The organism is Marinimicrobium agarilyticum DSM 16975, assembly GCF_000423345.1.
Lineage (GTDB): Bacteria > Pseudomonadota > Gammaproteobacteria > Pseudomonadales > Cellvibrionaceae > Marinimicrobium > Marinimicrobium agarilyticum.
The window spans coordinates 172,300-229,970 of the sequence record NZ_AUHU01000007.1; the positions used below are offsets into that span (position 1 = coordinate 172,300).

Annotated in this window: 52 protein-coding genes and 2 tRNA genes (1 of these 54 running past the window's edge); 16 read left to right on the forward strand and 38 right to left on the reverse strand. The window is 59.4% G+C overall.

Annotation, left to right across the window (positions count from 1 at the left end; all coding sequences use genetic code 11):
• Nucleotides 1-45 precede the first annotated feature (45 nt).
• Nucleotides 46-690, reverse strand: a complete 645-nt coding sequence (locus tag G547_RS22635) for an HAD family hydrolase (protein ID WP_169449438.1) — start codon at nt 688-690, stop codon at nt 46-48.
• A gap of 357 nt (nt 691-1,047) precedes the next feature.
• Nucleotides 1,048-2,001: a magnesium/cobalt transporter CorA gene (gene corA, locus G547_RS0109250; RefSeq protein ID WP_027329618.1), complete on the reverse strand. Its 954-nt coding sequence runs from the start codon at nt 1,999-2,001 to the stop codon at nt 1,048-1,050.
• 141 nt (nt 2,002-2,142) lie between these two features.
• Here corA and G547_RS0109255 point away from each other — a divergent pair, with 141 nt between their 5' ends.
• A complete protein-coding gene (locus tag G547_RS0109255; protein ID WP_027329619.1) occupies nt 2,143-2,469 on the forward strand; it encodes a hypothetical protein in 327 nt (108 codons plus the stop codon).
• A gap of 3 nt (nt 2,470-2,472) precedes the next feature.
• On the opposite strand, the gene grxD is transcribed toward G547_RS0109255, so the two are convergent.
• From grxD to G547_RS0109270, 3 genes are all read right to left on the reverse strand, one after another.
• Entirely contained in the window at nt 2,473-2,796 is a 324-nt protein-coding gene (gene grxD, locus G547_RS0109260; protein ID WP_027329620.1) for a Grx4 family monothiol glutaredoxin, read from the reverse strand.
• A gap of 157 nt (nt 2,797-2,953) precedes the next feature.
• A complete protein-coding gene (gene hrpB / locus G547_RS0109265; protein WP_036187863.1) occupies nt 2,954-5,341 on the reverse strand; it encodes an ATP-dependent helicase HrpB in 2,388 nt (795 codons plus the stop codon).
• 426 nt (nt 5,342-5,767) lie between these two features.
• Complete coding sequence (locus tag G547_RS0109270) at nt 5,768-7,825, reverse strand: TonB-dependent receptor family protein (RefSeq protein WP_027329622.1); 2,058 nt, start codon at nt 7,823-7,825, stop codon at nt 5,768-5,770.
• A 329-nt stretch (nt 7,826-8,154) separates the two neighbouring features.
• Here G547_RS0109270 and G547_RS0109280 point away from each other — a divergent pair, with 329 nt between their 5' ends.
• From G547_RS0109280 to G547_RS20820, 3 genes are read left to right on the forward strand one after another with little or no spacing between them, the layout of a single operon-like run.
• Nucleotides 8,155-9,318, forward strand: a complete 1,164-nt coding sequence (locus G547_RS0109280) for an acetylornithine transaminase (protein WP_027329623.1) — start codon at nt 8,155-8,157, stop codon at nt 9,316-9,318.
• 48 nt (nt 9,319-9,366) lie between these two features.
• On the forward strand, nt 9,367-10,281 hold the full coding sequence (argF, locus tag G547_RS0109285; protein ID WP_027329624.1) for an ornithine carbamoyltransferase: 915 nt from the start codon (nt 9,367-9,369) through the stop codon (nt 10,279-10,281).
• Nucleotides 10,282-10,284: 3 nt separating this feature from the next.
• Nucleotides 10,285-11,391 (forward strand): ABC transporter ATP-binding protein, encoded by a 1,107-nt coding sequence (locus G547_RS20820; protein WP_051235150.1) that lies wholly within the window; start codon nt 10,285-10,287, stop codon nt 11,389-11,391.
• A 107-nt stretch (nt 11,392-11,498) separates the two neighbouring features.
• On the opposite strand, the gene G547_RS0109295 is transcribed toward G547_RS20820, so the two are convergent.
• The 12 genes from G547_RS0109295 to G547_RS0109350 form a co-directional block, all read right to left on the reverse strand.
• Nucleotides 11,499-12,278 (reverse strand): PhzF family phenazine biosynthesis protein, encoded by a 780-nt coding sequence (locus G547_RS0109295; protein ID WP_027329625.1) that lies wholly within the window; start codon nt 12,276-12,278, stop codon nt 11,499-11,501.
• A gap of 3 nt (nt 12,279-12,281) precedes the next feature.
• Nucleotides 12,282-13,802, reverse strand: coding sequence for a fumarate hydratase (locus tag G547_RS0109300; protein WP_027329626.1), 1,521 nt, complete (start codon nt 13,800-13,802; stop codon nt 12,282-12,284).
• Nucleotides 13,803-13,984: 182 nt separating this feature from the next.
• Nucleotides 13,985-14,794, reverse strand: coding sequence for a hypothetical protein (locus G547_RS0109305; protein WP_027329627.1), 810 nt, complete (start codon nt 14,792-14,794; stop codon nt 13,985-13,987).
• 139 nt (nt 14,795-14,933) lie between these two features.
• Nucleotides 14,934-15,521 carry a superoxide dismutase gene (locus tag G547_RS0109310; RefSeq protein ID WP_027329628.1) on the reverse strand — a complete coding sequence of 196 codons (588 nt, stop codon included), beginning with the start codon at nt 15,519-15,521 and terminating at the stop codon, nt 14,934-14,936.
• 220 nt (nt 15,522-15,741) lie between these two features.
• Nucleotides 15,742-17,391, reverse strand: a complete 1,650-nt coding sequence (gene groL, locus G547_RS0109315; RefSeq protein ID WP_027329629.1) for a chaperonin GroEL — start codon at nt 17,389-17,391, stop codon at nt 15,742-15,744.
• 73 nt (nt 17,392-17,464) lie between these two features.
• On the reverse strand, nt 17,465-17,755 hold the full coding sequence (gene groES / locus G547_RS0109320; RefSeq protein ID WP_027329630.1) for a co-chaperone GroES: 291 nt from the start codon (nt 17,753-17,755) through the stop codon (nt 17,465-17,467).
• A gap of 192 nt (nt 17,756-17,947) precedes the next feature.
• Entirely contained in the window at nt 17,948-18,997 is a 1,050-nt protein-coding gene (locus tag G547_RS0109325) for a DUF481 domain-containing protein (RefSeq protein WP_084645830.1), read from the reverse strand.
• A 57-nt stretch (nt 18,998-19,054) separates the two neighbouring features.
• Nucleotides 19,055-20,413, reverse strand: a complete 1,359-nt coding sequence (locus tag G547_RS0109330; protein WP_027329632.1) for an AmpG family muropeptide MFS transporter — start codon at nt 20,411-20,413, stop codon at nt 19,055-19,057.
• A 35-nt stretch (nt 20,414-20,448) separates the two neighbouring features.
• Nucleotides 20,449-20,934: a YajQ family cyclic di-GMP-binding protein gene (locus G547_RS0109335; RefSeq protein ID WP_027329633.1), complete on the reverse strand. Its 486-nt coding sequence runs from the start codon at nt 20,932-20,934 to the stop codon at nt 20,449-20,451.
• Nucleotides 20,935-20,959: 25 nt separating this feature from the next.
• Nucleotides 20,960-21,802, reverse strand: coding sequence for a regulatory signaling modulator protein AmpE (gene ampE / locus G547_RS0109340; protein WP_027329634.1), 843 nt, complete (start codon nt 21,800-21,802; stop codon nt 20,960-20,962).
• Nucleotides 21,799-22,356: a 1,6-anhydro-N-acetylmuramyl-L-alanine amidase AmpD gene (gene ampD / locus G547_RS0109345; protein ID WP_027329635.1), complete on the reverse strand. Its 558-nt coding sequence runs from the start codon at nt 22,354-22,356 to the stop codon at nt 21,799-21,801. Before ampD ends, ampE begins: the two co-directional genes overlap by 4 nt.
• Before the next feature lie 78 nt (nt 22,357-22,434).
• Nucleotides 22,435-24,828 (reverse strand): DUF1631 domain-containing protein, encoded by a 2,394-nt coding sequence (locus tag G547_RS0109350; RefSeq protein ID WP_027329636.1) that lies wholly within the window; start codon nt 24,826-24,828, stop codon nt 22,435-22,437.
• Nucleotides 24,829-25,036: 208 nt separating this feature from the next.
• Here G547_RS0109350 and G547_RS0109355 point away from each other — a divergent pair, with 208 nt between their 5' ends.
• Entirely contained in the window at nt 25,037-25,570 is a 534-nt protein-coding gene (locus G547_RS0109355) for a retropepsin-like aspartic protease family protein (RefSeq protein WP_027329637.1), read from the forward strand.
• Nucleotides 25,567-26,424 (forward strand): carboxylating nicotinate-nucleotide diphosphorylase, encoded by an 858-nt coding sequence (gene nadC / locus G547_RS0109360; protein WP_027329638.1) that lies wholly within the window; start codon nt 25,567-25,569, stop codon nt 26,422-26,424. Before G547_RS0109355 ends, nadC begins: the two co-directional genes overlap by 4 nt.
• A gap of 27 nt (nt 26,425-26,451) precedes the next feature.
• Here nadC and G547_RS0109365 read toward each other — a convergent pair whose 3' ends face one another.
• Both G547_RS0109365 and G547_RS0109370 read right to left on the reverse strand, forming a co-directional pair.
• Nucleotides 26,452-27,309, reverse strand: coding sequence for a class I SAM-dependent methyltransferase (locus G547_RS0109365; protein ID WP_036187868.1), 858 nt, complete (start codon nt 27,307-27,309; stop codon nt 26,452-26,454).
• An 84-nt stretch (nt 27,310-27,393) separates the two neighbouring features.
• A complete protein-coding gene (locus tag G547_RS0109370; protein WP_027329640.1) occupies nt 27,394-28,044 on the reverse strand; it encodes a YiaD family glycine zipper/OmpA-like lipoprotein in 651 nt (216 codons plus the stop codon).
• A 175-nt stretch (nt 28,045-28,219) separates the two neighbouring features.
• Here G547_RS0109370 and G547_RS0109375 point away from each other — a divergent pair, with 175 nt between their 5' ends.
• Complete coding sequence (locus tag G547_RS0109375) at nt 28,220-28,717, forward strand: leucine-rich repeat domain-containing protein (protein WP_169449439.1); 498 nt, start codon at nt 28,220-28,222, stop codon at nt 28,715-28,717.
• A 52-nt stretch (nt 28,718-28,769) separates the two neighbouring features.
• On the opposite strand, the gene G547_RS0109380 is transcribed toward G547_RS0109375, so the two are convergent.
• The 8 genes from G547_RS0109380 to queE all read right to left on the reverse strand — a co-directional run bounded on the left by G547_RS0109380 (nt 28,770) and on the right by queE (nt 34,818).
• A complete protein-coding gene (locus G547_RS0109380) occupies nt 28,770-29,033 on the reverse strand; it encodes a PilZ domain-containing protein (RefSeq protein WP_027329642.1) in 264 nt (87 codons plus the stop codon).
• A 184-nt stretch (nt 29,034-29,217) separates the two neighbouring features.
• The gene (bamC, locus tag G547_RS0109385) at nt 29,218-30,384 is read right to left on the reverse strand and encodes an outer membrane protein assembly factor BamC (protein ID WP_051235156.1); all 1,167 of its coding nucleotides are present in this window, start codon (nt 30,382-30,384) and stop codon (nt 29,218-29,220) included.
• A 74-nt stretch (nt 30,385-30,458) separates the two neighbouring features.
• Entirely contained in the window at nt 30,459-31,334 is an 876-nt protein-coding gene (gene dapA / locus G547_RS0109390) for a 4-hydroxy-tetrahydrodipicolinate synthase (RefSeq protein WP_027329644.1), read from the reverse strand.
• A 172-nt stretch (nt 31,335-31,506) separates the two neighbouring features.
• The gene (nadA, locus tag G547_RS0109395) at nt 31,507-32,568 is read right to left on the reverse strand and encodes a quinolinate synthase NadA (RefSeq protein WP_027329645.1); all 1,062 of its coding nucleotides are present in this window, start codon (nt 32,566-32,568) and stop codon (nt 31,507-31,509) included.
• Between the two features lie 611 nt (nt 32,569-33,179).
• Nucleotides 33,180-33,255, reverse strand: a tRNA-Lys gene (locus tag G547_RS0109400).
• A 45-nt stretch (nt 33,256-33,300) separates the two neighbouring features.
• A tRNA-Lys gene (locus tag G547_RS0109405) sits at nt 33,301-33,376 on the reverse strand.
• Nucleotides 33,377-33,472: 96 nt separating this feature from the next.
• Nucleotides 33,473-34,153 (reverse strand): 7-cyano-7-deazaguanine synthase QueC, encoded by a 681-nt coding sequence (queC, locus tag G547_RS0109410; protein ID WP_027329646.1) that lies wholly within the window; start codon nt 34,151-34,153, stop codon nt 33,473-33,475.
• Between the two features lie 14 nt (nt 34,154-34,167).
• Entirely contained in the window at nt 34,168-34,818 is a 651-nt protein-coding gene (gene queE / locus G547_RS0109415; protein WP_027329647.1) for a 7-carboxy-7-deazaguanine synthase QueE, read from the reverse strand.
• A gap of 143 nt (nt 34,819-34,961) precedes the next feature.
• On the opposite strand from queE, the gene G547_RS0109420 reads away from it, so the two are divergent.
• A complete protein-coding gene (locus G547_RS0109420) occupies nt 34,962-35,291 on the forward strand; it encodes a hypothetical protein (protein WP_027329648.1) in 330 nt (109 codons plus the stop codon).
• 204 nt (nt 35,292-35,495) lie between these two features.
• Nucleotides 35,496-36,824: a glycoside hydrolase family 2 TIM barrel-domain containing protein gene (locus G547_RS20825; RefSeq protein WP_084645832.1), complete on the forward strand. Its 1,329-nt coding sequence runs from the start codon at nt 35,496-35,498 to the stop codon at nt 36,822-36,824.
• An 81-nt stretch (nt 36,825-36,905) separates the two neighbouring features.
• Here the strand turns inward: G547_RS20825 and G547_RS0109430 are convergent, their stop codons facing one another.
• From G547_RS0109430 to G547_RS0109445, 4 genes are all read right to left on the reverse strand, one after another.
• Nucleotides 36,906-37,703, reverse strand: a complete 798-nt coding sequence (locus G547_RS0109430; protein ID WP_027329649.1) for a PhoH family protein — start codon at nt 37,701-37,703, stop codon at nt 36,906-36,908.
• Between the two features lie 305 nt (nt 37,704-38,008).
• The gene (locus G547_RS0109435) at nt 38,009-39,316 is read right to left on the reverse strand and encodes a sodium ion-translocating decarboxylase subunit beta (protein WP_027329650.1); all 1,308 of its coding nucleotides are present in this window, start codon (nt 39,314-39,316) and stop codon (nt 38,009-38,011) included.
• 35 nt (nt 39,317-39,351) lie between these two features.
• The gene (gene oadA, locus G547_RS0109440) at nt 39,352-41,136 is read right to left on the reverse strand and encodes a sodium-extruding oxaloacetate decarboxylase subunit alpha (RefSeq protein ID WP_027329651.1); all 1,785 of its coding nucleotides are present in this window, start codon (nt 41,134-41,136) and stop codon (nt 39,352-39,354) included.
• A 50-nt stretch (nt 41,137-41,186) separates the two neighbouring features.
• The gene (locus G547_RS0109445) at nt 41,187-41,447 is read right to left on the reverse strand and encodes an OadG family protein (protein WP_027329652.1); all 261 of its coding nucleotides are present in this window, start codon (nt 41,445-41,447) and stop codon (nt 41,187-41,189) included.
• 299 nt (nt 41,448-41,746) lie between these two features.
• On the opposite strand from G547_RS0109445, the gene G547_RS0109450 reads away from it, so the two are divergent.
• Complete coding sequence (locus G547_RS0109450) at nt 41,747-42,694, forward strand: tRNA dihydrouridine synthase (RefSeq protein WP_027329653.1); 948 nt, start codon at nt 41,747-41,749, stop codon at nt 42,692-42,694.
• 12 nt (nt 42,695-42,706) lie between these two features.
• Here the strand turns inward: G547_RS0109450 and ggt are convergent, their stop codons facing one another.
• The 4 genes from ggt to G547_RS0109475 all read right to left on the reverse strand — a co-directional run bounded on the left by ggt (nt 42,707) and on the right by G547_RS0109475 (nt 48,513).
• Nucleotides 42,707-44,410, reverse strand: a complete 1,704-nt coding sequence (ggt, locus tag G547_RS0109455; RefSeq protein ID WP_211224534.1) for a gamma-glutamyltransferase — start codon at nt 44,408-44,410, stop codon at nt 42,707-42,709.
• A 388-nt stretch (nt 44,411-44,798) separates the two neighbouring features.
• The gene (locus G547_RS0109465; RefSeq protein WP_027329655.1) at nt 44,799-46,547 is read right to left on the reverse strand and encodes a glycoside hydrolase family 9 protein; all 1,749 of its coding nucleotides are present in this window, start codon (nt 46,545-46,547) and stop codon (nt 44,799-44,801) included.
• A gap of 120 nt (nt 46,548-46,667) precedes the next feature.
• The gene (gene hda / locus G547_RS0109470; protein WP_027329656.1) at nt 46,668-47,378 is read right to left on the reverse strand and encodes a DnaA regulatory inactivator Hda; all 711 of its coding nucleotides are present in this window, start codon (nt 47,376-47,378) and stop codon (nt 46,668-46,670) included.
• A gap of 25 nt (nt 47,379-47,403) precedes the next feature.
• A complete protein-coding gene (locus G547_RS0109475) occupies nt 47,404-48,513 on the reverse strand; it encodes a DUF2066 domain-containing protein (RefSeq protein WP_169449440.1) in 1,110 nt (369 codons plus the stop codon).
• Nucleotides 48,514-48,766: 253 nt separating this feature from the next.
• Between G547_RS0109475 and purM the strand changes: the two genes are divergently transcribed.
• The 4 genes from purM (at nt 48,767) to G547_RS0109495 (ending at nt 51,815) form a co-directional block, all read left to right on the forward strand.
• On the forward strand, nt 48,767-49,825 hold the full coding sequence (gene purM, locus G547_RS0109480) for a phosphoribosylformylglycinamidine cyclo-ligase (protein WP_027329658.1): 1,059 nt from the start codon (nt 48,767-48,769) through the stop codon (nt 49,823-49,825).
• Nucleotides 49,822-50,487 (forward strand): phosphoribosylglycinamide formyltransferase, encoded by a 666-nt coding sequence (gene purN, locus G547_RS0109485; RefSeq protein WP_027329659.1) that lies wholly within the window; start codon nt 49,822-49,824, stop codon nt 50,485-50,487. The genes purM and purN overlap by 4 nt, the downstream gene beginning before the upstream one ends.
• A 23-nt stretch (nt 50,488-50,510) precedes the next feature.
• Entirely contained in the window at nt 50,511-51,224 is a 714-nt protein-coding gene (locus G547_RS0109490) for a DUF3108 domain-containing protein (RefSeq protein ID WP_157209825.1), read from the forward strand.
• Nucleotides 51,225-51,329: 105 nt separating this feature from the next.
• On the forward strand, nt 51,330-51,815 hold the full coding sequence (locus G547_RS0109495; protein ID WP_027329661.1) for an FKBP-type peptidyl-prolyl cis-trans isomerase: 486 nt from the start codon (nt 51,330-51,332) through the stop codon (nt 51,813-51,815).
• Nucleotides 51,816-51,932: 117 nt separating this feature from the next.
• On the opposite strand, the gene G547_RS22640 is transcribed toward G547_RS0109495, so the two are convergent.
• Nucleotides 51,933-53,048 (reverse strand): M15 family metallopeptidase, encoded by a 1,116-nt coding sequence (locus G547_RS22640; RefSeq protein WP_051235158.1) that lies wholly within the window; start codon nt 53,046-53,048, stop codon nt 51,933-51,935.
• Nucleotides 53,049-53,699: 651 nt separating this feature from the next.
• On the opposite strand from G547_RS22640, the gene G547_RS0109505 reads away from it, so the two are divergent.
• A complete protein-coding gene (locus tag G547_RS0109505; RefSeq protein ID WP_027329663.1) occupies nt 53,700-54,254 on the forward strand; it encodes a hypothetical protein in 555 nt (184 codons plus the stop codon).
• Between the two features lie 97 nt (nt 54,255-54,351).
• Here G547_RS0109505 and dcd read toward each other — a convergent pair whose 3' ends face one another.
• Nucleotides 54,352-54,921: a dCTP deaminase gene (dcd, locus tag G547_RS0109510; protein WP_027329664.1), complete on the reverse strand. Its 570-nt coding sequence runs from the start codon at nt 54,919-54,921 to the stop codon at nt 54,352-54,354.
• Between the two features lie 70 nt (nt 54,922-54,991).
• Nucleotides 54,992-56,089 carry an iron-sulfur cluster carrier protein ApbC gene (gene apbC, locus G547_RS0109515; RefSeq protein ID WP_027329665.1) on the reverse strand — a complete coding sequence of 366 codons (1,098 nt, stop codon included), beginning with the start codon at nt 56,087-56,089 and terminating at the stop codon, nt 54,992-54,994.
• A gap of 505 nt (nt 56,090-56,594) precedes the next feature.
• Here apbC and metG point away from each other — a divergent pair.
• Nucleotides 56,595-57,671, forward strand: the 5' portion of a protein-coding gene (metG, locus tag G547_RS0109520; protein WP_027329666.1) for a methionine--tRNA ligase. It continues 939 nt past the right edge of the window; only the first 1,077 of its 2,016 coding nucleotides appear in the window; its start codon is at nt 56,595-56,597; its stop codon lies off the right edge, out of view.

A 57,671-nucleotide genomic window follows, 5' to 3' on the forward strand; every position in this document is an offset into this window, starting at 1 on the left:
ATTCGAGTCGGTTGTTAACCGATACGACGGGAAGCCTTTTTGGGATCAGGCCCGGGGCACGCGGAACTCGGACCAGTCGTGAAATACGCTCGCAACGCCAAAGGCTTCCAACTGTTCGGGGGTGGCGTGAGGGCGATAGGCCCAGACGGTGGCACCGGCTCGGGTCGCGGCGGTCAGTCCCGGCACGCTGTCTTCCACGACGAGGCAACGGGTGATATCCACGCCAATGCTTTCGGCCGCGCGGCGGTAGATGGCCGGATCGGGTTTGGCGACGGCGAGTTTTTCGGAGTCGAATCGGCGTGCTTCGGGGAAGTATTGGTCGAGGCCGGTGACGCCGAGTTTGAGCTGCAATTCGAAGGTGCGGGAGTTGGTGACGAGGGCGTAGGGGTGGGTTAGTTCGGCCAGCACGGCTTCGATACCGGGCATGGTTTTAAGTTCGGTTCTCATGAGTTGTTCGGAGAACTGGCGGTTGTCGTCTTTGAATTTGTCGAGGTCGGGGATGGGTGTTCCGAGCCGTTGTTCGACCATTTTGATGCAGTCGGGGAAGCTGTGACCGGTGAAGGTTGTGGCGACTTGTTGTTCGGTGTAGTCCATGCCAAGATTTTGGATGGAGCGGTGGAGGGCGCGGGTGGCAAGTATTTCGGAGTCGACCAGCACTCCATCACAGTCAAACAATACAGCTTCAAACAAAATGGTTTCCTCAGATTCGCTTTTGGTAAAAGTACTAATTAGTCCTACACAGCTGGCAAGTCCGGCCCGATTTGAGGTGAACGCTTCCGGGACACGCTGCAAGTACATCCCTGTACGCTCGCAACCGCGAATCCCACGCTCTACGGTCCCGGAAGCGTTCACCTCAAATCGGGCCTCCGTAGTCTGTAGCTGGCCTTAGGCACCAGGATCGCCGAGGTGTGGGGTGTAGGGTTCCCAGACCGTGGAGCGCGGGATTCGCGATTCGAGCCCCCAGGGATGGGTTCACGGCGTGTCTGGGAACCCTACACCCCACACCGTACCTCCGCACTCTGCTACGCGTTCAGCCATTATGGCGATTTACAACCAATCCTTGTGTTTGAAATACCAGTACGGCGCTATGCCGGACAGGACCATGATGAGCAGGGCCCAGACGTAGCCGAACTGCCAGTCGAGTTCGGGCATGATGTCGAAGTTCATCCCGTAGATGCTGGCGACCACCGTCGGGGGCAGGAAGACCACGGCGGCGATGGAGAAGGTTTTGATGATCTGGCTCTGTTCAATGTTGATGAAGCCCTGGGTGGAGTCCATCAGGAAGTTGATTTTGTCGAACAGGAAGGCGGTGTGGGACATCAGGGTGTCCACGTCGCGTTTGATTTCCCGGGCGGTTTCCTGCAGCTCGAAGTGCTCGCGCAGGTGGCGTTGCAGGAAGGAGATGGACCGTTGGGTGTCCATCAGGCAGAGGCGGATTTTGCCGTTGCTGTCTTCCAGTTTCGCGAGTTTGTCGATGGCGTCTTCGAGTTCGGCGTCGTCATCTTCGAGCACGAGGTGGCTGACGTCTTCGAGTTTGCGGTGGATGTCTTCGAGCACGTCGGCGAGGTTTTCGACTTTCTGCTCGAACATGGTGATCATCAGGTCCTGGGGCGAGGTGGCCTGGACCTGGCCGCGGCGGGCGCGCATGCGCAGCAGGCGGAAGTCGGCCAGGTCACCGTCGCGCAGGGTGATCAGGCGTTTTTCCTGCAGGATGAAGGCGACGGTGACGGTGCTGTGACGCCCCTCTCCCGGAGAGAGGAACAGGGAGTGGACGTGGAGGCCGGCGGCGTCCTGGAAGTAGCGGGCGGAAAATTCGATTTCTTCCACGTCGTCAGACTCGGGAAGCTCGGCCCGCAGGAAGGTATTGAGCAGTTCGCGTTCTTCTTCGGTCGGTTCGTGGGCGTCGATCCAGACCGCGTCGTTCAGCGCGGTTTTGAGGCTGCTGTCATCTACCGGTTGGTCGCGCAGGGTGGCGCCCCGGATATTGAACATTCTCAACATGGATCGTTCTCCTCACGATTACAGTATTGGTTTTCCCACCATAGCACAGAGGTTTGACACCTGAGTGGCGGCATTATACAACAGGCGCTTATCGGATGAATCTGATAAGGTATTGTTTTGACCGTTTAAAAGACTGCACCCATGAATTTTGATGACGTCTCTGCCAATATCCAATCCAAGATGCAACGCCTGGAGCAGCAGCTGGCAAACCTGCGGGCCGCGCGCCAGCGCGTGGAAGGTGATGATGCCGCGGTCGCGGTCATTGACCGGGATATCGGGGTGCTGATGGAGACGCGGGCGAAGCTGCTTCGCTCGCAGGATCTGGTGCAGCAGGTGCACACCATCGGACAGCAGACTCAGCAACAGCATCGGCGCGATCGCTTCTACCAGAAGCTGAGTCTGGCCCTGATCGCCTTCAGTGGCGTGGCACTGTTGGCGTTGTTGGGCGTCTACCTGTTTGTGATGTAGGGCTTACTCTTTGGGAGCCGCTTCTTCCAACAGTGGCTTAAGCTCACCTTTCTCGTACATTTCCATAACGATATCGCAGCCGCCGACCAGTTCGCCCTTGACCCACAGTTGAGGGAAGGTCGGCCAGTTGCCGTATTGGGGCAGGCCGGAGCGGATTTCCGGGTTGGCCAGTACGTCGACGTAGGCAAACCGCTGACCACAGGCCATGACTGCTTGCGAGGTGCGCTGGGAAAAGCCGCATTGGGGCGCGTTCGGGGAACCCTTCATGAACAGAATGACGGGGTTCTCTTCAATTTGCTGTTTGATGGTTGCCTGTACTTCGTCCATAGGGCTGACTGACCTCTTCATTTCATTGGGACGTGAATGTCATCGCGAGATAAACCAGAAATCCGCGCTGCGGGAAAGACCCAGCAGGCGAGTCAAGTATTACTATTCTAACGCAGGGCGTTTCGGGAAACCAGCCGGCGTTGGCTTCAAGACTGGCTCAGCCCTGAGCCAGTCGCTTTTTCGTTAGCCGGGTCGGCGGGTGGCTGAGTGGGTCTTCCGGCCATGGATGTTTGGGGTAACGCCCGCGCATCTCCTTACGGACCCCCTGATAAGCGCCCTGCCAGAAAGAGGCAAGATCGGTGGTGATGGCCAGGGGGCTACCGTTGGGCGAGGCCAGGTGCAAACGCAGTGGCACCCGACCCTCAGCCAAAGTGAATCGCTCACAGCCGAAAAACTCCTGCAGCTTGCCACTGACTTCCGCCATGCCCTGCTCCGGATACTCGACCGGCACTTCCCGGTCGCTGGGCAAAGTGACTTTTCGAGGCAGCAACCGATCCAGCGCCAGGACATTGTCAAACCCCAGATAGAACTGCAGCCCGTCAAGCCAAGGTAGCGCATCGGGGCGCACGCGCTCCGACAGGTAGGGCCCCAACCACTCTTCCAGGCGGGCCGTCAGGGCTCCCTCGCCGAGCTCGGGCAGCTCGAGCAGAGCGGCATCCCGGGCCAGCCGCGCCCGCCGCAACAGCTGAGTCGCGGCCTCCGGCCAGGGGTAAACGCCCTCGCCTTTTGCCTGAATATCCGATATCAGGGCGGCAACCAGGGCGTCACCCGACACGGGGGCCCGATCCTCCGCCGTGATCGAACCGCCCATTCGCCACAGGGTTCGCCACTGCCAGCCCCGGCCGGACAGGGTCAACTCGGAAGAGGCCTGACTCAAGGCCCGTTGCTGCTCCGGCCCGAGCGACAGACTCCAGCCCAGGCCCGCGTGTCCCTTGCCCCGGGCGATGACTTCGGGAAACACCGCCCACTCACTGTCCAGCGTGCCTTCGGGGGCGACACTGATACCGCTGTTGAGCCGGTAGCGCCCCGAGGACTGCCGATGGCCAATCCGATCGCGGAAGACGTGGGCCAGCACATCCCTTGCCAGCGGCGGGCCCTTCTGCGTCGACACATCGAGCGCTTTGCTCCACCGGCTTGCCTGCTTTTGCCAAAGACGGTTTCGGGCCAGTTCCCGGTCGGCCCCGCGCTGCCAGTCGTCCAGCTCCAAGGCGTCAAAATGCAGAGCCAGGGCCAGTAACAGCGCCTCTTCCGGCAAGTGTTCGCATGCGGCTGCCGCTTGTAGCAAGGCGGCAATACGTGGATGGGTCCCCAAAGCCACCACCTGACGGCCTCGTTCGGTAATCCCCCCCGTCTCATCCAGATGACCCCAGGCTCGAAGCTGCTCCCGCGCGGCGGCCAGTGCCATGGGATTGGGCGGCTCCAGCCAGGGCAGGTCTTCAGAGGGCGAACCCCAGTGGGCCAGACGCAACGCCAAGGGCACCAGGTCGGTCGAGCGAATCTCCGGCTGATCTGCTGGCGCTAAGACTTCGCTCTGCGCCCACAACCGAAGACAGTCCCCCGCCTGAACCCGACCGGCCCGGCCGCGCCGCTGTTCGGCACTGGCAGCGCTGATACGCCGGGTCTGCAACCGACTGACCCCCGTGCCCTGTTCGTACACCGAACGGCGCGCCAGCCCGGAATCAATCACCAACGTGACATCGCCAATGGTGAGGGAGGTTTCGGCAATATTGGTTGCCAGAATCACACGGGGCCCGCTTGCCGGCTCCAGCGCCCTTGCCTGCTCCGCGTCCGATACCCGACTGTGCAACCGGACGACCTGAGAGTTCTCCCTCGCCAACCGCTGCCCGCAGGCCTCAATCGCCCGCCAACCGGGCAGAAACACCAACACCGTGCGGCTTCGCCAGTCCGACACCGAACCGAGCGCATTCGCGACCTGCAATTCCAACGGTTCGGGCCGTTGCCGTGCATCCAGCTTCGGCGCCCGATAGTCAACCGAAACGGGAAAACACCGTCCGGGCGCAAACAGACGCTGCTCAACCTGGGTTTGCAACGCCGGATCAGGCGTTGCGGACATCAACACCAACACCAAATCCTCCCGAAGAACCGCCGCCTCCTGCAGCAGCGCCCAGGCGGTATCCTGATCCAGCGCCCGCTCGTGCACCTCATCCAGCATCACGGTAGCGACCCCTTCCAACTCAGGATCGGAAAGAAGGCGCTGCAGGAAAACCCCCGGCGTCATCACCACCAACTGCGTCTGCCCGGAGACCTTTCGGTCAAACGGCACCTGATACCCGACCGTCTGCCCAACACCCTCACCCAGCAACTCCGCGAGCCGCCGGGCCACCCCGCGCGCTGCCAAAATACGCGGCTGAACCACCCACACCTGCCGCCCCTCGGGCGCCGCCTCCAACGCCCAGAGCGGCGCCAAAGTCGACTTCCCGGCGCCGGGCTCGGCTTCGAGCAAAAGGGGCTCCGGACCCAGAGACTTTAGGAAGTCGGGCCGGTAGTCACTGAGAGGAAGGTTGGGGAGTTCAAGTGCTTTCAATGAATAGGCCTGTAACAAAATTGGTTGAGGAACTTCGTAGAAGGTACGGTCGGGCCGTCAGGTATACCATTTCGGAAACGCATAAATCCATCCCTGAAGCTCCATCGTTTCTCCCTGAAACGACGGTTCCGAAATGGTATACCTGACGCCCCGCCCTCTGTGCCCCCACTTTAGCTTTACTCTCTTTTCAGATTTGTATTTTTGAACAAATGTACACGGAATCACGTGTGTTGATGGTGGGTGGCGCGCTTCGCGCTTACCGCACCCTACGAATCCATAGAACCTCGAAGATGGCACTGAGGGCTTGGGCGGGGTAAACCCTTGCAGGACCGTGGAGCGGGGGACCCGCGATTCGAGCCTACAGGGATGTATTTACGGCGTGTCCTGCAAGGATTTACCCCGCTCAAGCCCGGACTACCCCGAACGCTACCATTGATAATCCACATTCAGACCAACACTCACCTGACGTCCGGGCGCGGGCTCAAAAGAACGACCATTGCCCTGATTCACAATCACCGCCCCCACATACGGCTCATCCGTCACATTCTCCAGTTTCGCCCAGCCAGCAACCAACCAATCCCCAAACACACGTTCAGAGTCCACACTAAAATCCCAAGTGACCGCCGACGGCGCCCAGGTCTCATTATCATCCGCCGTCGCCACCTCACTGCGATAGCGACCCACCAACGTCAACCCCAAACGAGAATCCAACAAAGGCTCCCAACGAAGCTGACCATACACATTCGAATCCGCAATCCCAGGCAACTGATTGCCCGACCACTCGCCGGCCGAATAGGTCGCATCCAGATAACTCGCACTGTAACGGGCCCACCAACCCGGCGCCAGCGACAGCGAACCGAACGCCTCCAGGCCCCAACGCTCAGTGGCCGCCGCGTTGCGATACGTCGTCCGCCCCCCTTCGGACTGATCCACCACCAACTCATCCGAACTCTCAATCTGAAACACCGTCAGCTCCATCAGCGGCGAACCGGGCGGCCCAAAGCGAACCCCGATGTCCCGTTGATCACTCTCCGCCGGCGACAGCTGGGTATTCAACCCGGTCCCCTCATTGCGATAGGCCATCTCCGTCAGCGTCGCCGTTTCGTAACCGCGCCCCACACTGGCAAACAACTGCCACCGGTCCATCAGGTCATAAGTGACGCCCAGGGCGGTCGACACAAAATCGTCCTCCCGGCCACCACTGTCGTCAGGGTTGGCGGGTTGTCCGTTTTGAGTCGGCACGATGAAATGATCATCCACCGCAAACGTCAGGTCGCTGTATCGGGCACCGCCGGTCACCGACCAACGAACGCCCGGCTGCCAGGTGAAAATGGTGAACAGGTCCCGACTGTCCACCTCGCCCAACTCGTTCCGACGCAAGTCGCCGGTGACCCCGTTATCGTTCACATAACCGCGGCGACGGTCTTCCATCTGCTCCAGGCTCAGCCCCACTGAGGCTTCCAACGGGGCACCTGCCAGGGTCAGGTCCCGCGTATAGCTGGCCCGCAGGCCAGCGAAATCGCGGGTCAGATCAATCACCGCACCGGAACTGGTGATGTCCTCACCGCCGAAAGGCAGCCACTGATTCACTTCCCGCTGACCCCGCCAAAGGGCCGCTTCCCAGCGGTTCTCGGTTTGCGTCTGGCGCAGCGTCATGGAGGCCTGACGATGCCGGATTTTTTTGCGGGAATCATAGGTAAAGGCACGTTCATTGCCCGCTTGCGGGTCTTCCCGCCAGCGCTCGGGGCTCAAGCCCAGAGGATCTTGCAATAGCGGGTCGTCGCTGATATCCACCCGGACAATGGCCTCAATGCCACTATCAGCGAGGTGGTAAAGCCGGGCCCCGGCATTGCGCCGTTCCGCCTCAGCGTGAGGGCGTTCGCCATCGCTCTCAAACCGGGAGGCCTGAATCCGCGCGCCCCAATCCCCCTCGCGCCACTCGCCCGCCAGGGCCTGGCGACGCCGGTCGCCCTCGCCAGCGAGGAGCTTGGCACTCAAACGGTTGTCCTCGGGGGCCGCCGTCTCAAACAGAATTACCCCTCCGGAGCCGTTGCCGTATAGCGAGGCCAAAGGGCCGCGCAGCACGCGCACGCGGGTGACCTCATCCACCGGCACGCTGGAGAGCTGGCCCTGCCCGTCGGGCGTGGCCAGCGGTACCCCATCCAATTGCAGATCAATGCCGCGCACGCCAAAAGCGGAGCGCGCCCCGAATCCACGAAGGGTGACCCGGGTGTCCTGAGCATAGTTGGAACGGCTGTCGGCCTGCACCCCGGGCAAGCCCTGGAGGAGCTCTCCGCTGTCAATGCGCAGTCCCGGCTGCTGTTCGCGCATGCTCAACTCGGTCCCGCCCGGCATGGGTTCGGGTTGCTCATCGCGCTCGCCAGTGACCACCAAGGTCTCCAGGCCGTCACCCCAGGCCGGAGCGTTCAATGTCGCCGCAACAATGAACAGAACAGGGATCGGAAACCATCGCATAACCGTCATTCAATACCACCTTTTGGATCGGGAAATCGTTTTCCGCTGCCGCCGAGGCAAGGGCCGCTCATGATACCCACTCTGGCGTGCCTGTGCAGGGAGCCGCATCCCTCACAGTACGGCCCGTAAACGCAAATGGATGCCATTTGCCAAGCCTGAAAAATGGCTATAGTATTGCTCTTTTGCCATTTCATGGGCTCGTTTCCCCCCGCCTGTAGCGGGCTTGAATGGCTCCGGTATTCCTGATTGATCCCCGCCTCAACGCATTGGCAGCCTGTTATCACAACGGGCGTTTGGCGGTTTTTTTGATGGTGCTGAAGAACCACAGTGGAGTGTAAATGGACACATTGATGAACACATACGGTACCCGCACGCTGACCCTGGTCCGGGGCGAGGGCAGCCGTGTGTGGGACGATCAGGGCAACAGTTATATCGATGCCATCAGTGGCATCGCGGTTTGCGGGCTGGGACACTCTCACCCGGCGGTTACCCGCGCTCTGGCCGAACAGGCCGGCACGCTGCTGCACGTTTCCAACCTCTACAACATTCCCCAGCAACGCCGATTGGCGGATTTGCTGTGCGAACAGGCCGGAATGGAGCGGGTGTTTTTCTCCAACTCGGGGGCGGAAGCCAACGAGGCCGCCATCAAGATGGCGCGGAAATACGGCGCGGCCAAGGGCTTGGACAAACCCACCATTATCGTGATGGAAAACAGCTTCCACGGCCGCACCATGGCCACCCTGAGCGCGACCGGCAACAAAAAGGCTCAAGAAGGCTTCGCCCCATTGGTGGAAGGGTTTGTCCGGGTGCCTTACAACGACCCGGAGGCCGTGCGCGCCGCCGCCGCAGAACACAAGAATATTGTCGCCGTTCTGGTCGAACCGATTCAGGGTGAAGGCGGCGTGCGGGTGCCCTCTCCGGGCTACCTGAATCAGTTGCGGGAAATCTGCGACCAGAATGACTGGCTGCTGATGCTCGATGAAATTCAGACCGGCAACGGCCGCACCGGCCGCTACTTCGCCTTTCAACACAACGGTATTCAGCCCGATGTGCTCACCACGGCCAAGGGGCTGGGTAACGGCGTACCGATCGGCGCCTGCCTGGCCCGCGGCGATGCCGGAGACATTTTCCAGCCGGGCAATCACGGCTCAACGTTTGGCGGCAACCCGCTCGCCTGCAGCGCCGGTATCGCCGTGGTGGAAACGCTGCTGAATGAAGGCTGGATCGCGCGTGCGGCACAGCTGGGAGACTGGCTGTTGCGCGAGTTCCAGACCCGGCTGAGTGGGGACGACAAAGTCGTGGACATTCGTGGCAAGGGGCTGATGATCGGCATTGAGCTGGACCGCCCCTGCGCGAAGCTGGTCGCTCAGGCGCGCGAGCGCGAGTTGCTGATCAACGTCACGGCGGGCAACACCATACGGCTGCTACCGCCGTTTATCTTGAGCGATGCGGAAGCCGAACAACTGGTGACCGGCGTGGCGGAATTGATTCGCGCCCTTTAATTCATCGGCCGTGTGCGCGGCCCACTGTTGACACAACGAGTTGCCATTATGGCCAAACCAAGACATTTTCTGACACTGATGGACCTGGACCCCACGGAACTGAACGCCGTGCTCAATCGTGCCATCGAGCTAAAAGCCATCCAGGCCAAGGGCGAGTCTGAAGAGCTGTTCAAAAACAAAGTGCTGGGGATGATTTTCGAAAAATCCTCTACCCGCACGCGCGTCTCGTTTGAGGCGGGCATGGCGCAGATGGGCGGCCACGCCCTGTTCCTCTCGCCGCGCGACACCCAATTGGGCCGGGGCGAACCGATTGAGGATTCCGCCCGGGTACTTTCGCGCATGGTCGACATTGTCATGATCCGCACCTTTGAACACGAGAACGTTGAACGCTTTGCGGAATATTCCAAAGTGCCGGTGATCAACGCGCTGACCGATGACTTTCACCCTTGCCAATTGCTGGCCGACATGCAGACCTTTCTTGAGCATCGCGGCCCGATCGCCGGGCGCACCGTCGCCTGGGTGGGCGATGGCAACAACATGTGCCAGTCCTACATCAATGCTGCCCAACAGTGGGACTTTGAGCTGCGCATTGCCTGCCCCGAAGGTTTTGAACCCCGCCAAGACCTGCTGGAAGCAGCCAGCGACCGCGTGACCTTGTTCCGTACACCCGAAGAGGCGGTCAAAGACAGCGACCTGGTGGTGACCGACACCTGGGCCTCCATGGGTCAGGAAGACGAAAAGAAAGCGCGTGAGCGGGCCTTTGACGGCTACCAGGTCAACGCCGAACTGATGAGCCACGCCCACAACGACGCGCTGGTCATGCACTGCCTCCCTGCCTACCGCGGCAAGGAAATCAGTGCAGAGCTGCTGGACGGCCCCGATTCGGTCGTCTGGGAAGAGGCGGAGAACCGCCTGCACGCGCAAAAAGCGCTGGTCGAGTTTTTGTTAAACCATTCACGGTAGCCTATGACCGCACTGCTGGACGTCAATGAAATTCGCTGCGGCTACGACGGCGAAGCCGTTGTCGACCGACTGTCCTTTGCGCTGACCGAAGGCGACATCTGTTGCCTGCTCGGCCCCAGCGGATGCGGGAAGACCACCGTGCTGCGCGCCATCGCCGGGTTCCTGCAGCCCGATGGGGGCGACATTCACCTCGACGGGCAACTGCTCGCATCCGGCACCCGCTCACTACCGCCGGAAAAACGGCGCGTGGGCATGGTCTTTCAGGACTATGCGCTTTTTCCCCACCTGAACGTGCGCGACAATCTGACCTTCGGCCTGAAGGGACACAGCGCCCGAGAAAAGTCCCGGATCTGCGATGAGTTGTTGCAGCTGGTCAAACTGGAAGACCTGGGCCACCGTTTTCCCCACGAACTGTCCGGCGGCCAACAGCAGCGCATTGCCCTGGCCCGCGCGCTCGCGCCCGAGCCCAAACTGTTGTTGATGGACGAGCCTTTCTCCAGCCTGGATGTGGAGTTGCGCCGGGCGCTGGCACTGGAGGTGCGCGCCATCCTGAAGGAGCGCGGCATTACGGCGATCATGGTCACCCACGATCAGTCCGAGGCGTTTGCCATGGCCGACAAAATCGGTGTACTGAATGCGGGCGAGCTGCAGCAGTGGGATACACCGTTCAACCTTTACCACGAACCGGCGACCCGTTTTGTGGCTAATTTTATCGGTCAGGGTGTGTTCCTGGCAGGCTCTCTGCTGAACCGGAACACGGTGCGCACTGAGCTGGGGGATATTGAAGGCAATCGCTGTTATGAGTGGCTGGAAAATACGCCGGTGGATATTCTGTTACGCCCGGATGATGTGATTCACGATGATAGCAGTGATAAGAAGGCGGAGGTGATTGCCAAGGTGTTTGCCGGTACGGCGACGCTTTATACGCTTCAGCTGCCGACCGGCAGTCGTATTCAGTCGGCCTTCCCGAGTCACCACGATTACGCCATTGGCGAGCATGTCGGTATTCGCCTGGAGGCCGATCATCTGATTGTGTTTCGGCGCGAGGAACAGGCGGTTGGGGGCAGTCATTATGGATTGGAAGCGACGTCGGTGGAGTCTCAGCAGTAAAAGGTACAGTGGTGGTAGGTGGCGCTTCGCTTACCTACCCTACTCAACATCCGCCTCACTGCGTATCTGTAGGGTTGGTAAGCGAAGCGCCACCTACCGTTTAAAACTTATAGGGACCACTCCGCTGTCATCACCGTCACCGCCTGCCCCAAAAGCGTCACGCGATCTCCGCTTACTTCACAGTCAACATCCCCACCGCGTTTTGAAATCTGGCGGGCGCTGAGTGTGTTTTTGTTCAACCGCCTTTGCCAATAAGGCGCCAGCTGGCAATGGGCCGAGCCGGTGACCGGATCTTCGGGGATGCCGTATTTGGGGGCGAAAAACCGGCTGACAAAATCTTTATGATCACCGGGTGCAGTAACCATGACACCGCGTCGATCCAACTTGCTGAGCTCGGTCATATTCGGGCCGAGCGCCCGCACCTGCGCTTCGGTTTCTACGACGACCAGATAATCCACGTTGGCTTCGACGGCTTGAGGCACCAGCCCCAGTCCGTTTATCAGCACCTCTGGGGCGTCGACCGGTTGGGTGGGTTGGGCGGGAAAGTCCATCGCCAACCGATCGCCCCGCCGTTCGACGAACAGGTCACCACTGCGAGTGCTGAACCGAATGACGGGTTTAGCGTAGCCCATGTGTTCAAACAGCGCATGGGCGGTGGCGAGCGTAGCGTGCCCGCAGAGGTCGACTTCCTTGGTGGGTGTCAGCCAGCGCAGTTGGAAGCCGTTCCCGTCCGGCACAAAAAACGCCGTTTCGGAAAGGTTGTTTTCCATCGCGATGGCCTGAAGCAACCCCTCATCCAGCCATCGCTCGAGCGGAACGACAGCGGCGGAGTTGCCCTCAAAAGGACGAGTGGCGAAAGCGTCAATTTGGTATTGGAGTAAGGCCATCGGCTACACCACTTTGATCGCTTCTTCCTCGATCTTGGCTTTCCAGATTTTCGGGCCGCTCTGGTGAACGGACTCGCCTTTGCTGTCGACCGCGACGGTGACCGGCATATCCTTCACTTCAAACTCGTAGATCGCTTCCATCCCGAGCTCCGGGAAACCCAGCACCTTGGACGACTTGATTGCCTGAGAGACCAGATAGGCGGCACCGCCGACAGCCATCAGGTAGACGGATTCGTTATCGCGAATCGCTTCAATGGCCAGCGGACCTCGCTCGGCTTTACCGATCATACCCAGCAGACCAGTCTCTTCCAGCATGGTGCGGGTAAACTTGTCCATCCGTGTCGCCGTGGTGGGACCGGCGGGCCCGACCACTTCATCGCGCACCGGGTCCACCGGGCCCACGTAATAGATAAATCGACCGGTAAGATCCACCGGCAACTCTTCACCCTTGGCGATCAGGTCCACCATTTTCTTGTGGGCGGCATCGCGGCCAGTGAGCATTTTGCCGGAAAGCAACAGCGTGTCCCCCGGCTGCCAGGACTTCACATCTTCCGGAGTGACGGTGTCCAGATTTACGCGGCGCACGCTGTCGCTGACTTCCCAGGCGATTTCCGGCCAGTCATCCAGGTTCGGCGGGGTCTGTAGTGCGGGTCCCTCGCCGGTCAGCGTGAAGTGGGCGTGACGGGTCGCGGCGCAGTTGGGGATGATGGCCACGGCTTTGTTGGCAGCGTGGGTCGGGAAGTCTTTGACTTTCACATCCAGAACGGTGGTCAGACCACCCAAGCCCTGGGCGCCAATGCCCAGTTGATTGACTTTTTCGTACAACTCCAGGCGCAGTTCCTCGGAACGGGTGTCGGCGCCCTTCTCCTGTAAATCCTGGATATCCACCGGATCCAGAAGGGCCTCCTTGGCCAGAAGCATCGCCTTCTCGGCCGTGCCCCCGATGCCAATCCCCAGCATGCCCGGAGGGCACCAGCCAGCGCCCATTTTGGGAACCATATCCAGCACCCAATCGACCACAGAGTCGGACGGGTTCAACATGGCGAACTTGGTTTTCGCTTCACTGCCGCCGCCCTTGGCTGCCACGTGGACATCAACGGTGTTGCCCGGAACAATGTTGTAGTGAATCACCGCAGGTGTATTGTCCCCGGTGTTTTTGCGGGCCCCATCGGGGTCATCCAGAATGGAGGCCCGAAGGACGTTGTCCGGATGATTGTAGGCGCGGCGCACGCCCTCGTTGACCATGTCGGTCAGGCTCATCTGCGTATCCCATTGAACATCCATACCAACCGTCACAAAAACAGTGACGATGCCGGTGTCCTGGCAGATGGGGCGATGACCCGTGGCGCACATGCGCGAGTTGATCAGAATCTGGGCCATGGCGTCCTTGGCCGCAGGGTTGGCTTCCCGTTCGTAGGCACGGTGCACGGCCTGAATGAAATCAACGGGGTGGTAGTAGGAGATGAACTGAAGCGCGTCAGCCACGCTGTCGATGAGGTCGTTCTGGCGAATCACGGTGGTCATGGATCTCTCTCTACAGCTGTAAACGGTACACGAATTTTACCGCAATTGTGAGGGGTTTGCTGCAAAGCGGGGCTTTCCTTTCCCGTCGTGCGCTAGCGTCGGCGAGTCGGCGGCACACGGGAGCAGCGAGCCAGTCCCTGTGTGCGTTGGGCATCAGGGGCTGGCTGCCGCGAGAGGCAGTTTTACGGAGAAGAGGCGCCGGACAATTGCTCCTTGATAGCCAGAATATCCCGGTTGATGCTGCGGCGATAGGCATCAATGGCCTTGATGGCCTCCTCGTTGGTCTCAACCCGACCCGCCAAGCCGCTCAACTGGCCCAGGCGGCTCTCGAGCTGATCCACCTCCTCGGCCAGGTTCTGCAGGCGGGTTCCCTGTTCTTTAAGGGAGCCAGCGGCTTGTCGTAGCTGCTCAATCGTTTCATTAACGCCGCTGAGCTGGCTCTGCGTCTCGTTCAGCGCCGAGCGCAATTGGCCCACAGCCTGCTCAGCATTGGACGCCGTTTGCTTGACTGACGACAATTCGCTACGCAGGCTTTTTACCGCTTCGGTGTTGGCGCTGATGTTCTTGCGGTTAGTGTCGTAGGAGACGCCCCAGAGTTTGCGAATTTCCGAGTCCGCCCACTCAAGCTTTTCCTGGATCTGATCCACGTATTCGCTGGACTCACTGGAAGTGATGGCAATCCGCTTCTCCAGTGTCTCCAGGCGCTGATTGGCCTGGGTCAGGTTTTTTTCCGCTTCCACCCATTTCCAGCCGAGAAATCCGCCACCCGCCACGCCGATCAGTGCTACGACCAGTGCTGCCATGGCCAGCCCATTGCCGCCGCTGGCCGGCTGAGGCGGTCGACCAGAGGGAGGTGGCGCACCGGGGCCACCGCGGCGAGGGCCTTTGGGACCACTGCCGCCTGTCGGCGGCTGTTGCGACCGTTGCCGGGCGGTCACTTCGTCTTTCTCCGGCTTGATGCTGCCGGAAATCGTCGGCTCTTTGCGTTCCATAGAAACACCTGATTTCACTCGATTTTGAGTGCGTTTATAGCAGGTCTGGCGCCGAAAAAGAAGGGATCGGGTCTTATCCTGGACAATACGCACCCATAAAAAAACCCCGCACCGGCGCGGGGTCTCTCGTCAGAAAAACTTACTTGTTGAAGTTTTCGTTGACGAAGTCCCAGTTGACCAGTTTCCAGAACGCTTCCAGATACTTGGGACGAGCGTTGCGGTAATCGATGTAGTACGCATGCTCCCACACATCCACGGTCAACAGCGTGGTGACGCTGTCATCGGTCAGCGGGGTTTCCGCATTACTGGTGTTAACGATGGCAACGGAGCCATCGGATTTTTTCACCAGCCAAGTCCAACCCGAACCGAAGTTACCGGCCGCCTGGGCTGAAAAATCTTCTTTGAACTTGTCGAAAGAACCAAAAGCGGATTTGATTGCGTCAGCTACCGGACCAGTCGCTTCGCCACCACCATTGGGGCTCAGGCAGTGCCAGTAGAAAGTGTGGTTCCAGACCTGGGCGGAGTTGTTGAACAAGGGGCCCTTGGGCGCGGTCTTGATGATCTCTTCCAGGCTCTTGTCGGCTTCGGGCTTGCCTTCGACAGCCGCATTCAGCTTGTCGACATACGTCTGATGGTGCTTGCCGTAATGGTATTCCAGGGTTTCCTGGGAAATGTGGGGCTCCAGGGCATCTTTTGCATAAGGCAGCTGGGGTAATTCAAAAGCCATAGTCGTTCTCCTGAACACGGTTGAAAAAATGAAAGGCGGCAGGGTGATCCCACTGATTTGCCGCTAAACCCTCTCTGTGAACATGGCTGTGCTCACAGGTTCAATGGATCGCCAGTGGATCTGGCTGTTGGTATGAAATGCTACGTCTTAAAAATGACAGTATAACATTGAAACGCAAAAGGGCGGGCCAAGGCCCGCCCTCTCGGGGCTGTGGGGCTGCTTACATCATGCCGCCCATTCCACCCATGCCGCCCATGCCGCCCATATCGGGCGCGCCACCGGATTTCTCGTCATCCGGCTCATCGGCAATCATCGCTTCGGTGGTGATCATCAGGCCAGCCACGGAGCCTGCTGCTTGCAGAGCGGTGCGGGTGACCTTCGCCGGATCCAGAATCCCCATTTCCAGCATGTCGCCGAATTCGCCTGTAGCGGCGTTAAAGCCGTAAGCGCCTTCGCCTTTTTTCACCTGGTCGACCACTACGGACGCCTCGCCACCGGCGTTGGTCACGATTTGACGCAGCGGTGCTTCCATGGCGCGGCGGGCGATCCAGATACCCGCATTCTGGTCTTCGTTGTCGCCTTTCAGACCCGCAATAGCGGCAACCGCGCGTACCAGCGCTGTACCACCGCCGGGAACAACACCTTCTTCGACGGCAGCGCGAGTGGCGTGCAGAGCATCTTCAACGCGCGCTTTCTTCTCTTTCATTTCCATCTCGGTCGCAGCGCCGACCTTGATGACGGCAACGCCGCCGGCCAGCTTGGCCACGCGCTCTTGCAGCTTCTCGCGATCGTAGTCAGAGGAAGTGTCTTCCATCTGAGTGCGAATCTGGTTCACACGCGCTTCGATGTCGGCGTTATTGCCGGCGCCGTCAACGATCACGGTGTTCTCTTTGGACATGGTCACACGCTTGGCGCGGCCCAGGTGCTCCAGAGTCACGTTTTCCAGATCCAGACCAACCTCTTCGGAGATCACGGTACCGCCACTCAGAATGGCGATATCCTGCAACATGGCCTTGCGACGGTCACCGAAGCCCGGAGCCTTGCATGCGGCCACTTTCACAATACCGCGCATGTTGTTGACCACCAGGGTAGCCAACGCTTCGCCTTCCACGTCTTCGGCAACAATCACCAGCGGCTTGTTGGCCTTGGCGACGGCTTCCAGAGTGGGGAGCAGCTCGCGGATATTGGAGATCTTCTTGTCGACCAACAGGATGTACGGGTCGTCTTGTTCGACGCTCATGTTGTCCTGGTTGGTAATGAAGTAAGGAGACAGATAGCCACGGTCGAACTGCATGCCTTCCACGACGTCCAGCTCATTTTCCAGGCTGGAGCCTTCCTCGACCGTGATCACGCCTTCTTTGCCCACTTTCTCCATGGCCTTGGCGATCAGCTCACCCACGTCGGAATCGGAGTTGGCGGAAATGGTGCCGACCTGGGAGATGGCTTTGCTGTCTTCACAGGGCTTGGACAGTTTGCGAATCTCTTCAACGGCAGCGACAACGGCTTTATCGATGCCACGCTTGAGATCCATGGGGTTCATGCCAGCAGCAACGGATTTCAGACCTTCGGTCACGATGGACTGAGCCAGTACCGTTGCGGTCGTGGTGCCGTCACCGGCGTCGTCCGAGGCGCGGGAAGCCACTTCCTTCACCATCTGGGCGCCCATGTTCTCGAACTTGTCTTTCAGGGTAATTTCCTTGGCGACGGACACACCGTCTTTGGTGACGGTCGGGGCGCCGAAGGACTTTTCCAGAACCACGTTACGGCCTTTAGGGCCCAGAGTGGCTTTTACGGCGTCGGCCAGAACGTTGACGCCTTTGAGCATGCGCTGACGGGCGCTATCGCCAAATTTCACTTGCTTAGCGGACATAATGTTTTCCTTCCAATCAACTGTTCAATAACAATTCGGTTAGGGACTTCTTAAGGGTCAGGGGGCCGGGCGCTTACGCCAGCACCGCCTTGATATCGCTTTCGCTCAGGATGACCAGCTCTTCGCCGTCAACCTCAATGGTGTCACTGCCGGCGTATTTGCCAAATACCACAACATCGCCGACCTTCACGTCAACCGGACGTACTTCACCGTTGTCCAGTACGCGGCCATTGCCCACGGCGACGACTTCACCCTGATTGGGCTTCTCTTTCGCGGAACCCGGCAGAACGATACCGCCGGAGGTTTTCTCTTCCTCTTCCTTGCGGCGAACCACAACGCGATCGTGTAAAGGACGAATTTTCATGGACTTTTATCTCCAACTAGCGTGTTAAACACTGAAATTAGCCGGGTTGCCCCGGAGTGACGTTAGATTGCGGCCGGAGCCACTTTGCCCAACTGGCTGATCGCCAGCGGGGCGAAAAACCGATGTGACAGGTAAGTGGGGATGGCTTGAAGGGATTTCAACGGGCGAGGAGGGATTTTTTTGCCTCTGGGGCTACCACTCGTAGCTCAGGCCGACCACCAAACGGATGTCCTCGCGTTCCGTGCCCGGCTGGGGGTCATTGTCCACCTCATACTCCAGCTTGGTCTCGGCGTAGACCTGGGACACCAGCATAGAGTTCAGGCCGGTGGAGCTGGTCAGTTGCCAGTCCTCTCCGTAGTCGAAAGAGCGGACAAATTCATTGGTATGAAACAGCGATACCCCAAGCGGCAACTTGTAGCGGAAGTCGGTTCCTACGCGCCACGCAATACGTTCCTGTGTGCGAACAAAATCCGGTGCCGGATTTTCCGGCACCTCATAGGTGTCGGCGACCAGCACCAGCCCGGCGGTCATCGACAAGGCGGTTCTGTTGTTTTCCCAAAACTGATAACCCGTACCGGCTCCCACGTTGTAATAGCGGTCCAGAGCGCGGAGTTCGTCCCGACCAAAACGGGCCTCAGAGTGCAGGAACCAGCGCTCCCGGAAGAACCAGTCCAGCACGTAGCGCCCCGCCCAGCGTACCTGGGGCTCGCTATCACCACTGGAGAAACTGGCGTACTCAAAAGCGCCGGTATGACGCCAGTCCACCTTGCGATACTCGAGGCCGGTGTTGAATTTCCAGTCGTTGCGGGTCTCATTACCGCGGGCGTAGGTACCGGATACATTGACTCTTCCCGCCAGGGTCGTGGCCTCGCCGGAGCGGAACTTCTGGAAAGGAATCATCATGGCCAGTGAGACCAGCGGTACTCTTCTGGGCACGACATCGTCCCCGCAGGAATACACCAGATGTTCGGCCTCCATACCCTGAACCAGGCAGGGTTCACCCACTCCGTTGATTTTCAGCGGTTTGGTGGTCTGCAGGTTGTAAATGTCGGCTTTGGGGATCGTCAGGCGGCCGAGGGACTCAGACTCCCAGACCACGGAGTCTTCATTGGCGGAGATAAACTCCCCCGCCAGGCGGTCGCCGTTCTGCAGCTCCAACAAACCAGCCGAGGTCTGTGCAGACGCCGCAAGCAGTAGCAAAAGCCACCATCGACATTGTTGAATCAGTGAAATCAATGGCATTCGACGTGGGTGTTTTCTCTCGAAGGAGGCGCACTTTACCACAATTGAGCCGAGCGACTATATCGACCGGGTTCGGTTTCGGTGCATCAGCCAAAATATGAGCACGATGGCCGGCACGCCCAGTAATCCGGCGTAAATAAAGAACCAGAAGAAGCCGTATTGCTCCACCACAATACCGCTGAAGCCGCCGATGACCTTGCCCGGCAGAGTCATCAGGGAGCTGAACAGCGCGTACTGGGTCGCGGTATAACGGCTGCTGACCAGGCTGGACATCCAGGCGATCAGGGCTGCCATGGCCAGCCCGCCACAGAAGTTTTCGCCACTGATGGTGATCACCAGCATCCACAGTTCCGGCCCCACCAGCGCCGTCGCGGAGTACAGGAGATTGGTGGCTGCCGCCAGGATCGCGCCTGCCGCCAGAATCCGGAGCAGTCCAAACCTCGGCACGAGAATGCCACCGGCCAAGCCCCCCACCACCGTCATCAAGGCGCCGTAAATACTGGTGATGTTGGCGATTTCTCCTCGAGTAAAGCCGATATCCAGGTAGAACGGCATGGCCATGGACGCCATACTGATATCGGTGATCCGAAAGGCGCCCACAATCAGCAACAGCAATACAGCCTGGGCTCCATAACGTTGTATGAAGTCCACAAAGGGGCAGACAACGGCTCCGATGAGCCAGGCCACAGCGTGACGAATCGGGCGAGGGACATGGGCACTGCGGGCCAGGTAATCCTGCGCCCGTTGTTCCAGAGACGCCGCGTCGGAATGTCTCTCCACCTCCGGCTCGCTGGACAAAAGCACGGTGATCATACCAATGCCCATCAGCAGCGCCATCACAATATAGGTACCCGGCCAGGTCACAAATGACACCATATGCAGCGCGCCGGCACTGGCGACCAGCACGGCCATGCGGTAACTGAAGACGTAGGTCGCCGACATGGCCGCCTGGCGCTCCACAGAGACCGCTTCAATGCGCCAGGCATCGATGGAGACATCCTGCGTGGCCGAGCTGAAAGCCACCAGCAACGCCAGCAGCGCCATCTGCATCAGGCTGTCCGAGGGATCGGTCATCGCCATGCCGACCAAACCGCCGGCAATCCCCACTTGAGCCAGCAGCATCCAACTGCGTCGGCGCCCGAGTAGAGCGCCGAGCAACGGAAGCCGCACCCTGTCCACCACCGGCGCCCAGAAAAATTTGATGGAGTAGGTGATGCCGATCCAACTGAAAAAGCCGATACTGGCTTTGGCCACGCCGGCCTCATTCAACCACGCGCTCAGGGTCGAGAATACCAGCATGTAGGGTATACCGGCGGAGAACCCCAGAAACGCCATGGAGGCGACACGGGGGTGCAGATAAACGCTGAGAGACTCCCGCCAGGAGCGACGGGGGGTTTCGGTGCTCGGTTCAGACATGCGGTCGCTCGGTTGGTGAAATGGGCCGGGGCGCTTCAGTCGCGAAAGTTGGTAAACTGCAGAGGCATGTCAATGCCCTCAGCACCGCGCAATAGGGCCATCACTGCCTGCAAATCATCACGTTTTTTACCGGTCACCCGCAATTGGTCGCCCTGTATCTGGGCCTGCACTTTCAGTTTACTTTCCTTGATCATTTTCACCATTTTTTTGCTCAGCTCGGTCTCCAGTCCGGTACGGACCACCACGTCCTGCTTGACCTGCTTACCGGCGGTGGTCGGGTCCTGAAGATCCAGACACCCGATATCCACGTTATTCTTCACTAACGTGCCCTGGAAGATGTCCAACATTTGCTGCAGTTGGAAGTCGGCCTCCGCCGTCATGGTGACCACGAAATCCTTTCGCTCAAACCGGGCGTCCACTCCCTTGAAATCATAGCGGTTGTCGATCACCCGGTTGGACTGATCCACGGCATTGGTCAGTGTGTGTTTATCCACCTCGGAAACCACGTCAAAAGACGGCATAACATTTCCTCTATAGCAATTGTCTTCAGGCCAAAAGCGTAATCAGGGCCAGCACGCAGACCCACAGCAACAGTGAACGGGAAAACAGGGGCTGGCCGGCGCGAATCATATCCGAATCCACTTCGGCCGACCCGGGCTGGTCACTCTGGGCTCCCAACGCTCCCAACATTTGATCGTAAAGCAATGCGGCCGAGCTCTGCTGACGGTTGAACAGATCTCGTTGGCAGCGGAAAAAGCAACGCTCAAAATCCCCCGCCATGGCCCAGGTGAGCCCCATCAGACGTACGGCCGGCCACTCCAACAGCCACAGCCAGCGCTGCGCGGCTCGGGAGGCGTGAGCCTGGCGATAGAGAACACTCAAGCGATAGAGCAGTGCCCCCGCCGGCCCCAGAACCACAAACCAGAAAATCACCGCGAACATTCGCTCGAAACCGCCGTAGGCAATTGCCTTGAGTGCCTGGCGATGCAGCTCGGGCCAATCCTCCGGATCGCCGTCCTCGGCCGCCACGCCCTGCAAATCCGCCAAATGCTGGGCCGCGCTGACCGAATCGCCTCGCTCGCTGGCATCAAGGTAGGCCCTGACCTGGGAGGAAAAGTCCCCGCGCCCCAGGCTGTAGAGCAACACCGGCACCGCTATCAAAAAGCCGAGAATGGCGGAAACCTGCGAGACCACCCAGGCGTACAAGACCCACAGTACCAGCGTGGGCAGCAAAACGGCCATTAAAAGGTGAGCCTTGGGCCGACGGCTGAATCGCTGCTGGTCGAGCCATCCCAGGTACCGATAAAAAGCGCCATCTTTTTGCAACGGTGCGCCTGAGCCCCACCATTGCACCAGGGCCAGGACCAATAAAATACTGAGAAAGATCATAAGCGTTGTGCCAACTGTGCGCGAAAATAGTCCCAGTCAAAGGCGGGGCCGGGGTCGGTTTTTCGCCCGGGAGCGATGTCCGAGTGCCCGGTAATCCGCTCCGGCGTCATTGCCGGGTAACGGGATAATAACAGACCGGCGACCTCGGCCAAACGCTGGTACTGGGCGTCGGTATAGGGCACCTGGTCAGCGCCCTCCAGCTCAATGCCGACACTGAAGTCATTGCACTCGTCCCGGCCCTGAAACGTCGAAGCCCCGGCATGCCAAGCCCGACGATCGAACGGCACGAATTGGATGGCCTCCCCCTCTCGATCAATCAACAGGTGAGCGGACACTTTCAGGTCCCGAATTTGCTCGAAGTAGGGATGGCGGTTCACCGGCAACTGGTTGCAGAAAAACGCTTCGATATACCCACCACCAAACTCGCCGGGAGGGAGGCTGATGTTGTGCACAACCAGCAGGCTGATGGCTTCGCCCGCGGGCCGGTCATTGTAGTTGGGGGAAGGACAGCGTCGGGCCGAAGCCAGCCAACCGTCCTGAATGGGTTCGTTCACAGGCCCTCCGGATCATTCCTGAGCGAATGATACAGGGCCTTGAGCGCTAGTGCGAGGGAGCGCCAGGGCGGCAGCCAGTTAGCGGGCCCGGGTGCTCCGCAGGTTGCCGATCACCGCTTCGAGAGCGCGATCAAACAACATGCCGTCATCCAGAATTCGCAGCCGGCCGGATTTCAGCGCGAGGGCAAGGCCCTCGCGGGTTTCCTCGGCCACCTTCATGCCGGAGCGGTTGACGAAAATGTACTTGCCTGTAGGTTTGATCATTGCTGCCAACCGACACCGGTACGTCTGCCCCTGACTATCCTGCATCTCGAACCAGCTGCCTTGGGTCAGATTGGCCACTAATGCCAGATGGGGGTCCGATGGCGAGAGCGGCTCATCCTGCGGGGGTTGGGCCTGACTCAGGGCCGAAGCTTCAATCGCCGGCGCGCTGGTCTCGGGGCCAGTCTGGGGTTCAGGGCTGGATTTGCCGCCCGAGGCAGACTCGGTGGTGGGTTCGTCCACTACCTGGAAAACAGGCTCGGCTTCAGACGCAACCGTTTTCTCGGGGCTTGGTTCTTCTACTGTACGAGACGACGGAGTCGGCGGGCGCTCGGCCTCCCGGCGAACGGGCGCTTCTGGAGCCTGTTTTGTTTCAGAGGGAGCCGGCTTGGCGGCCACCCGTAGGCGGGCCAGGTGCAGTTTTTCCAGCTGTTTGAACAGCTGGGTCATGTCGTAAGGGTTGTAGGCAATGGACTCCAGCCCCGAACGCAAACGCGGCAGCAGTTCGGGCACCAGTTTGAGCAACTTTTGACGATTGTCGCGATCCATCGGCGCGGTGGCACTCCACACCAGGCGTTTGGCGGTTTCCAATGCATCCGCCCAGTCATCGCTTTCAGTGCCCTGCTTCAGGCAGATGATAAACAACACCTTCGCCCAGGCATCCTGCAACAGTTGCTGCGCCGCTGGTTCCAGCGCTTTGCCGCGTGTGAGCTGCATCAGCGCCGCGTCCACCTCGGCGCGTGCACGCTCGGCCCGGGCTTTGCCATCTTCGGCATCCAGCGTACGCTGCTCCAGAATTTTGGCGCGCCGGCGCTCTTTCTCCTGGTAGGTGCGGAACTCGAGCAGCATCTGGTCAAAAATCCCCACATCGCTCTCAAATTCTGAGAGAAGGGTCTGAACGATCTGCTCCATTTTCTGGTAGAGGGTGTCCTTTCGGCGCCCCTCTTCACCCGTGTCCTGCCAGCCCAAGGCCGCCATTGCCAATTCATTCAACAACCGACGTGCGGGGTGTCCACCCTTGCTGAAAAACGTCTTGTCGGCAATTGCCACTTTGACCAGAGGGATCTGCAGACGGCCGAGCATCGCCTTCATGGGCGAGGCCAGGTTGCGGTCATCAAGGATAAACTCAAACATCATGCTGACCAGATTGATGACGTCTTCGTCCACCTGGTTCAGGCTCTGGCGCCGATTGTCCTCCACCAGGCCGCGCAGCAACTGTTGCACATTCACTGGATTACTACCCGGTTGCGTCGCGCCCCAGTCCCGCTGTTGGGCTTGTGACAGCAACTGAACAAGGTCCTGGGTATTCAGCTCTTCGCCGCTGCTACCGCCCGTACTCGCCGAGCTCCCCTCGCCTTCAGCATGGCCTTCCTGGCGACTGGAAAGCAGATCTCGCAAGGTATGCAGTACCTGGTTGGCTTCCTCGTCGCGGCTCGCGCGCTCCTGGCTCGCCCGCTGCGCCGAGGCCGAGCGACGCGCCTTGCCGACCGGAGCGCCGGCCTTTAACGAAGGCAGAATATTGGCGTCAATCAACTGCTGGTTCAGGGCCTGATAGAGCTTGCCCAGCTCGGAAACGACCCACTTGTCGAACAGCTTGAACAGTACCAGCTTGGCTTTGACATCAATCTTGAGTGCATCGGCGGACTCGGTGAAGCTCGTACAGATGGCGTCCGCCCCGACCGGGTTGTTCTTCTGATAAACCTTGACCGGTACCAGCTGGTCCATGCGCAAAGTCAGGTGTTGAAGGGGTTCGGCAAATTGCTCATTGGCCTTGTTGACCATGCCCTCGGTCGCTACCAGCTGTTCGAGTTCATCGTTCTGAACCAACGTCAGTTCGTCCAACGAAACCTCGTCATCCGGCTCACGTCGCTTGGGGGCCGCATTGGGGTCCAGAAGGCCAGCAAACCCCTGATCCAACCGGTGGAAAAAACGTTGCTCGATGCCGCGGCGCTGAAGGCGCACTTCACGCATGGAGTCGAAGTACAGGTTCTGCTCCTGATTGCTGGTGGCCTGGTCGGCCAACTCGAACAGAGAGTCATCCGCCCGATCGAACAGCTCGCGCAACAAGGATTGCAGTTGCTGGCGAGCTTTGTCGCGCACGCTGTGCATAGCCGCGGGCAGGCGCGCCAGCGATACACCCGCTGGGGCCTGCCGACGCTCGGGATTGAGCGGGACGACATTTTCACGCTGAGGATGCACGGGATCGGTCATGTCGATTTACCTGACGGAGAAGACGACTGTCGAGACTATTTACAGTTACTGCATTTAGTATACCCGGGATCACGACACATCCCAGTGACAAATGGTAATATCGAGACCCCTATCACATATTCGGCTAACTGCCTCTTTTTCTTAGAAAAGATTGATTGGTCGTTCCCTGAAACCGGGGGTTGTTGCTATAAAAACCGGTGACCTTTTTATGACACAGGACCAACTGCCCGGCCAAAGGGCCGGGCGCGGCATGATGATTGCCGCTTGGGTGATTGGCCTCGCCCTGCTGACCTGGGCCTTTGGCCTGTGGGAAGCCCACAAGGAGAACCCCAATCGCGACCCGCTCAGCCGCAGCGTGAACGGCGTCCGGGAGGTGATTCTGGAGCGCAACAGCGCTGGCCACTACGTCGTCAGCGGCACAATCAACGGGGAAGAGGCGGTTTTTCTGCTGGATACTGGCGCCACCGATGTGGTGGTCAGCCAGGACTTGGCCGAGCGTGCGGGCCTGAGTGCCGGTGCGCGGCAATTGGCACAAACGGCGAATGGGCGAATTGAAGTTCGGGCCACCCGCCTGAACCGCTTGGAGCTCGGCTCTATCGAGTTGCGCGATGTCCCCGCCAGCATCAACCCCGCCATGGGCGGACGAAAAGTCCTGCTGGGCATGAGCGCTCTGGGGCAGGTAGAATTCAGCCAACAAGGCGGCCAACTCACACTGCGTTACCAGGGGACCAATGGGCAATGACTGACCTCTCTGCCGAATTACGCGCGGATATTGATGCCAATGTCCGTGCCGCTCTGGCCGAAGACATCGGCTCGGGCGACATTACCGCTCAACTGATCCCCGCGGACCGCGGCGCCCATGCTCGAGTCATTACCCGGGAGCCCGGTTGTTTTTGCGGGCGCCCTTGGGTGGATGCGGTGTTTGCGGCGCTGGATCCCAGTGTTTACATCGACTGGAAAGTCGAGGATGGCGATACGCTGGAAGCGGGCCAGACCCTGTTTGAAGTGACCGGCAATGCCCGGGTGCTGCTGACCGGAGAGCGCACCGCGCTGAACTTCGTTCAGACCCTCTCGGGCACAGCGACGGTGAGCGCCCACTACGCCCGCGCCGTTGCCGACACGCCGGTGACCCTGCTCGATACCCGCAAAACCTTGCCCGGCCTGCGGCTCGCTCAGAAGTATGCGGTACGCTGCGGCGGCTGCGCCAATCACCGGGTGGGACTTTACGACGCTTTCCTGATCAAGGAGAACCACATCGTCGCGTGTGGCGGTATTCCGCAAGCCGTCGCCAAGGCCCGGGAAATCGCTCCCTCTCGGCCGGTGGAGGTGGAAGTGGAAACCCTTAAGCAACTTGAGCAGGCGCTGGAGGCCGGAGCGGACATCGTGATGCTGGACAATTTCGCGGAGCGAGAGCTGCGCGAGGCGGTGCGTATTAACGCTGGGCGAGCGAAGCTCGAGGCTTCCGGCAATGTCACTGACAAAACGTTGACGGCACTGGCCGCCACCGGTGTGGATTACATCTCCATTGGCGCCCTGACCAAGCATTGTCGGGCGCTGGATCTGTCCATGCGACTGTCTATCGAAGGTGAAGCATAAAGCCCAATCGAAGGGGCGTTCCAGAACCTAGGCGCGGCCCCCTGGTTCCGGATCATTCAATCGTTCAGGCAGTTTTTGAAGCGCATAAACATCAAACCGACTGCTCTTGCCCTCCACCCGGTGACTGGGGGAGCGTCCGGCCAGGTCCGGAGCCTTGCGCGGGCGCTTCACTACCACGCGATAGCGAGCCGCCGCCAGCGCTGGCGCCAGCAGATCGTCGGCGTCCGCATCCGCACCAATCAGGCGATGGAAGGCCTGCATCTCTTTTTTCACATCAGCGGATTTTTGCCGCTCTGGGAACATGGGGTCCAGATACACCACATCGGGCCGATGATCGGATACCTCAACGCTCAACGCCGTCTGCCCTTCCCCAAATTCCAGCGTCAGACGCTCGAGGATGCTCACCAGCTCGGCATCCCCGTTGAGACGAGCCCCGGCCCTGGCCCGTGCGAGCCCATCTTCCAGTAAACGGTAGACCAGAGCCGAGCGCTCGCGCATCCGAACGGAGCAACCCAGCGTTGCGAGCACAAAGGCGTCCCGTCCCAGACCGGCGGTGACATCCAGCACTGATGGATAGACGTGGGCTTTCAATCCCACCGCCTTGCCGATCATCTGGCCCTTGCCACCGCCAAAACGCCTCCGATGATCAACCGCACCACGTAGAAAGTCCACGAACACCGGGCCGGGGACCTTTCGGCCTGTGTGGTAAAGCGCCAGATGCGACGTGTCGTACACCAACGCAAACGCGGGCGAATCGAGCGCATCGGGTTTGGCATTAATCAAAAGCGGCACACCGAGTTCACGGGCGGCCCGGGCCGCGCCAGGCTGGCACTCAGACGCCAGGCTGATCACCACCAGAGGCGGTTCCTCGGACGATTCGATCATGGGGGTACTCGACAAACAGGATTAAGGCGGGACGGTGGAGAAAGGTGCCGCACGCTTCCTTGCGCACTCGTTAAACGCTCCGATTTACTGCATCGGCAGCAGTTCGAGCTCGACGCGACGGTTGGCTTGACGGCCCTGCTCGGTGCTGTTGCTGGCAACCGGGTAACGAGAACCATAACCGTAGGCCTGAACACGACCGGCGGCCACGTCGCGGCGAATCAGGTACTGGCGAACACTTTCCGCCCGCTGCTCGCTGAGGCGCTGATTCAGCTCGTCACTGCCGGTGGAATCAGTGTGACCACTGACTTTGATCGCGGTTTTGTCGAACTCCGCCAGCACTTTGGAGACTGAATCGAGCACACTGTAGAACTCGGGGCGAATCTCATAGCGGCCGGTGGCAAAGGTAATATTACCGGGCATCACGAGATACAGCCGATCGCCTTCGCGCCGAACCTGCACCCCGGAGCCCTGGAGCTCCTGACGAAGCTTGGCTTCCTGACGGTCCATGTAGTTACCCACGCCGCCACCGATCGCAGCGCCCGCGGCCGCACCGGTCAGAGCACCCTTCTTCCGGTCGCTGTCGCTGGAGGAGGCCGCACCGATGATGGCGCCTGCCACGGCACCAATACCGGCGCCTTTGGCGGTATTGCTGGTTTGTTTCTCCCCGGTGTAGGGATCTGTGGTGGTACATGCTGCGAGAGTCAAAACCGCACACAATGCCAGTAATCGTTTCATCATTAATCCTCTAACAATAAATTCCAAAAGTTGAAAGCCGAGCCATCGTCTCGCTCGCCGGGAACCGCGCTGGCAATTCCCGGTTCCAACTGCCATCATTGGCGACAGTTATGGTTTCGACACTATAGGCAGGGCCATGGTTCACAGCAAGAGTTTAGCTCACACTTCGCGCATTTTGACGACTTTGACGTCGCTCACCCTCTCGGCAGTGCTACTGAGTGCCTGCTCGGGTTACTCTGTGACCGTCAATGACAATCCTGTGTACAACCCTCCGGCGCTGTTCACCAATTTCCGCCTCGTTGACGGCGCGCTCCACGACTGCGTTCAGCAAACCATCGAGGACCAGCGGATCACCCAAGCCAGCCAACTGACGCAGATCAACTGCAGCAGCGCGGGTATCGAGACCCTTGAGGGCCTGTCGGCCTTCCCTGCCCTTCGGGCCATCAGCCTGAACGACAATGGCATTACCGACCTGAGCCACCTTAAGCCGCTATCGCGCCTGGAAATCCTGCTGTTGGAAGACAACAACATTCGCTCGGCCGAACCGTTGCTGACGCTTCTGCGATTGAAGGAGCTGGATTTGAGCGGTAACCCAAACCTGGGCTGCGGCGACGCGCGGCAACTGAAGGATAATAGCGAAGGCGAGGTCGTGTTGCCCGAGCACTGTCGTTAGGACGTTCTGAACGCCACCATCGCTAAACGCCAATCCGCTCTCAGAAAACCGGTCAGTCGAACATGAGCCCCAGGGTATTGCGCAATTGATGCATCACGCGCATGCGCACCGGTTCGTCATTGATGGGGCCCACCATTTTTTTGAACCGGACCATGACAATGGTACCGATAGGAGGACGAGGCTGGTTTTCAACCAGCACTCGGGCGCCGCCGTCGGAGATATCTTGCGTGAAACCGACGATGGTTCCGAAACTCGGGTGCGTCATTTCCACTCTTATACTCGTGGAAGTGCGCTCGTGTTGGCGACGATCAATCACAATGAGCTCCTTTTCCTGTTATTCCGGCCCGGGCAACTCTCACGCCGGCCCTTCATTATATGCAACGTACGATACCCGCGGCGTCCTAGCCTTGGGACTGCTCTCTCTGTAAGCATAAGCAAGCCAAAACGAAAACGCCAGCGAAACCCGGCCGCTGGCGCTTATGAGGACCTTCCCGCCTGACTCAGATCAAATTTTTACGCAATACCGACAACATGTCCCTCGCCTTGCGTGCGGAAACCCGTTCACCGTAGGCCGTTCTCAGGCGAGCCTTCAGCACGCCTCCCGCGCCTTCACTGAGTATGAGCAAGTACCCGGGTGCCTTGGGCAAACGCTTCTCGGCCGCGTCAGCCTGGTCCGGCGTGGTAACCATGCCCTCGGGCAGCGCATCACGCAACTGCGCGAGACTGTAGCGCGTTTGTGGAGGTTGCGGGTTGGCTTCAGCGCCAAACAGGCGCGCAAGCCAGCCCGGTGATTTGTTCGGCGGCTCGCGGTATCCCAGATAAAAGAGACCGTCCTGCGGCGCACTGTCGTAAATGGTAAAGCCTTCCTGCTTCGCGGAGTGACTCAGCGTCGCCAGTGCCCGGGCACGACTCAACTCAAGCTCCAACACCGGCTCGCCGTCCACATTGACGATCCGCGCTTTGACGTCGCCGCCAATATTCTGGGCGATCAGAGAGGTGCCACCGGCGGCGCCCATGTCTTCAGCTGCCAGGGAGGCCGCCAACTCATCGACCAGAAAACCTTCGCGCTCTTCACTGGCGGACTCTTCCGGCCAACTGGTCAATTGGGCCTGGGTGGCACTATCACGGTTCAGACTCATGTGCAGAATGTGGATTTCACTGGTATCGGGCTGCACCCCCCGATCAATCCGAATTCGATAACGGTCGATACGGCTCGGGTCGTCTTTAAAAGAGACCCAGCTGGTTTCCATCAGCCCCAGATCGGTGCTGGTGGAGGCCACTTCCAGGTTGTTGTCGGCGAGAAAGGCGCGAATCCGAGGCCAGAGCTCGGCCGGGTCCACATTCACCAGAATCCATTGGTCGTCTTCCAGGCGCTGTATCTTGACCTGCTCCTGCAGGGCATTGACCGAGAGCGGCTCGGGGCGAGGCGCCTCGAAATCTTGGGTGTCCTGAGCGTAAGCCAAATCCTCGCGGGTCAGTGCCGGCACATCGTAAAGCTGCCCCAAGGCCTCGCGATTCAACGCCTCTGGGACCTTCAACGGTTCCAGGCTGTCAGCCTTGAGATAATCATCTTCCCGGTTGCGAAAATAACCATCTTCCCCAAACAACACACCACAGCCGGAGAGCGTGAAACTGAACCCGACCAATAACCAATACACAATGCGCATAAAATTCGAAACTCTCCAGTGAGTTGTGCGTACACCTGTTATTTGCTTTTCACGCTTTGAACCACGCGCCGCTGTCAGACCAGGTTAGCGTCGCTCAACGCCTCAATCACTTGTTCGTGAAAACGCTCGGACAAGGGCGTCATGGGCAACCGAATGCCGGATTGCAACCGCCCCATTTGCATCAGCGCCCACTTGACCGGGATGGGGTTGGCTTCCACGAACATGGCGTTGTGCAAAGGCATCAAGCGTTCGTTAAGCGCCCGCGCCTGTTCGGTCTGGCCGTCGATTGCCAGGGCACAAAGCTGGGCGATTGCCTTGGGTACGACATTCGCGGTCACGGAAATATCCCCTTTGCCCCCCAAAAGCATCAATTCCACTGCCGTGGCATCGTCCCCGGAGATGATAATGAAGTCATCGGGAGACTGCTCCACCAGGGTTTTAGCACGAACCATATCCCCGGTCGCTTCCTTGATGCCCTTGATATTCGGGATATCCGCCAGTCTCAGGACAGTTTCCGGCAACATGTCCACGCCGGTGCGCCCCGGGACGTTATACAGGTATTGAGGGATTTTGACCCGCTCGGCGATGGTCTTGTGAAACAGATACAGACCTTCCTGAGTGGGCTTATTGTAATAAGGCGTCACCAGCAGGCAGGCATCCGCCCCCGCGCGCTCGGCGCCTTCCGTCAGCTCCAGCGCCTCCGTCAGGGAGTTGGCACCAGTGCCGGCAATGACCGGTATACGCCCATTGACCTGATCTACCACCGCTTTGATGACGTCGAGATGCTCCTCAATGTCCAGGGTAGCCGACTCGCCGGTAGTACCCACCGCGACGATGGCATTGGTGCCCTGCTCCAGGTGCCAGTCCACGAGTTTTCGCAGGGCGGGCCAGTCCAGAGAGTTGTCGGGGGTCATGGGTGTGACCAGGGCGACCATGCTGCCTTGTATCATGAGCGGGGGCTCCAGTTGGCTGAATGTTGTGTGCTTGTGATTGCAACGCCTGCCGAGGGTTCGCACGGCGAGCCGGTAAAAGCTGGCATTGGCGGGAAACGCAAAGGCGCAATGGTACTGAGCGGCGCGGCAGCAGGCAAGCTTACCGCGCCATCAGCGCCTCGGGGCGGGGTTATTTTTTGAAATCCAGCATCCGTTGCAGGGGAATCATGGCCTTGCGAGCCAGCTCCGGGTCGACAAAAATCTCATTGTCGTCCCGCTCAAACACGCTGGCCAGGTTCTCCAGAACATTCATGGCCATCCAGGGGCAGTTGGCGCAACTGCGACAGCTGGCGCCACTACCCGCCGTGGGGGCCACATGGAAGGTCTTGTCCGGGCAAAGCTGCTGCATTTTATAGAAGATGCCCTGGTCGGTCGCGACGATGAACTCCTGATTGGGGAGCTCCTGGGCGGCTTTGATCAGTTGGGAAGTAGACCCCACCACATCCGCCAAGGCCACGACCGGCTCAGGGGATTCGGGGTGAACCAACACCGCGGCATCTGGATAGAGTGCTTTGAGGTCTTCCAGGCCGCGGGCCTTGAACTCTTCGTGCACGATACAGGCACCGTCCCAGAGCAGCACGTCGGCCCCGGTCTCACGGCGAACGTAGTCGCCCAGGTGCTTATCCGGCGCCCACAGGATCTTCTCTCCTTTCTGGTCCAGGTAGTCGACCACGTCTTTGGCAATACTGGAGGTCACGACCCAGTCGGCCCGGGCCTTGACGGCAGCCGAGGTGTTGGCATAGACGACGACGGTGCGATCCGGGTGCTGATCGCAGAACTCGGCGAACTGATCGGGCGGGCAGCCCAGGTCCAGGGAGCAGGTGGCTTCCAGGGTGGGCATCAGCACGCGCTTTTCGGGAGTCAGGATTTTGGCGGTCTCTCCCATGAATTTCACGCCGGCGACGATCAGGGTATCGGCCGGGTGTTCTTTGCCAAAGCGGGCCATTTCGAGGGAGTCGGCGACACAGCCGCCAGTTTCCTCGGCGAGGGCCTGGATCATGGGGTCGGTATAGTAGTGCGCCACGAGGACGGCGTTGTGCTCGTGTAACAGTTTTTTAATACGCTCGCGGTATTCTGCTTCCTGCTCGGGCGTGTAACGAGGCGCGTCCCAGGCGCGATCGAGATGTTCCCGAACCAGTTCTTCCGGGCTTTTCCGGGCGGTTTCGGCAACAATCACATTTTCCGCAGTCATAGGATCACCTCACAATACACCTGCTTCTAGGCTGGCCGGCAATAGTATCACAGGGCCTGTTAGGGCCCCAATGCTCTATATATTGGACAGTTTCCAGCGCCTAACGCTCCTTTACAAGGTAGGGCGCGATAAGCGCATCCGCCGTTAGGAACACAATATGTTCCACATAGGGGTGTGCAATGTCGTCACGTCCGGTCCGGGGTGGGGTATACCGGTTATAGACCCGCCGTGAACCCATCCATGGGGGCTTCTCATCGGCATCCATGCCTCAGAGAGTCTATAACCGGTATACCCCACCCCGCGCCTCAGTGCGAACATCAGCCTTCATTACGTTCTTCACCCTATGCCACCATGGATGCCAATGGCACTGAGGGCCGATGTCGGGTGCACTGTTCCCAGACCGTGGAGCGCGGGATTCGCGATTCGAGCCTACAGGGACGTATTTACGGCGTGTGTGGGAACAGTGCACCCGACAGCGGACCGGAGGTAATCGTTACAACCCAAGCTCGAAGTGGAGTTCCCACATCAAAACATTTTGGTGGGTGCGCTTTCCTCCGATGCGTCGGACCGATCGCACCCTACGGGGACTTGGCGTATTGGTGCTGGGGAAATGGTGGGTCGTGCTGGATTCGAACCAGCGACCAATTGGTTAAAAGCCAACTGCTCTACCAACTGAGCTAACGACCCAAAACGGTAGGTGTGGCGCAGAAGAACGCCGGACTTGCTTAAAGATGGTGGGTCGTGCTGGATTCGAACCAGCGACCAATTGGTTAAAAGCCAACTGCTCTACCAACTGAGCTAACGACCCAAAGAGGCGCGTATGATAAAGATTCAGCCAAAAAAAACAAGCGCTTTTTGGCAGAAAAAGACAAAAAAACGCCAAACAAACCAACAGCTTAAACCCCTACCCCTCCCGGTAAAGGGTCGGATCGGGGACGCCTGCCTCCTCAAAGCCCGCGCGGCGCAGACGGCAACTGTCACAACGGCCACAGGCCTCTCCGGCCTCATTCGCCTGGTAGCAGGAGACCGTCAGGCCGTAATCCACCCCGAGCGCTCGGCCCCGGCGGATGATTTCGCCCTTTGACCAGCGCATCAAGGGCGCCCGGATGCTCAGCTTCTGCCCCTCAACGCCAGAGCGCGTGGCCAGGTTGGCCATGGTTTCGTAGGCCGCCACATACTCCGGCCGGCAATCCGGGTAGCCGGAGTAATCTACAGCATTGACGCCGATGAAAATATCGTTGGCCCCCAACACCTCGGCCCAGCCCAGTGCGATGGAGAGAAAAATCGTATTGCGCGCGGGCACGTAGGTCACCGGAATACCCTCGGATTCCGACTCGGGCACGTCGATGTCCGCGTCCGTCAGGGCCGAGCCCCCGATGCTCTGCAGATCCAGCGTCACCACTTTGTGCTCGGTACTGCCCAGTGCTTTCGCCGTGCGTTCGGCCGCATGCAGCTCGGCCCGGTGACGCTGACCATAATCAAAGCTGATGGTGTAGCAGTCGAACCCCTCGCTTTTGGCAATAGCCAAGGCGGTGGTGGAGTCCAGACCGCCCGAGACCAGAATCACGGCTTTGGGCTGAGACATGGGGAAATTCCTCTCTAGTAACCCGGGGCGTCGCCCCAGAGCAGCTTGTGAATCTGAAGCTGAAAGCGCACCGGAAGGTTGTCCTCAACAATCCAGTCCGCCAGTTGGCGGGGCTCGAGCTGACCAAAGCTGGGGGAGAACAACACATCATCCACCCGCTCGGCCAGGCCGTATTCATCCAGCTTGAACTTGGCCCAGTCGTAATCCTGCCGACTACAGAGAACGAACTTCACCTGATCATGGGGCAGGAGCAGCGGGACATTCTCCCAGCGGTTTTTCTCCACCTCCCCCGAATCCGGCGTTTTCAGATCCATTACCCGGCTGACCCGCGTGTCCACTTCATCCAACGGCATGGCCCCGCTGGTTTCCAGCGAGACAGAATAGCCCGCATCGCACAGGCGGGTCAGCAATGGCAAGCAATTGGGCTGCGCCAACGGCTCTCCTCCGGTGACGCAGATGTATTGCGGCCGATAATGCGCGACCTGATCGAGAATCGCGGTCAGGGTCATTCGCTCGCCGCCATGGAAGGCGTATTCCGAATCACAGTAATGGCAGCGCAGCGGACACCCGGTCAGGCGCACAAATACAGTGGGCCGGCCGAGGGTCCGGGCCTCGCCCTGCAGGGAGTAAAAAATCTCGGTAATTCGAAGGCTATCGTCGGTCATTTACGTCGGAATCGGTGCGGGCGGCTTGAAAAGAGACCGCAGTTTAACCAAACCCCGCGGCAGATGCGAGCCTTCGCCATTTGCCGACCCACGACGAGGCTGGTATTCTTGCTCATTCGCCCGATTTTCCTGTCCCGAGACTTATGAAACCCGTCAAGACCAAACGCGACATACGCGCCGAACTCGATCGGCAGATGGAGGACTACCTCCGAACTGGCGGGAAGGTGAAGGAGGTGCCCCGAGGGCTGAGTGGGCGCATCGACCCCAAAGGCCCCCTGACCCCACTGTTCACCCCCCGCAGCAGTGAAAATCCGCTAGCCGGGCGTACGCCGATGACCGAGGTGGTCGCCGCGGTGGAGTCCCGCAAACATCCAATTCCGGTGCCCAAAAAGCCAAGAAAGAAACGTCCCCGGAAAAAAATGATTCTGGATGACTTTGGCCAGCCGGTACGCTGGGAGTGGGTGGAGGACTAAGCGGCCAACAGCGAGACGGCGTCGAGCCGATCCACCTCTACCCTGTTAGCACCACGCCCACTGTGCCGTCAAATCTTCCCACTTTGCGTTTCCGCTGTCCCACTTCACGCCAATTCCTTCCCACTTCCCGACCGCCTCTTGCCGCCGGGACAATCTGGCGCAACAATCGCAACTCGGTCACCCAATAACAAAGAGATGTTAACAATGAACAAAAAGTTGCTTCTGCTGCTGAGCGGGGCTCTGACTCTGGGCGCCTGTGGCCAAACGGATACCTCGGCCCACTCACCCGTCGCACCGACTTCATCCGTTCCCGATTCCGGAGCAATCCCGGTCTCGGTGAAGCAGAACGACTCCGGTCACTACTCGATTTACCGAAACGGTCAGCCCTACTTCATCCGGGGCGCGGGCGGGACCAGCCGGCTGGACCAACTGGCCGCCGCCGGAGCCAATTCACTTCGCACATGGGATACCGACAACGCCCAACAGATACTCGACAAAGCCGAATCCCTGGGTTTGACCGTTATGCTCGGCTTGCGTATGGGAAAGGAGCGGCACGGGTTTGACTATGGCGATGCGCAAGCCGTGCAGGCACAAAAAGAAGCCATCCGAGAAAAAGTGTTGCAGTTCAAGGATCACCCGGCGCTGCTTACCTGGGGCATCGGCAACGAGCTGGACCTGTTCTATACCAATACGGACGTCTGGTATGCGGTAGAAGATATTGCGCAGATGATCCGATCACTGGACCCCAACCACCTGATTACCACGGTTACGGCGGGACTTGATCAGGAAAAAGCGAATTTAATTCAGAAACGGGTGCCCAGTATTGATTACCTGAGTATCAATATGTACGGCGACCTCTCCACTCTGCCGCAAAAAATGCGGAAGGTTGGCTGGCCCGGCGCGTATGCAGTCACCGAGTGGGGGCCCACTGGCCATTGGGAAGTCGCCCGCACCGAATGGGATGTACCCATTGAGCAAACCAGCACGGAAAAGGCACAGGCCTATCGCGAACGCTATGAGTCCGCCATATTGGGCGACCCCGAAAAAGGGCTGGGTTCCTACGCCTTTCTGTGGGGGCAAAAGCAGGAAACAACGCCGACCTGGTATGGTATGTTTCTGGAGTCTGGCGACGCCACCGAAGTGGTCGACACCATGCAGCATCAGTGGAGCGGTGAGTGGCCGGTGCACCGCGCACCCAGCATTCGCTCTTTTCAGATCGACGGACAAGTCGCCAGGGACAGCATCTACCTGGAAGCGGGACAGGTTTACGACGCAAATATTGAGGCCCACCACCCGGACGGCGAGGCGTTTGAAATCACCTGGGAATTTCTGCCAGAAAGTACCGACATCAAGTCGGGCGGTGACCGGGAGAAACGACCGGCGAGTATTCAGGGACTTGTCGTAAAAGATGAAGGAGACGGCACCATACGGTTCACAGCACCGAAGAAGGCCGGACCTTATCGCCTTTTCACTTATATCACCACAGAGCACAACAGGGCAGCTACCGCCAACGTGCCTTTTTTCGTCAAGTAAGGGCAGCGCTCTGCACAGAAAGGCGGCCCAAAAAGCCCGACGCCTTCAGCGCCGGGCAGGTAGGACGTCAACGAAACGGGTTTACACCAGCTCGTATCGGTCCATGATATCCCGCACCAGACCGCTGCGGACGATGTCTTCGCGATCGAACTTGTGAATATAGACATTCGGCAGGTTTCTAAGACGATCAACCGCATCAGCCAAGCCGTTATACCCGCGAACATCACTCTGATCGATGTCTCCATTGATTACGACGCGGCAGCCTTCACCGATTCGTGTGAGGAACATTTTCATCTGTGCTGGCGAGGTATTCTGGGCCTCGTCCAGAATCACAAACGTTCGGTTGTTGAAGGTTTTACCCCGCATAAATGCCAGGGGCGCCGCCACAATGCGGCCGTGTCGCAGGCAGTAATCCACTGTGCCCGCTCCCAAACGTTCGCAGAGAATTTCCCGGAACGCATCGATATAGACAGAGAACTTTTCATCCAGGGCGCCGGGTAAAAAGCCGAGTTGCTCCCCCGCTTCCACCGCCGGCCGCGTCAGAATAATACGCTCAATACGCCCCGACTCCAGTGCCTCCGCGGCCAGGGCGCCAGCACAATAACTCTTTCCGGTACCGGCTGGACCAATGCCAAGCGTCAAGTGGTAGCGCTGAATCGCGTCGATGTATTCTTGTTGAGCGGTGGTGTAGGCGGTGAGAGGTTTATTGGCGCGGGGTGGTGCATAGGCGGTTTGAAGTTGTCGGGAAGCATTGATTTGAACGATGTTCCCGTCGGGGGGCGCTCGGTGTCGGCCATGGTCGTCCTGCAGGATACGGTCCCGCTCCTCCATGTGGCTCCGTTGGTGACGCTTGCGCTTCGCGTGAGATCGTTTCGCCATGGATAAATCCCCATCAGGTTCCAGGTGAACAGGGTAATCACGGGGTTGGCAGACGAACAATAACGGCCAGCTCCCGGCCCTGCGTAACTCAAAGGGTAACGCGATTTCGGGGCTGATAGAGGCGCCCCGACACAACGGTGTTGTTGGCTGGCTCCTCCTCTTCGTAGGTGGGTGATGCAGTGCTTACATTCAGCACTCAGTAAAAATACTAGGGGGTTTTCAGGGAGGGGTCAATGCTTTTTATCGACGTGCATCAAGGCGGGGGAGAATGCTCGGGAGCCAGGCGGCTCCCGAAGCGGTAATGCTTACATCGCAGAAACCATGGAAATCATCACCCCAGCAGCCACGGCGGAACCGATAACCCCGGCCACGTTCGGGCCCATGGCGTGCATTAACAGGTAGTTCTGCGGGTTGGCTTCCAGCCCGACTTTGTTGGATACCCGCGCGGCCATCGGTACCGCTGAAACGCCGGCGGAGCCGATAAGCGGATTGATTTTATGACGAACGAACAGATTCATGAACTTCGCCATCAATACACCCATCGCGGTACCAATCGCGAATGCGATGACCCCCAGCAACAAAATCCCCAGCGTTTTCGAATCCAGGAAAGATGAGGCTGCCAACTTGGAGCCAACCGCCAAGCCGAGAAAGATGGTAGTGGTGTTAATTAACGCATTCTGCGCCGTATCGCTCAAGCGCTCAACCACACCACACTCACGCATCAGGTTCCCGAAACAGAACATGCCCAATAATGGTGCGGCCGAAGGCAACAACAACGCGACCAGAACCAGCAGCACAATGGGGAAAACAATTTTCTCGCGACGGGAGACCGGCCGCAACTGTTCCATTTTCATGATGCGCTCAGAATGGCTGGTCAGCGCGCGCATGATCGGGGGTTGAATCAACGGTACCAACGCCATGTAGGAATAGGCCGCCACCGCAATCGCACCGAGCAGATCCGGCGCCAGAATACTGGACACGTAGATGGCAGTAGGCCCGTCGGCCCCACCGATAATACCGATGGCGGCGGCATCGGCGATGGAGAAGTCCATCAGGCCCGAGGCAGACAAGCCAACCGCCCCCATAATGGTCGCAAAAATACCGAACTGGGCGGCGGCGCCCAAAAACAGGGTTTTGGGGTTGGCCAGTAGCGGGCCGAAATCGGTCATCGCACCCACGCCCATGAAAATCACCAACGGCGCCACACCGGAACCAATGGCGACCTGGTAAAACGTATAGATCATGCCATTGGCGTAACCGTAATCCAGCGCCACCTTGTGCGCGGCCGCCAGCTCAGTCGCGGAGGCACTCTTGTAGAGTTTCAGGAGTTCGTCAGCCGAGGTGTTGGCGGCAACGCCAAACACCTCGGCCAGGTCGGCCAGCACTTTCGCCCCACCGACATCGATCGCCTGTTGAGCGGCCGACATCGCCAGCCCGGCGCCGGGAATGTTGGCCATAATGCAGCCAAAACCGATGGGGACCAGCAGCAAGGGCTCGAAACCTTTGCGAATGGCCAGAAACAGCAACAACAGGCCCACCAGAATCATGGTAAAGGTGCCCCACTCCATCTGGTTGATGCCCGATTCCTGCCACAATCGAATGAAATTATCCATAGATCGCTCTCAATCTCGTTTCAGGCGGTTCGGGACTACGCCAGATCCAGCAGTGGGTCACCGGCGGTAACGGCATCGCCCGCTTGAACATGAACGTTGGTCACCGTACCGGCGCGCGGCGCGCTCACTTCGGACTCCATTTTCATGGCTTCCAGAATCAACAGCGTATCGCCTTCCTCGACGGCCTCTCCAGGCTTCACCATCAATTTGACGATGTTGCCCCCCAGAGGCGCCGGAACCGGCTCACCGTCGCCGGAGGCCGCTGCACCGCCACTCGCGGGAGCCGAATCACCACCCACCGGTACGACGCCGGTGACATCGCCACCGTCACTGACGGTGACCGTGAACTTCTCACCGTCCACCTCCACGGTATACACTTCCTCTCCGCTCTCGGTGGTAACTGCCGCGCTTTCTTTGCCGGTAGGTGCCGGCTCAAACGCGTCCGGGTTGCCCCGGTTTTGGAGAAACTTGAGACCCACCTGCGGAAATAGCGCGTAGGTCAGGACGTCGTCGATGCGCCCTTCGCCTTGGGTGAGCTTGATATCTTTTTCTTTCGCGCTGTCTTCCAGCTCTTTGGTCAGCCTTTCCAGCTCTGGCTTCAACAGATCCGCCGGACGGCAGGTGATCGGCTCTCCGCCATCGAGCACCCGTTCCTGCAGCTCTTTATTCACATCCGCCGGGGTCGCGCCGTATTCGCCTTTGAGCACGCCTTCGGTTTCGCGGGTAATCGTCTTGTAGCGCTCGCCGCTGAGCACGTTCATGACCGCCTGAGTCCCTACGATCTGGGAGGTTGGTGTCACCAGGGGGATAAAGCCCAGATCCTCGCGCACACGCGGAATTTCCTCAAGCACGGCGTCAAACTTGTCTTCGGCGTTCTGCTCGCGCAGCTGATTTTCCATATTGGTCAGCATGCCGCCCGGCACCTGGGCAATCAGAATCCGGGAATCGACGCCTTTCAGGGACCCTTCAAACCGGCCGTACTTCAGACGCACCTGGCGGAAATAGGAGGCGATTTCTTCCAGCAGCTCCAGGTTCAGACCCGTATCGCGGTCGGTTCCCTCAAGGGTGGCCACGAGCGTTTCGGTGGGGCTGTGCCCGTAGGTCATGGACATGGAGGAAATGGCGGTATCGACGTTGTCGATGCCCGCTTCCACGCATTTGAGGTTGGTCGCATGCGCCAGCCCTGTGGTGGCGTGGCTCTGCATATGGATCGGAATATCGCAGCTTTCCTTCAAACGCGTGACCAGCTCATACCCCACATAGGGCTTAAGCAAACCGGCCATGTCTTTGATGGCGATGGAGTCAGCGCCCATGTCTTCAATGCGTTTGGCCAGATCGACCCATAGGTCGATGTTATGCACCGGGCTGATGGTATAGGAGATGGTGCCCTGAGCGTGCTTGCCCTGCTTTTTCACCGCTTTCATAGCGGTTTCAATGTTGCGCATGTCGTTCATGGCGTCGAATACGCGGAAAACGTCCACCCCATTAGTGGCGGCGCGCTCCACGAATTTATCGACAACATCGTCAGCGTAGTGGCGATACCCGAGAATGTTCTGGCCGCGCAGCAGCATCTGCATCGGCGTCTTGGGCATGGCTTTTTTCAGTTCTCGAATCCGCTCCCAAGGGTCTTCCCCGAGATAACGGATGCAGGCGTCGAAGGTCGCACCGCCCCAGGTTTCCAGTGACCAGAAACCCACTTGATCCAGTTTCTCGGCAATGGGCAGCATATCGTCGAGACGCATCCGGGTGGCAAACAGGGACTGGTGGGCGTCCCGAAGTACCAGTTCCGTGATACCCAACGGCTTTTTAGCATCGCTCATGGCGTTGTACCTTTATCACAGTTAGCGGTCGCGCGGTGGGCCGGCCGTGTTTAGCGGCGGCGGGCGCGATGTTGCTCGATGGCGGCCTTGATGATGGCCAATTTTTTCTTATCCACCTGGGCAGCCGACGAGGCGGACGCGGAAGACGATCTGCCTTTGCGCTCCACCGGCGGCTCGGCCTCGGGGAACCAGCGGTTCAAGGCACCACTCATAAAAACGGTGGCGATCACCAGCAGCGTAAGAAATACCAGGACGGAGCCCATGCCGAAGAGCATCAAGTCCGTGCCTTGTTGTATCAGTGTGTCACTCATTATCGGGCACCCTGTCTACTGACGGATAACGGTCGAAAGTCCGGGGTTGGCCTGCGCCTGCCGGCGTTTCCGGGGCGCGCCAATGTAGCTTGAAACCCCAATTGTGGCAACTGCGTCACAGTTTTCGCACCCTGACAGGGCTCCTGGGAGCCTCCGGCGGGCGCAAAACGGCCGGCTATTTTCTCTTATCTTTCAGAAACTTACAACTTACGGCCGACATCCGGCAGAGAAATCGCCTGCAACCGACAGGACTTACCGCTAAAATGGCGCCTTTTCGAGACCGAGGAATTCAGGCAATCATGCAGTTGTATTTGGCCCCGATGGAAGGGGTGGTGGATCATCAGGTTCGGGACCTGCTCAGTGCGCTGGGCGGGCTGGATGGCTGTGTTACCGAGTTTATCCGGGTCACCGATAACCTTCTGCCCCGGCGGGTGTTCCGCCGCTACGCGCCGGAGCTGGACAACCAGTGCCTGACACCGAGCGGCACGCCGGTCAAAGTCCAGTTACTCGGCGGCCAGCCCGAGCCAGTCGCGCTCAACGCCCAGCGTGCGGTGCAAGCCGGCGCGCTCGCCCTCGACCTCAACTTTGGCTGCCCCGCCAAGACCGTCAACAAAAGTGATGGCGGCGCCTGTCTGCTGCGCCAACCCGAGCGGGTCAACGCCATTGTCGCGGCGGTGCGCGCCGCCGTTCCCGAATCGATCTCAGTCAGCGCCAAAATCCGCCTGGGCTTTGAAGACACCAGCCGCTATCTGGACAACGCTCTGGCGGTGTCCGAGGCCGGCGCCAGCGAACTCACCGTCCACGCCCGGACCAAGAGCGACGGCTACAAGCCACCGGCGTATTGGGAGTACATCGCTTCAATCCGGGAAGCGGTGTCCATACCGATCGTCGCCAACGGAGAGATCTGGTCTCCGGCCGATTTTGAACGCTGCCGCGCGGTCACGGGCTGCGAACGCTTTATGCTCGGACGGGGGTTACTGGCCCGCCCCGACCTGGCCCGCGCCATTCGGGCCCAGGTCAGCGGTGAAGATTACACCCCCATGGCGTGGCCGGAGGTGTGCCAGCTGTTGCACCGCTACTACCGGATGAGCCAGCCTCACTATCCCACCAAACACAACGGCAACCGTATCAAGCAGTGGCTGATGTACCTTCAGCGCGAATACCCGCAGGCCGCCACCTTCTTTGAGCAGATCAAACGGGAGCGGGAACCGGCCCGGCTCGAGGCAGCCTTCAAGACCGCTGCCTGAGCCGCGACGCGGTCACTCCACCCGGTTGCGCTCTTCCAGGCGCGGCTCCGCCACGCTGACAAAGTGCCCCTGTTCATCCAGCCCGATGGCCTGGGTCGAGCCGTAATCGCCCAGCTGGCGCAGTGAGTGCCCCTTCTCCTTCAGGGCTTCCCGGATGGGGTCAACCAGGGTTTTCTCCACGAACAGTTCATTCGGCCGCCACTGATGGTGTACCCGGGCCATGCGCATCGCGTCCTCAAGCCCCATCCCCAGATCGATATGGTTGATCAGTGTCTGAAGCACTTGGGTAATGATGGTCGGCCCCCCGGCCGCGCCCAGGGTCAGCACCGGCTTGCCCTCTCTTGTCAGCACCGTCGGGCTCATGCTCGACAGGGGTCGTTTGCCCGGCGCGATGCTGTTCGCCTCGGCCCCGATCAGTCCGTAGGCATTGGGCTCACCCGGTTGCGCGGAAAAGTCGTCCATCTGATTGTTCAGAACCACGCCAGTGCCCGGCACCACGACTTTGGAGCCGAAGTTAGTGTTTACCGTCGAGGTGATCGCCACCCAGTTGCCATCCTTGTCAGCGGTGGCGATGTGGGTCGTGTGTTTACCGAACAGCTCCTCTTGAGCCTTGGGCGGGGTGCTGTAGTCAGGCACGGTGGTGGTCTTTTCCAGGGAGAGGCGCGCACGCAGGGTCTGTGCATACGCCTCGCTGATCAACCCCTTTGGCACTTTCGCGAAGGCGGGATCGCCGAGCCAGTAGGCCCGGTCGGCGAAAGCCAGTTTCATCACTTCGGCCAGCAGATGGTAACGATTGGCCTCGGACAGCGCCGAGAGGTCATAGCCCTCGAGAATATTGAGCATCTGGGCCACATGAACACCCCCGGAGCTCGGAGGTGGAAAACCGTAAACGGAATAGCCTCGGTACTCGCTGACCACCGGTCGGCGGCGAATTAATTCATAGTCGGCGAAGTCCTCACGGGTAATCAGACCACCGTTGTGTTCCATCCACTGGCCCACCGTCTGGGCGAATCCACCGCCATAAAAGTAAGACCCGCCTTTTTCGGCAATCGCCCGGTAGGTTTTGGCCAGATCCGGCTGCTTAAGCCGGTGGCCGACAGGCCAGGGCTGGCCCTGGGCGTCGAGAAAGATGGCCGCCGTTCCCGGATAGGCGCTCAGGTCCTCCGTATGCCGCTTCAGTCGACGGGCAAATATGCCGTCGATCGCGAAGCCGTTCTCCGCCAGGTCGGCGGCGGCGTTGAGATGCCGAGCCAGGCTGGCCTTCCCGCCCTTTTCCATCATGTAGTCGAGCGCCGCCACCGAACCGGGGATACCCACCGCCAAGGGCCCACGCTTACTCAACTCCGGTCGATACTCGCCCTCACGCACGTACATGTCCCGATGGGCGGCGGCAGGGGCCATTTCCCGGCCATCAATCGCCTCAACCCGCCCGTCTGACCAATGAACAACGGCAAACAGACCGCCACCGATACCGGAGTTATGGCCATCAACCACCCCCAGGGTAAGCGCCGCGGCGACCGCCGCATCCACGGCATTGCCCCCTGCGGCGTAGGCGTTCATGGCTGCCTCCGTCGCGCGCGGTTGCACCGTTGCGACCGCGCCGTAACCATTGTCGGTCACCTCGGCGTACTCGCCCCCACGGGCAAGCGTCGCCGTCAGGCAAAGCACCATAAGCGCGGTGAACGACAAAAAAGCGGCGCGAGTACTGGTGACCATGGAGCGTCCTTTTAACAGGCGATGAGCGGTTATAGGGCGACCCGGGGCCGCCGATTCAAAGAGCCTAGCAGCTTTGCGGCCGTACCGACAAAAAACCCCGCGAAAGCGGGGTTTGGAGGACATCAGAACCAGAAGCCGTCGGGGCGCCGCCCTTCAACCTCAAGACCGCCGGAGATTTTTCCACAGACCACGACACGGTGATTGACCCAGCAAAACTGCAACAAGCGGCGCATAGACTTCTCCTACAATGGCTCTCCGAGGCAATAAAAAACCCACTCGTCGTCGCTCTGTCGGAGGACAGAACGGCGCGCAAGTGGGTTTTATTAGAATGCATTGATTAACGCCATTATAAGTAAACGCTTTAGCGAATTCCAGTCGATATAGCGTTCTAATCTTCTCCGTACAGCACCTCTAATGCTCCAGACACATAGACAAGGGGCGCATTCCAGTTGATGGTGATTTCATTGGAGGCGTAGCTGCACCAGTGATCCAGATAGGACTTCGCGGGCTTGTCGGACGGATAGGGAATGGGACAATCCGACGCATCCTGCTGGCCACTATGAGGGCCTCCGGCCAAAAAGCCGGGAACCGGCGCGTCTATACCATCAGCTGCCGAGGGGCGGTGGTGAATGTTCTGCGGCGTATGGGCGCCATATCCCGTCACGTAGGAATAGCCGGTGGGGTTACGCCCCAGGACATAATCCACCAGGGACTGAGCCGCCCCCAGGTAACGCTCGTCGTCCGTCAGCCGATGGGCCGCAATCAGCATCATGGCGCTGTTCATGGCGACCCCGTTGCTACCCCAGACGAAGTCTTCGGCTCGCATGGGTACCCCGGCCGCGGAGGTTCGCCATTCGTTGTACAGCGCATCGCCCAGTGATCGGACCCGCTCGGCGACCAGCGTCTGAGCCGCTTCGGGCAAGGCGCCACGATGTTGTGCCAGAGAGAGCCAGGCAAGCCCCTGGGTGTCGGCCCAGTTTGGGACACTGATCGTCACTACTTTCGGTTCCAGAGCCTCCCAGTACGCCGGCTTGCCCGTGGTCAAGTAGAGCTCCGCCGCCGCCCACGCAAACTCGTCACCAAACTCCTCGTCGCCATACTCTCCGGTGCGGATGTCCTCGGGATTACGGTAAACCACCTGGGGATTGGACCGCGCCCACTCCCAAGCTGCTTCTGCGGCTGCAAGAGAAATCTCGGAGAAACCGGGAAACGTCGCTTCATAGTCGGCATAGACACGGCTGGCCGTCGCCATCACCGCCGCAAAATTGAGCGCGGCCGCGGTGCCCTTCTGCACGAAATAGCGCTGTGCCGTCGCGTTCTCTGGCATCACCTTGCCGGAAAAACGTTTGGTCGTCAGCTTATGATAGACACCGCCATCGTTGGGGTCCTGCATGGTGAGCATCCAGCTCAAGTTCCACATGACCTCGTTGAGCAGGTCCGGGACCACATCCCCGCTCTCGGGAATATTAAGCTCGCGCCCCTGATAGTAGTCGGGGAAATGTTCGTAGGCCGCCAACAGGGTGTAGGTACTGATACCGGAATTCACGATGTACTTGTTGTAATCACCGGCATCGTACCAGCCGCGGGGCGAAGCAAGGGCCATGCCTTCCGGCCGTTCGGCACTTGCCGCGGAGCGGTGGATTTCCACCTGCTCGTCGGGGTGACCCAGAGCGCGCGCGTACACACCGGCATGGGCTTCATCCAAAGCCGTGCTGGCCCGGTTGAAGTAATAGGCTTTGATGGCGGCGTCATTGAGGGAAGAGTACGCCCTGGCGGCAACCGGAAAGGGGTGAGAATCTGCCAGCCCGGGCACCCGCAACCGATAGTGGCCGGGTTGGGTCAGGTCCGAGAAGTCGGCGCGGCGCACCCACTCTCCGGAGTGAGGCCAGCGCTCGGCGGCACTCAGTGTACCGCGGTACACCGTACGCCCACCATTGTGCTCGACGAGCTCAAAGGTATCGCCAAAACCGGCGGGGACCGTAGCCTCCTTCACCGCTTGAGGAGAGTACCCCAGCTGGTTGACCTGAATGCTCGCGGTCGGCCCATCGGCTTGCTCCCGAGACAGCTCGGACTGGCAGGCCACAAGACCGGAGAGTATCGCCAACAGGAGGATGGCGGGAAAACGGGGATTGGGCATAAAGCACCTCTGGATTCTTTTGGTTATGGTATTGACCGTCGTTTGAGCCGACCCCGTTATGGTGCGGCCGACTCTATGCCGGAAAAGAATACCGTAAGCCGAAGTCTCCGTCAGGCGCCTTTACAGACTTAACACTTTTTTTACGAAAGGGATGGTGAGTTTGCGCTGCTCCGCCAGCGAGGCGTGATCGAGCCGCTGCAGGTAGCAGAAAAGCTCATTCATATCTCTCGGCACCCGCTGCAAGATGTAGTGGGCCACCTCTTCATTGAGCTCCAGACCGCGGGCCCGGGCGCGGTGGCGCAAGGCGAGCTGCTTTTCATCATCACTTAGCGGGTGCACCTGACAGGTCATCCCCCACTGCAGCCGCGAATGCAGGTCCGGCAATTCGATGGGCAACTCCCGAGGCCCCTGGACTGCGGCGGCCAGCAACCGCCCCCCGGCATCGCGCATCCGGTTGAACAGGTGAAACAGGGCCTCCTCCCAATCCGGCTTGCCGGCGATCGCCTCCAGCCCGTCCAGGCAAAGGTAGTCCAGTTGATCGAGCCCCTCCAGCAACGCCTCCGGGGCAAAACCCACCACCTCCCTCAGTGGCAGATATTGAATGGCCTGCCCCGCATCCTGGGCGCGATGGCCCGCGGCCTGCAACAGGTGGGTCAAGCCCACCCCTGAGCGGCCCCACACGTAAATGAACCACTCTCCCCGGCCTTCGGCCTGTGCTTTGAGCAGTTCTAGGGTGGCCGCATTCGATGAGCCCTCGGGCGCATAGAAGTTGTCGAAGGTCGCGTCGTCATTGAGGCTGACGCCGAGAGACAGTTGCTGAGGGTTGGCCATGCCTTGGGCGACTCCTTGGTGGAACTTACTGCCAAGTGTAACCCAGAGGGTTCGCCAAGGTCCCCTCGGGTTCAAACCGATTGCCGGAAAGGCTGATCCGGTCACTCTGTCTCGACGGCACCAATTGGCGGTCTCGCTCGAGAGTATCGAGCAGTTGCGACCGATCGCCTTCGGCAATCAATCGCAGAGTCAAAACGCCGGGGCGCAGGGTGACCAGTTCGGCACGGCGAACCATGGCCAGCTCTTCCAGATAACGCTCCACCGCCTTGTAATCTCCAAAGCCATCCACGCCGCCGACCTGGAGTACTACCGCTCCGGGGCCTTCTTCGCGAGGCACGATCGCGTATAGCCCGGCAAAATGGTTCGCGGTCTCATCAATCGCCTGAGACAGCAGCGCCTCGACGGAGTCGGCCCGCACGTAAAACGTGGGATTGCCGAGAGGATGGTACAACTGCCAATCCGACCGCCATTGCCCGCCGGAGGTCTCGCTGTACCGGCCTACCAGAATCGCCTCGGCATCGTAGCGCTGCGACGCTTTGCGGATAGCCGATTCATCCAACTCCCAGAGCTGCCGTGCCGGCAGGGCCAGACGGTCCTCCAGATCATCCAGCGGTAGCACGAGCGGCAGCCCTCGAACACGCGCCCTGGCGCGCAGTTGCTCGCGCCGTTCGGCGTCGGACACCCGGCTGAGCTCGCCCCGCTCCCGCGCAACCATCCAGACCAGCACCCCCGGGCGGTTCGCCGGCCAGAATGACAGACTGGCCGAGCGCAGCAACCGCTCCAGCTCAACCGAGGAGAATTTCATCACCAGGCGGCTGGCGGGACGAGACTCACCGTCGACCTCGATGGTCTCACCCGTGGAGACGTAGTTGAACTCGTAAATGAAATCCTCCGCCCGGGTCAGCGCTTCCTGCACCTGTTGATGCTCCCGGGCCTGGGGGTCGCCGGTCACCCTGACCACCAGGTCGGCCAACCCCTCGCGCGCGGCGCGCTGGCGCTCTGCGCCCGACTGGGAGGTGACCAGCACCTCCGCCGTGTACAAATCCACCACCTGTTCGGCGCGGACCGCGGTGGCCAGGACCACCCCCGCCAGAATCACGCCGAGGGACCGGACACTTGCCGTTGCTACTGCCAATGCTCGCCTCAAGGTATTGCCTCTGTCGTTGTTCGCAAACGTTGTTCGCTGATTCGCACCCGCTGACCCAAGGTGGCGGCGAAAAAGCCGCATTGTAGCAGGCTGTGGAATTGGCGAAAGGTTCCCGCTCACCCCGAAACAGGGACTCGCTCGCATTTCGACCATAAACTGATAGAATACGCGGCCATCGAATTCACTCAATCCCGTCCAGAGCGGCAGCCCGCTGCCGTCATTCCGAGAGCACAGCCCATTCATGACTGAAAAACACCCGCAACCGTCTCTGAGTTACAAAGATGCCGGCGTCGATATCGACGCGGGGGAAGCCCTGGTCGACCGTATCAAAGGCGTGGCCAAACGGACCAGCCGCCCCGAAGTCCTCGGTGGACTGGGCGGCTTCGGCGCTCTGTGCGAGCTGCCCAAGGGCTACCGCGAGCCGGTGCTGGTTTCCGGTACCGACGGCGTAGGCACCAAGCTACGCCTGGCCATGAACCTCAAACGTCACGACACCATCGGCATCGACCTGGTGGCCATGTGTGTCAACGACCTGGTCGTGGCGGGCGCCGAGCCTCTGTTTTTCCTGGACTACTATGCCACCGGCAAACTCAACGTGGATGTCGCGGCGGACGTGGTCACCGGCATCGGCACCGGTTGCGAGCAGGCCGGCTGCGCCCTCGTTGGCGGAGAAACTGCCGAAATGCCCGGCATGTATGAGGGTGAGGATTACGACCTGGCCGGTTTCTGTGTCGGCGTGGTGGAAAAGTCCGAAATCATTGACGGCAAGAAAGTCGCCGCCGGCGACCGATTGATCGCTCTGGCTTCCAGCGGGCCGCACTCCAACGGCTATTCGCTGATTCGCAAAATCATCGACGTCAGCGACGCCAACCTGGACCAGGACTGCGACGGCCAGCCCCTGAGCGATGCTTTGATGGCTCCCACCCGAATTTACGTCAAACCGCTGCTGGAACTGATCCGCTCGGTGGAGGTGCACGCGCTTTCGCATATTACCGGCGGCGGCCTGCTGGAAAACATTCCCCGCGTACTGCCGGAACAGTGCAAGGCGGTCATTGATACTCAAAGCTGGAAGATGCCCGCCGTCTTCGGCTGGCTGCAACAGGCCGGGGGCGTCGCTTCCCGGGAAATGTACCGCACCTTCAACTGCGGTGTGGGCATGGTGATTGCGGTGCCCGCCGAGCGCGAGGCCGACGCTCTGGAACTGCTGCAGCGGGCTGGCGAGCAGGCCTTCACCATCGGCCACATTGCCGCGAGAGAGGGCGATGAGGAACAGGTCGAGCTGCAGGGGGTGAGGGCTTGAGTCCGACCCACCCACTGCGAGTTGTCGTTCTGATCAGTGGCAGCGGCTCCAACCTCCAGGCGCTGATTGACGGCCAGAAACGAGGCGAACTCCCGATTGAGATCGTGGCCGTGATCAGCAACCGGGCTGCTGTACGCGGGCTCTTGCGAGCCGAGCACGCGGGCATCCCCGCCCTGGTCCTGGACCACACCCGATACGAGTCGCGGGAGGATTTCGACAAGGCGCTTCAGGCACAAATCGACGAATTCCGCCCGGAATTGGTGGTACTCGCTGGCTTTATGCGGATTCTGACCAGCGATTTTGCCAGCCACTACGAAGGGAGAATGCTCAACATCCACCCTTCGCTGCTGCCAAAATACCAAGGATTGCACACCCATCAACGGGCACTGGAGGCGGGCGAAACCGAACATGGTGTCACCGTGCACTTCGTGACACCCGAGCTCGACGGCGGGCCCCCGGTGATTCAGGCGCGCGTCCCTGTGCTTGAAAACGATGACGCCGAAACCCTGGCCGCCCGCGTCCAGCAGCAGGAACACGTCATTTATCCCTTGGCGGTCGAGTGGTTTGCCCGCGGTCGCCTGCGAATGAAATCGGGAAAAGCCTTACTGGATAACGAACCTTTAGGGCCTCAAGGGTATCTAACAGGTACCGCTCAGCCCTGATTTCGATGCCAAGGAGCCGTTTTATGCCCCTGAAATACCTTTTGACCAGTGCCGCTCTCGCCCTGAGCGTCGCGTTCGCTCCGGCCCTGAAGGCGGAGATGCCCCACACCTTCAAGAACGAATACTCCACCCGTATTTTCGGCATCAAAGTGACCGTGACCCACGAGCTTTCCGATCTGAAAAAGGGCGGGCAGCAGCTGCGATTCGAGGCCGACTCCTGGATTGGCAACATCGAGGAAATTTCCCGATTTCGCTGGAAGGACGGCGTGGTGCTGCCCCAGAAGTACTTCTACAAACGCCGGGGTCTGGGCCGCGATCGGGATGCCGAGCTGACCTTCAACTGGGACACCCAGAGGGTCATCAATGACGTTCAAGGCAAGAGCTGGAGCATGGACATTCACGAAAACGTACAGGACAAGCTGAGCTACCAGATCCAGCTTCAGAAAGACATGATTGCCGGCAAGGAGAATCTCGTGTACCCCATCGCCGACGGTGGGGAAATGAAGGTTTACCGATTTGAAATAGTCGCCGAAGAGCGGTTGAATACACCGCTGGGGCCGGTCGATACCGTCAAGGTCAAACGCAGCCGGGACGACGACGACCGGGCGACTTACGCCTGGCTGGCCCCCAAGTGGGACTACCTGCTGGTGCGTCTGGAGCAACGAGAGGACGGCGACTCTCACACCATCAATATTGATAAGGCGCAGATCAACGGGGAAACTATTGAGGCGTTTTGAGAGCCGATTCAAGGTGACATTGGGACCAAAAGGTTGTAATTCCATGCCATTGCCCCCACCCACCTAAAACGACTTTACATTCACCCAAAACCAATAGGTTATTTTATGAGCATTTCTAACAACAGCGTCGTCAGCTTTCACTACACTCTGACTGACAGCGACGGCAAACAGCTGGACCAGTCCACCGACGAGCGTGGTCCGCTGACCTACCTGCACGGCGCTGGCAACATCATCCCCGGCCTTGAGAAGCAGTTGGAAGGCAAAGCGGTGGGTGACAAGCTGACCGCCGAGGTCCCCGCTGCCGAAGCCTATGGTGAGCGCAGCGACAACCTGATCCAGGAGCTGCCCGCCAATATGTTCACCGGCGTGGAGAAGGTAGAAGAAGGGATGGAATTTCAGGCGCAAACCGAACAAGGCACCCAGATTGTGCGGGTTGCCAAGGTGGACGGCGATACCGTCACCATCGACGCCAACCACCCGCTCGCGGGTGTGGACCTGAACTTTGACGTGGAAGTCACCGAGGTGCGCGACGCCACCGAGGAAGAGGTCTCCCACGGCCATGTACACGGTCCCGAAGGCCACGAGCACTAAGTAATGCGCTGCACGGGTACCTTGTGAGGTGCCTGGAAAAAAGCCCCGATTCGTCGCACGAATCGGGGCTTTTTTTGTGGGTGGTAACCAAAGGGCCAGGGACCTGTTAACCGACCACTAAACGACTTTGATATGCCAGGGCTCGAATCGGACCCCGTAGTGATTGTCTTTGGTGTACCGAATCTGGACATACCCGAGGTCCTGCATCCGCTTGAACTCATCGGTCTCAGCGAATTTATCGGTGAAATTCGAGTAACCCCAGCCAACGCGCCCCACATCGAAATCGCCCACACCGTGGTAACTGTGCCCGGGCGGCGCCAATGAACGGGAGGCTTTCGACAAGTTGTAATGGGCCTCCAGGCACTTGGCGACAAACAGATGCATCTGTTTGACGTTTCCACGGATACCGGAGGTGAGAATCACCGTGTCTCCGATATCCTTACGCAGCTTGTCGTAGTAGGCCGAGGAATCACCCCGCAACAGGAAATGCCCCGAATAGGGAACCTTGACCGCCTCCTGCTCGGGAATCTTTGCGGTCAGCTCCTTGGTCACCTTTTCACCATAGAAACCGTACTTTTCCGCTTCGGTAAAGAACAGTTTTTCAATCATGTCGAGCTCAGCCAGGGTGAACTCGCCAATCTGGGGATAGCGCTTGCCGTATTTGAACAGCTCATCGAACGCCAGAAGATTGTAGTTGCCATGCCCGACCAGACGCTCGGCGCGCTGAAACCGAAGGTGCAGTGAATGCAACGTCGGGCGCTCAGCTTCCGGCAAGAAAATGTCGTCGATGAAGTCGCCATTGAAATTGCGCACTTTCTCCAGCAGCAGTTGCCGCTGATCTCCGCCCACCGGCTCTTCTGGCAACACCTCTCCCGGCTTGGCGGCGGGTTCGGACGCCGGAACGTTCTGAGCCAACTGGGGAGCAGGCACCACGGGCGGTTGCCCCGCCAACTCTTCGGCGAGCTCATCAAGGCTGGGAAGCTCCGTGGCGTCAGCGACCTTCGCCCGCAGTGCGGATGTCTCGCTCCCGGGCTCGGGGCGGAGTAGCGCCGCCACTTCCTGCTTCTCCCGCTCGCCAATCGCAAAGGGATCGTCGTCCATCATGTAGTAGCCGCTTTCAGACCACAAATCCCGCGATTTGGCGCCGTTCTGAGCCATTTGCCAAAGATAGGCGTTGCCCGCGGTGAAGCCCACACCGGACATAAAACCGACGAGTAAGTCTCTGCGTTTCACCGTTCCTCTCTTTTTGCTCGTTAATTTCAGTCTGACGCACCGTCGACATCCGACGGAAAAGTGTGTAGAGCTGTTGTTCTACTTGTTTCGAACGCTTGCGAAAACCACCCCAAGAGCTTCGAATTAGCCTTAAACTCACGACCTGAACCCAAAAGACCGCTCTTTAACTATAGCGGATTAGGGCGCATTTTTCAGTGTCTGCTTATATCAATTATTCTGGTTATCGCCCTTTTCTATAAAGAAGCGTGTTTACTTCACAAAATGACGGCCGTTTCGAAAGAAACTTTAGACGCGATCCCGGGTTATCAGGTCTAAAAGGATAGATCGTCTTTTCATATCAGAAGATTCTGACTAAAAAACCAGCCTATTAAAAGCCGAGAAAGCGAGCTTTTAATCGCGTCAAGTGTTAACCATTCTTCCAGCATATTCGTTCCAGGCATCAGGAGTATCCCAGAGGCATTGACTGGCCTCAAACCCCGCATTCCTCACTGCTATACTTTGCCTAAAGTCGTCACGCTGTCAGCCACAACCCAGCGCATCCCCTCGGCACCGAGATAGTAGACACGGGAACGATGCCCGCGACGTCGTTGCCCCTCGTACCGAGGGACGTGATTACGCATTGGATCAAAACTTGACCAAAAGGTGACTTGCATGAGACGCCACTTCTACCTTAGCGACGACCTGGACGAGCTGGAACGGTTGGAAAACGACCTTGAAAGCCAGGGCATCGAGCGACCACAAATCCACATTCTCAGCAATAATGATGCGGGGCTGGAATCTCATCACCTGCATCAAGTTGAATCACTATTGCGCAAAGATGTCGTGCGCTCCGGCATCATTGGGTTTCTGGTAGGGCTGGTAGCGGCCGCCATTCCGATTGTCGTGGCCTACCTGATCGGCATCGGCGAGGGCTACCTCTGGATTCCCGTCGTTTTCCTCTCCCTCATTCTGCTCGGGTTTTGCACCTGGGAAGGTGGCTTGATCGGTATACAGCGCCCACATCACCAATATGAGCAGTTTGAGCAGGCACTCAGTTCCGGACGCCACCTGCTCATTGTCGATGTCAAACCCAGCGAGGAGCGGCGAGTGCAGGAGATCATTGCCAAGCACCCACGGTGCGAGCATATGGGCAACGGCCAATCGGTGCCCGACTGGCTGGTCGGGATGCAGAAGCAGTGGGACAAGTTTATCCGATGGGCGCCCTAATCCCCCCTCGCTCGGCAGCGGGTTTACGACCTGAATGGAGCGGACAAAGGCGGCGCCGGGAACTGCGATGTGACGAAAAGGGGGTTACCCCGCACCATCAGGCTTTGGGAAGCGTCACCCCGCGCTGGCCCTGGTACTTGCCGCCGCGGTCCTTATAGGAGGTATCACACATTTCGTCCGACTCAAAGAACAGCATCTGGGCAACGCCTTCATTGGCGTAAATTTTGGCCGGAAGCGGGGTGGTGTTGGAGAATTCCAGCGTGACATGCCCTTCCCACTCGGGTTCGAGCGGCGTGACATTCACGATAATACCGCAACGCGCGTAGGTGGACTTACCCAGGCAAACCGTCAGCACCTGGCGGGGGATGCGGAAATATTCCACGGTACGCGCCAGGGCAAAAGAGTTGGGGGGGATGATACAGACGTCGCTTTTGACATCCACGAAGCTGTTTTCATCGAAGTTTTTGGGATCAACCACGGATGAATAGACGTTAGTGAATATCTTGAACTCATCCGCACACCGCACATCGTAGCCGTAGCTGGAGGTTCCGTAGGAGATCAAGCGCTCACCCTGGGCGTCGTAACGCACCTGCTCCGGCTCGAAAGGCTCGATCATGCCTTCCTTCTCCACCATCCGGCGCATCCACTTATCAGACTTGATACTCATGAGCTCTCCACAATCGGCCATGTCGGAAAAACGGGCCGAATCATAGCGTTTTTTGGGGGGAAATCCCACCTCAATCATCGGCTACGGCAATCACCGGTCCGCGGGCTTTGCCAAAGGTGCGCCAGAGGCCGGCCCCCAGTTGCCGGGCGATGGCCCGATAGCTTGCGGCGATCGCCGAGTCCGGCTCGGCCACCACTGTGGGCCTGCCACCATCGGTGGTTTCCCGGATGGACAGGTCGAGCGGCAGAGATCCCAGCAACGTCGTATCGTAGTCTTTGGCGATACGCTCGCCTCCGCCCGCACCGAAGACGTGCTCCTCATGGCCGCAGTTGGAACAAATGTGCACGGCCATATTCTCCACCACACCCAGCACCGGCACTTTGACCTTGCGAAACATCTCGATCCCTTTCTGGGCGTCCAGCAGGGCAATATCCTGGGGCGTGGTCACAATCACCGCGCCGGTAACCGGCACTTTCTGGGACAGAGTCAGTTGAATGTCTCCAGTACCGGGGGGCATGTCGACGATCAGGTAGTCCACATCGTCCCAATGCGTCTGGGTCAGCAATTGCTGCAAGGCCCCACTGACCATGGGCCCGCGCCAGACCATGGGGGTCTGTTCGGTGACCAGGTAGCCCATGGAGATGGACTGTATGCCGTGGGCTTCGATGGGCCGCATCATCTGTTTGCCATCAATTTCTAGGATTTCGGGCCGGCGCTCGCCGATGCCCAGCATTTGGGGCTGACTGGGGCCGTAGATGTCGGCATCCAGGATGCCCACGCGGGCACCTTCGGCCGCGAGGGCCAGGGCGAGGTTGACGGCGGTGGTGGATTTTCCCACCCCACCTTTGCCGGAGGCGATGGCGATGATGTTTTTCACGCCGGGAATCTGGCCACTGGTGTTGGCGCCACCGCAGGCGGGGATGTCCCAGTCGATATTGACGGCGACCGATTCGATGCCTTTTACGGCCGATGCGGCTTCGTTGACCGCTTGGGCCAGGGCTTCGGCGACGCCCTCGGCAGGGTAGCCCAGGGTGAGGGTGATTTCGGCCTCGGTTCCTTTAAGCTGAATCTCGGGCTCGACGGCCAGTTCGTTCAACGTGAGCCCGGTTGTCGGCTCTTTAACCGATTTTAGGGCGTTTTTGAGGGTCGTTTCGGTTTTTTTGAACATAATACGGGGGTCGTCTCTCGGGTTTGAGGGATATTGGATGGCCCGGTCCTGGAGAGGAACCCTTCACCAAAGACCCGCCGTGAATACATCCCTGTAGGCTTCTCATCGGCATCCATGCCTCAGAGAGTCTTTGGTGAAGGGTTCCTCTCCAGGACCTCAGTGCTATCGAATTACCCTTGGGAGACCGACATTTTCGCCAAAGGCCCCAGAGGCACTGAGGCGGCGATGGGGGTATACCGGTTGAAGACTCTCTGAGGCATGGATGCCGATGAGAAGCCCCCATGGACGGGTTCACGGCGGGTCTTCAACCGGTATACCCCCATCGCCGCCGGACTCAAAATCTCCCCCAAGGGTTAAAATCACGAATCAATTAACTCACATTATTGCATCGAAACCGTAAAAACCAAGTGCTGTGGTCAACTTTAGCCCCTAACCCCCTGAAGAGTCGGGCAAAATTTGCTATAGTGCGCCTCCTTTTTCCACCAGCCACGACTTCACAGACACCATGAGCCAAGCCGTCCGCAACATCCTTGTGACAAGCGCCCTGCCCTACGCCAATGGCGACCTCCACCTCGGGCACCTGATGGAACAGATCCAGACCGACATCTGGGTGCGATTCCAGAAACTGCGCGGCCACCAGTGCCTCTACGTCTGTGCCGACGACGCCCACGGCACCGCCATTACGCTCAAAGCCGAAGAGCTGGGCCTCTCGCCCGAAAAGCACATCGAAAACATGCATACGGCCCACAAAGCCGTGTCCGAAGGCTTTCTGGTGCAGCACGACAACTACTACAGCACCCACTCGAGCGAAAACCGAGAGCTGGCCGAGCTGATCTACCAACGTCTGGACGCCAACGGCCACATCGCCCGGCGCGAGATTACCCAGGCCTTCGACCCGGAAAAACAACTGTTCCTGGCCGACCGCTACATCAAGGGCACCTGCCCCAAGTGCAAAACCCCGGACCAGTACGGCGACAACTGCGAGGCCTGCGGCGCGACTTACTCGCCCATGGACCTGATCGACCCGGTCTCCGCCCTCTCCGGCGCCACACCGGTGCCCAAGGCCTCCGAGCATTTCTTCTTCAAGCTGCCGGAGTTTGCCGACTTCCTCAAAGGCTGGACCCGTGCCGGGCACCTGCAGAATGAAGTGGCCAACAAGGTCTCGGAGTGGCTCGATGCGGACCTGCACGAGTGGGATATCTCCCGGGATGCGCCCTACTTCGGCTTTGAAATTCCCGGTCAGCCGGGCAAATACTTCTACGTCTGGCTGGACGCACCCATTGGTTATATCGCCAGCCTGAAGAACCTGTTGGACGCCCAAGGCAAGGATTGGCTCGATTTCTGGAAGGCCGACTCCGAAGCCGAGGTGTACCACTTTATCGGCAAGGACATCGTCAACTTCCACGCGCTCTTCTGGCCGGCCATGCTCCACTCGGCCGAGCTGCGCACGCCGACGAAGATCTGCGTTCACGGCTTCGTTACCGTCAATGGCAAGAAGATGTCCAAGTCCCGGGGCACGTTTATCAATGGCCAGACGTACCTGGATCACCTGAATCCCGAGTACCTGCGCTATTACTTCGCG

Excerpts from the sequence above, each read along its gene's own strand:
- corA (WP_027329618.1), bottom strand. The coding sequence starts at position 2,001 with ATGTTGAGAATGTTCAATATCCGGGGCGCCACCCTGCGCGACCAACCG.
- G547_RS0109255 (WP_027329619.1), top strand. The coding sequence starts at position 2,143 with ATGAATTTTGATGACGTCTCTGCCAATATCCAATCCAAGATGCAACGC.
- grxD (WP_027329620.1), bottom strand. The coding sequence starts at position 2,796 with ATGGACGAAGTACAGGCAACCATCAAACAGCAAATTGAAGAGAACCCC.
- G547_RS0109270 (WP_027329622.1), bottom strand. The coding sequence starts at position 7,825 with ATGACGGTTATGCGATGGTTTCCGATCCCTGTTCTGTTCATTGTTGCG.
- G547_RS0109280 (WP_027329623.1), top strand. The coding sequence starts at position 8,155 with ATGGACACATTGATGAACACATACGGTACCCGCACGCTGACCCTGGTC.
- argF (WP_027329624.1), top strand. The coding sequence starts at position 9,367 with ATGGCCAAACCAAGACATTTTCTGACACTGATGGACCTGGACCCCACG.
- G547_RS20820 (WP_051235150.1), top strand. The coding sequence starts at position 10,285 with ATGACCGCACTGCTGGACGTCAATGAAATTCGCTGCGGCTACGACGGC.
- G547_RS0109295 (WP_027329625.1), bottom strand. The coding sequence starts at position 12,278 with ATGGCCTTACTCCAATACCAAATTGACGCTTTCGCCACTCGTCCTTTT.
- G547_RS0109300 (WP_027329626.1), bottom strand. The coding sequence starts at position 13,802 with ATGACCACCGTGATTCGCCAGAACGACCTCATCGACAGCGTGGCTGAC.
- G547_RS0109305 (WP_027329627.1), bottom strand. The coding sequence starts at position 14,794 with ATGGAACGCAAAGAGCCGACGATTTCCGGCAGCATCAAGCCGGAGAAA.
- G547_RS0109310 (WP_027329628.1), bottom strand. The coding sequence starts at position 15,521 with ATGGCTTTTGAATTACCCCAGCTGCCTTATGCAAAAGATGCCCTGGAG.
- groL (WP_027329629.1), bottom strand. The coding sequence starts at position 17,391 with ATGTCCGCTAAGCAAGTGAAATTTGGCGATAGCGCCCGTCAGCGCATG.
- groES (WP_027329630.1), bottom strand. The coding sequence starts at position 17,755 with ATGAAAATTCGTCCTTTACACGATCGCGTTGTGGTTCGCCGCAAGGAA.
- G547_RS0109325 (WP_084645830.1), bottom strand. The coding sequence starts at position 18,997 with ATGCCATTGATTTCACTGATTCAACAATGTCGATGGTGGCTTTTGCTA.
- G547_RS0109330 (WP_027329632.1), bottom strand. The coding sequence starts at position 20,413 with ATGTCTGAACCGAGCACCGAAACCCCCCGTCGCTCCTGGCGGGAGTCT.
- G547_RS0109335 (WP_027329633.1), bottom strand. The coding sequence starts at position 20,934 with ATGCCGTCTTTTGACGTGGTTTCCGAGGTGGATAAACACACACTGACC.
- ampE (WP_027329634.1), bottom strand. The coding sequence starts at position 21,802 with ATGATCTTTCTCAGTATTTTATTGGTCCTGGCCCTGGTGCAATGGTGG.
- G547_RS0109350 (WP_027329636.1), bottom strand. The coding sequence starts at position 24,828 with ATGACCGATCCCGTGCATCCTCAGCGTGAAAATGTCGTCCCGCTCAAT.
- G547_RS0109355 (WP_027329637.1), top strand. The coding sequence starts at position 25,037 with ATGACACAGGACCAACTGCCCGGCCAAAGGGCCGGGCGCGGCATGATG.
- nadC (WP_027329638.1), top strand. The coding sequence starts at position 25,567 with ATGACTGACCTCTCTGCCGAATTACGCGCGGATATTGATGCCAATGTC.
- G547_RS0109365 (WP_036187868.1), bottom strand. The coding sequence starts at position 27,309 with ATGATCGAATCGTCCGAGGAACCGCCTCTGGTGGTGATCAGCCTGGCG.
- G547_RS0109370 (WP_027329640.1), bottom strand. The coding sequence starts at position 28,044 with ATGAAACGATTACTGGCATTGTGTGCGGTTTTGACTCTCGCAGCATGT.
- bamC (WP_051235156.1), bottom strand. The coding sequence starts at position 30,384 with ATGCGCATTGTGTATTGGTTATTGGTCGGGTTCAGTTTCACGCTCTCC.
- dapA (WP_027329644.1), bottom strand. The coding sequence starts at position 31,334 with ATGATACAAGGCAGCATGGTCGCCCTGGTCACACCCATGACCCCCGAC.
- nadA (WP_027329645.1), bottom strand. The coding sequence starts at position 32,568 with ATGACTGCGGAAAATGTGATTGTTGCCGAAACCGCCCGGAAAAGCCCG.
- queC (WP_027329646.1), bottom strand. The coding sequence starts at position 34,153 with ATGTCTCAGCCCAAAGCCGTGATTCTGGTCTCGGGCGGTCTGGACTCC.
- queE (WP_027329647.1), bottom strand. The coding sequence starts at position 34,818 with ATGACCGACGATAGCCTTCGAATTACCGAGATTTTTTACTCCCTGCAG.
- G547_RS0109420 (WP_027329648.1), top strand. The coding sequence starts at position 34,962 with ATGAAACCCGTCAAGACCAAACGCGACATACGCGCCGAACTCGATCGG.
- G547_RS20825 (WP_084645832.1), top strand. The coding sequence starts at position 35,496 with ATGAACAAAAAGTTGCTTCTGCTGCTGAGCGGGGCTCTGACTCTGGGC.
- G547_RS0109430 (WP_027329649.1), bottom strand. The coding sequence starts at position 37,703 with ATGGCGAAACGATCTCACGCGAAGCGCAAGCGTCACCAACGGAGCCAC.
- G547_RS0109435 (WP_027329650.1), bottom strand. The coding sequence starts at position 39,316 with ATGGATAATTTCATTCGATTGTGGCAGGAATCGGGCATCAACCAGATG.
- oadA (WP_027329651.1), bottom strand. The coding sequence starts at position 41,136 with ATGAGCGATGCTAAAAAGCCGTTGGGTATCACGGAACTGGTACTTCGG.
- G547_RS0109445 (WP_027329652.1), bottom strand. The coding sequence starts at position 41,447 with ATGAGTGACACACTGATACAACAAGGCACGGACTTGATGCTCTTCGGC.
- G547_RS0109450 (WP_027329653.1), top strand. The coding sequence starts at position 41,747 with ATGCAGTTGTATTTGGCCCCGATGGAAGGGGTGGTGGATCATCAGGTT.
- ggt (WP_211224534.1), bottom strand. The coding sequence starts at position 44,410 with ATGGTCACCAGTACTCGCGCCGCTTTTTTGTCGTTCACCGCGCTTATG.
- G547_RS0109465 (WP_027329655.1), bottom strand. The coding sequence starts at position 46,547 with ATGCCCAATCCCCGTTTTCCCGCCATCCTCCTGTTGGCGATACTCTCC.
- hda (WP_027329656.1), bottom strand. The coding sequence starts at position 47,378 with ATGGCCAACCCTCAGCAACTGTCTCTCGGCGTCAGCCTCAATGACGAC.
- purM (WP_027329658.1), top strand. The coding sequence starts at position 48,767 with ATGACTGAAAAACACCCGCAACCGTCTCTGAGTTACAAAGATGCCGGC.
- G547_RS0109490 (WP_157209825.1), top strand. The coding sequence starts at position 50,511 with ATGCCCCTGAAATACCTTTTGACCAGTGCCGCTCTCGCCCTGAGCGTC.
- G547_RS0109495 (WP_027329661.1), top strand. The coding sequence starts at position 51,330 with ATGAGCATTTCTAACAACAGCGTCGTCAGCTTTCACTACACTCTGACT.
- G547_RS0109505 (WP_027329663.1), top strand. The coding sequence starts at position 53,700 with ATGAGACGCCACTTCTACCTTAGCGACGACCTGGACGAGCTGGAACGG.
- dcd (WP_027329664.1), bottom strand. The coding sequence starts at position 54,921 with ATGAGTATCAAGTCTGATAAGTGGATGCGCCGGATGGTGGAGAAGGAA.
- apbC (WP_027329665.1), bottom strand. The coding sequence starts at position 56,089 with ATGTTCAAAAAAACCGAAACGACCCTCAAAAACGCCCTAAAATCGGTT.